63 protein-coding genes (2 of these 63 running past the window's edge) are annotated in these 57671 nt (G+C 32.4%); 27 read left to right on the top strand and 36 right to left on the bottom strand.

The annotated features are described in order from the left end of the window. From Q0829_RS14000 to Q0829_RS14035, 8 genes are all read left to right on the top strand, one after another. On the top strand, positions 1-256 hold the 3' end of the coding sequence (locus Q0829_RS14000; protein WP_298544000.1) for a metallophosphoesterase. 455 nt of this gene lie to the left of the window's left edge; 256 of the gene's 711 nt are visible here — the last part of the coding sequence; the start codon falls outside the window, past its left edge; it ends in the stop codon at positions 254-256. A gap of 178 nt (positions 257-434) precedes the next feature. Beyond that, on the top strand, positions 435-1286 hold the full coding sequence (locus Q0829_RS14005) for an ABC transporter ATP-binding protein (RefSeq protein WP_298544002.1): 852 nt from the start codon (positions 435-437) through the stop codon (positions 1284-1286). Further along, positions 1270-2022 (top strand): hypothetical protein, encoded by a 753-nt coding sequence (locus Q0829_RS14010; RefSeq protein WP_298544004.1) that lies wholly within the window; start codon positions 1270-1272, stop codon positions 2020-2022. Before Q0829_RS14005 ends, Q0829_RS14010 begins: the two co-directional genes overlap by 17 nt. Before the next feature lie 2 nt (positions 2023-2024). Further along, complete coding sequence (locus Q0829_RS14015) at positions 2025-2405, top strand: GntR family transcriptional regulator (protein WP_298544006.1); 381 nt, start codon at positions 2025-2027, stop codon at positions 2403-2405. Continuing rightward, a complete protein-coding gene (locus Q0829_RS14020) occupies positions 2392-2934 on the top strand; it encodes a DUF2807 domain-containing protein (RefSeq protein ID WP_298544009.1) in 543 nt (180 codons plus the stop codon). The genes Q0829_RS14015 and Q0829_RS14020 overlap by 14 nt, the downstream gene beginning before the upstream one ends. 100 nt (positions 2935-3034) lie before the next feature. Next, on the top strand, positions 3035-3712 hold the full coding sequence (locus Q0829_RS14025; RefSeq protein WP_298544013.1) for a DUF4386 domain-containing protein: 678 nt from the start codon (positions 3035-3037) through the stop codon (positions 3710-3712). A 72-nt stretch (positions 3713-3784) separates the two neighbouring features. Further along, positions 3785-4252 (top strand): hypothetical protein, encoded by a 468-nt coding sequence (locus tag Q0829_RS14030; RefSeq protein WP_298544015.1) that lies wholly within the window; start codon positions 3785-3787, stop codon positions 4250-4252. Positions 4253-4363: 111 nt separating this feature from the next. Further along, the gene (locus Q0829_RS14035; RefSeq protein ID WP_298544018.1) at positions 4364-5194 is read left to right on the top strand and encodes a DUF2306 domain-containing protein; all 831 of its coding nucleotides are present in this window, start codon (positions 4364-4366) and stop codon (positions 5192-5194) included. A gap of 390 nt (positions 5195-5584) precedes the next feature. Here Q0829_RS14035 and Q0829_RS14040 read toward each other — a convergent pair whose 3' ends face one another. From Q0829_RS14040 to Q0829_RS14070, 7 genes are all read right to left on the bottom strand, one after another. Continuing rightward, complete coding sequence (locus Q0829_RS14040) at positions 5585-6247, bottom strand: hypothetical protein (protein ID WP_298544022.1); 663 nt, start codon at positions 6245-6247, stop codon at positions 5585-5587. Between the two features lie 73 nt (positions 6248-6320). Next, positions 6321-7484: a metal ABC transporter permease gene (locus Q0829_RS14045; protein WP_298544025.1), complete on the bottom strand. Its 1164-nt coding sequence runs from the start codon at positions 7482-7484 to the stop codon at positions 6321-6323. Next, entirely contained in the window at positions 7477-8607 is a 1131-nt protein-coding gene (locus Q0829_RS14050) for a metal ABC transporter permease (protein WP_298544028.1), read from the bottom strand. Before Q0829_RS14050 ends, Q0829_RS14045 begins: the two co-directional genes overlap by 8 nt. 41 nt (positions 8608-8648) lie before the next feature. Next, positions 8649-9017, bottom strand: coding sequence for a four helix bundle protein (locus tag Q0829_RS14055; protein WP_298544031.1), 369 nt, complete (start codon positions 9015-9017; stop codon positions 8649-8651). A 104-nt stretch (positions 9018-9121) separates the two neighbouring features. Beyond that, entirely contained in the window at positions 9122-9859 is a 738-nt protein-coding gene (locus Q0829_RS14060; RefSeq protein ID WP_298544033.1) for a metal ABC transporter ATP-binding protein, read from the bottom strand. 34 nt (positions 9860-9893) lie between these two features. Continuing rightward, positions 9894-10034 carry a four helix bundle protein gene (locus tag Q0829_RS14065; RefSeq protein ID WP_298544036.1) on the bottom strand — a complete coding sequence of 47 codons (141 nt, stop codon included), beginning with the start codon at positions 10032-10034 and terminating at the stop codon, positions 9894-9896. A gap of 98 nt (positions 10035-10132) precedes the next feature. Then, positions 10133-11053: a zinc ABC transporter substrate-binding protein gene (locus Q0829_RS14070; protein WP_298544039.1), complete on the bottom strand. Its 921-nt coding sequence runs from the start codon at positions 11051-11053 to the stop codon at positions 10133-10135. Between the two features lie 169 nt (positions 11054-11222). Here Q0829_RS14070 and Q0829_RS14075 point away from each other — a divergent pair, with 169 nt between their 5' ends. The 3 genes from Q0829_RS14075 (at position 11223) to Q0829_RS14085 (ending at position 13399) form a co-directional block, all read left to right on the top strand. After that, the gene (locus Q0829_RS14075) at positions 11223-11906 is read left to right on the top strand and encodes a metal-dependent transcriptional regulator (RefSeq protein WP_298544042.1); all 684 of its coding nucleotides are present in this window, start codon (positions 11223-11225) and stop codon (positions 11904-11906) included. A gap of 81 nt (positions 11907-11987) precedes the next feature. Then, positions 11988-12767 (top strand): 3'-5' exonuclease, encoded by a 780-nt coding sequence (locus Q0829_RS14080; protein WP_298544044.1) that lies wholly within the window; start codon positions 11988-11990, stop codon positions 12765-12767. A 20-nt stretch (positions 12768-12787) separates the two neighbouring features. Beyond that, complete coding sequence (locus Q0829_RS14085) at positions 12788-13399, top strand: fumarylacetoacetate hydrolase family protein (protein WP_298544047.1); 612 nt, start codon at positions 12788-12790, stop codon at positions 13397-13399. A gap of 15 nt (positions 13400-13414) precedes the next feature. Here the strand turns inward: Q0829_RS14085 and Q0829_RS14090 are convergent, their stop codons facing one another. Beyond that, a complete protein-coding gene (locus Q0829_RS14090) occupies positions 13415-13885 on the bottom strand; it encodes a thioredoxin fold domain-containing protein (RefSeq protein ID WP_298544050.1) in 471 nt (156 codons plus the stop codon). Positions 13886-13887: 2 nt separating this feature from the next. Next, positions 13888-16248 (bottom strand): TonB-dependent receptor, encoded by a 2361-nt coding sequence (locus Q0829_RS14095; protein WP_298544052.1) that lies wholly within the window; start codon positions 16246-16248, stop codon positions 13888-13890. Between the two features lie 194 nt (positions 16249-16442). On the opposite strand from Q0829_RS14095, the gene Q0829_RS14100 reads away from it, so the two are divergent. The 3 genes from Q0829_RS14100 to Q0829_RS14110 are packed head-to-tail and all read left to right on the top strand — an operon-like array spanning position 16443 to position 18160. Next, entirely contained in the window at positions 16443-16565 is a 123-nt protein-coding gene (locus tag Q0829_RS14100) for a hypothetical protein (protein WP_298544055.1), read from the top strand. Between the two features lie 11 nt (positions 16566-16576). Then, positions 16577-16915, top strand: coding sequence for an Hpt domain-containing protein (locus Q0829_RS14105; protein WP_298544058.1), 339 nt, complete (start codon positions 16577-16579; stop codon positions 16913-16915). 3 nt (positions 16916-16918) lie between these two features. Then, the gene (locus Q0829_RS14110; RefSeq protein ID WP_298544061.1) at positions 16919-18160 is read left to right on the top strand and encodes a CinA family nicotinamide mononucleotide deamidase-related protein; all 1242 of its coding nucleotides are present in this window, start codon (positions 16919-16921) and stop codon (positions 18158-18160) included. On the opposite strand, the gene Q0829_RS14115 is transcribed toward Q0829_RS14110, so the two are convergent. From Q0829_RS14115 to Q0829_RS14130, 4 genes are all read right to left on the bottom strand, one after another. Continuing rightward, on the bottom strand, positions 18157-18567 hold the full coding sequence (locus Q0829_RS14115) for a hypothetical protein (RefSeq protein ID WP_298544064.1): 411 nt from the start codon (positions 18565-18567) through the stop codon (positions 18157-18159). The two genes, Q0829_RS14110 and Q0829_RS14115, sit on opposite strands and share 4 nt — an antisense overlap. Positions 18568-18768: 201 nt before the next feature. Beyond that, the gene (locus tag Q0829_RS14120; RefSeq protein ID WP_298544067.1) at positions 18769-19170 is read right to left on the bottom strand and encodes a hypothetical protein; all 402 of its coding nucleotides are present in this window, start codon (positions 19168-19170) and stop codon (positions 18769-18771) included. 104 nt (positions 19171-19274) lie between these two features. Beyond that, complete coding sequence (locus Q0829_RS14125) at positions 19275-19688, bottom strand: hypothetical protein (protein WP_298544070.1); 414 nt, start codon at positions 19686-19688, stop codon at positions 19275-19277. 135 nt (positions 19689-19823) lie between these two features. Further along, positions 19824-20225, bottom strand: coding sequence for a hypothetical protein (locus Q0829_RS14130; RefSeq protein ID WP_298544073.1), 402 nt, complete (start codon positions 20223-20225; stop codon positions 19824-19826). Positions 20226-20723: 498 nt separating this feature from the next. Between Q0829_RS14130 and rpmB the strand changes: the two genes are divergently transcribed. The 5 genes from rpmB (at position 20724) to Q0829_RS14155 (ending at position 24511) form a co-directional block, all read left to right on the top strand. Then, positions 20724-20963, top strand: coding sequence for a 50S ribosomal protein L28 (rpmB, locus tag Q0829_RS14135; RefSeq protein ID WP_118461811.1), 240 nt, complete (start codon positions 20724-20726; stop codon positions 20961-20963). A gap of 24 nt (positions 20964-20987) precedes the next feature. Further along, positions 20988-21170 (top strand): 50S ribosomal protein L33, encoded by a 183-nt coding sequence (gene rpmG, locus Q0829_RS14140; protein ID WP_027395522.1) that lies wholly within the window; start codon positions 20988-20990, stop codon positions 21168-21170. Positions 21171-21174: 4 nt separating this feature from the next. Beyond that, positions 21175-21327, top strand: a complete 153-nt coding sequence (locus Q0829_RS14145) for a DUF4295 domain-containing protein (protein ID WP_081415706.1) — start codon at positions 21175-21177, stop codon at positions 21325-21327. A 125-nt stretch (positions 21328-21452) separates the two neighbouring features. Then, on the top strand, positions 21453-22406 hold the full coding sequence (ftsY, locus tag Q0829_RS14150; protein WP_298544078.1) for a signal recognition particle-docking protein FtsY: 954 nt from the start codon (positions 21453-21455) through the stop codon (positions 22404-22406). 437 nt (positions 22407-22843) lie between these two features. After that, the gene (locus Q0829_RS14155; RefSeq protein WP_298544081.1) at positions 22844-24511 is read left to right on the top strand and encodes an amidase family protein; all 1668 of its coding nucleotides are present in this window, start codon (positions 22844-22846) and stop codon (positions 24509-24511) included. Here Q0829_RS14155 and Q0829_RS14160 read toward each other — a convergent pair. Further along, the gene (locus Q0829_RS14160) at positions 24508-25605 is read right to left on the bottom strand and encodes a serine hydrolase domain-containing protein (protein ID WP_298544084.1); all 1098 of its coding nucleotides are present in this window, start codon (positions 25603-25605) and stop codon (positions 24508-24510) included. The genes Q0829_RS14155 and Q0829_RS14160 overlap by 4 nt on opposite strands. A 141-nt stretch (positions 25606-25746) precedes the next feature. Between Q0829_RS14160 and rimO the strand changes: the two genes are divergently transcribed. Next, the gene (rimO, locus tag Q0829_RS14165; RefSeq protein ID WP_298544086.1) at positions 25747-27048 is read left to right on the top strand and encodes a 30S ribosomal protein S12 methylthiotransferase RimO; all 1302 of its coding nucleotides are present in this window, start codon (positions 25747-25749) and stop codon (positions 27046-27048) included. On the opposite strand, the gene Q0829_RS14170 is transcribed toward rimO, so the two are convergent. From Q0829_RS14170 to Q0829_RS14235, 14 genes are all read right to left on the bottom strand, one after another. Next, on the bottom strand, positions 27045-27545 hold the full coding sequence (locus tag Q0829_RS14170; RefSeq protein WP_298544089.1) for a hypothetical protein: 501 nt from the start codon (positions 27543-27545) through the stop codon (positions 27045-27047). The two genes, rimO and Q0829_RS14170, sit on opposite strands and share 4 nt — an antisense overlap. Before the next feature lie 617 nt (positions 27546-28162). Further along, entirely contained in the window at positions 28163-28792 is a 630-nt protein-coding gene (locus Q0829_RS14175; RefSeq protein WP_298544092.1) for an NAD(P)H-dependent oxidoreductase, read from the bottom strand. A gap of 11 nt (positions 28793-28803) precedes the next feature. Then, on the bottom strand, positions 28804-29517 hold the full coding sequence (locus Q0829_RS14180; protein WP_298544095.1) for a pirin family protein: 714 nt from the start codon (positions 29515-29517) through the stop codon (positions 28804-28806). Between the two features lie 95 nt (positions 29518-29612). Further along, the gene (locus Q0829_RS14185) at positions 29613-30479 is read right to left on the bottom strand and encodes an AraC family transcriptional regulator (RefSeq protein WP_298544098.1); all 867 of its coding nucleotides are present in this window, start codon (positions 30477-30479) and stop codon (positions 29613-29615) included. Between the two features lie 32 nt (positions 30480-30511). Beyond that, the gene (locus Q0829_RS14190; protein WP_298544101.1) at positions 30512-31135 is read right to left on the bottom strand and encodes a hypothetical protein; all 624 of its coding nucleotides are present in this window, start codon (positions 31133-31135) and stop codon (positions 30512-30514) included. 139 nt (positions 31136-31274) lie between these two features. Continuing rightward, on the bottom strand, positions 31275-31439 hold the full coding sequence (locus Q0829_RS14195; RefSeq protein WP_298544104.1) for a hypothetical protein: 165 nt from the start codon (positions 31437-31439) through the stop codon (positions 31275-31277). A gap of 51 nt (positions 31440-31490) precedes the next feature. Beyond that, positions 31491-31643, bottom strand: a complete 153-nt coding sequence (locus tag Q0829_RS14200; RefSeq protein ID WP_298544107.1) for a hypothetical protein — start codon at positions 31641-31643, stop codon at positions 31491-31493. A gap of 636 nt (positions 31644-32279) precedes the next feature. Then, entirely contained in the window at positions 32280-32792 is a 513-nt protein-coding gene (locus tag Q0829_RS14205; protein WP_298544110.1) for a GTP cyclohydrolase, read from the bottom strand. A gap of 24 nt (positions 32793-32816) precedes the next feature. Continuing rightward, a complete protein-coding gene (locus Q0829_RS14210; RefSeq protein ID WP_298544113.1) occupies positions 32817-35684 on the bottom strand; it encodes a pitrilysin family protein in 2868 nt (955 codons plus the stop codon). A 36-nt stretch (positions 35685-35720) separates the two neighbouring features. Further along, positions 35721-36176, bottom strand: coding sequence for a tRNA (cytidine(34)-2'-O)-methyltransferase (locus Q0829_RS14215; RefSeq protein ID WP_298544116.1), 456 nt, complete (start codon positions 36174-36176; stop codon positions 35721-35723). A gap of 31 nt (positions 36177-36207) precedes the next feature. After that, positions 36208-36912, bottom strand: a complete 705-nt coding sequence (locus Q0829_RS14220) for a hypothetical protein (RefSeq protein WP_298544119.1) — start codon at positions 36910-36912, stop codon at positions 36208-36210. 8 nt (positions 36913-36920) lie between these two features. Next, a complete protein-coding gene (locus Q0829_RS14225; protein ID WP_298544122.1) occupies positions 36921-37571 on the bottom strand; it encodes a DinB family protein in 651 nt (216 codons plus the stop codon). 45 nt (positions 37572-37616) lie between these two features. Further along, positions 37617-39776 carry a M3 family metallopeptidase gene (locus tag Q0829_RS14230; protein WP_298544125.1) on the bottom strand — a complete coding sequence of 720 codons (2160 nt, stop codon included), beginning with the start codon at positions 39774-39776 and terminating at the stop codon, positions 37617-37619. Between the two features lie 84 nt (positions 39777-39860). Next, the gene (locus tag Q0829_RS14235; protein ID WP_298544128.1) at positions 39861-42341 is read right to left on the bottom strand and encodes a M14 family metallopeptidase; all 2481 of its coding nucleotides are present in this window, start codon (positions 42339-42341) and stop codon (positions 39861-39863) included. A gap of 212 nt (positions 42342-42553) precedes the next feature. On the opposite strand from Q0829_RS14235, the gene bshC reads away from it, so the two are divergent. Then, positions 42554-44149 (top strand): bacillithiol biosynthesis cysteine-adding enzyme BshC, encoded by a 1596-nt coding sequence (gene bshC / locus Q0829_RS14240; protein WP_298544131.1) that lies wholly within the window; start codon positions 42554-42556, stop codon positions 44147-44149. A 71-nt stretch (positions 44150-44220) separates the two neighbouring features. Here the strand turns inward: bshC and Q0829_RS14245 are convergent, their stop codons facing one another. The 5 genes from Q0829_RS14245 to Q0829_RS14265 all read right to left on the bottom strand — a co-directional run bounded on the left by Q0829_RS14245 (position 44221) and on the right by Q0829_RS14265 (position 47901). Further along, positions 44221-44691, bottom strand: coding sequence for a DUF1801 domain-containing protein (locus tag Q0829_RS14245; RefSeq protein WP_298544134.1), 471 nt, complete (start codon positions 44689-44691; stop codon positions 44221-44223). Positions 44692-44844: 153 nt separating this feature from the next. Then, positions 44845-45360 carry a hypothetical protein gene (locus tag Q0829_RS14250; RefSeq protein WP_298544137.1) on the bottom strand — a complete coding sequence of 172 codons (516 nt, stop codon included), beginning with the start codon at positions 45358-45360 and terminating at the stop codon, positions 44845-44847. A gap of 158 nt (positions 45361-45518) precedes the next feature. Further along, a complete protein-coding gene (locus Q0829_RS14255) occupies positions 45519-46289 on the bottom strand; it encodes an MBL fold metallo-hydrolase (RefSeq protein WP_298544140.1) in 771 nt (256 codons plus the stop codon). Between the two features lie 59 nt (positions 46290-46348). Further along, on the bottom strand, positions 46349-46927 hold the full coding sequence (locus tag Q0829_RS14260; RefSeq protein ID WP_298544143.1) for a Crp/Fnr family transcriptional regulator: 579 nt from the start codon (positions 46925-46927) through the stop codon (positions 46349-46351). Between the two features lie 131 nt (positions 46928-47058). After that, entirely contained in the window at positions 47059-47901 is an 843-nt protein-coding gene (locus tag Q0829_RS14265; RefSeq protein WP_298544146.1) for a hypothetical protein, read from the bottom strand. A gap of 286 nt (positions 47902-48187) precedes the next feature. Between Q0829_RS14265 and Q0829_RS14270 the strand changes: the two genes are divergently transcribed. Beyond that, entirely contained in the window at positions 48188-49198 is a 1011-nt protein-coding gene (locus tag Q0829_RS14270) for a ThuA domain-containing protein (protein ID WP_298544149.1), read from the top strand. On the opposite strand, the gene Q0829_RS14275 is transcribed toward Q0829_RS14270, so the two are convergent. Then, the gene (locus tag Q0829_RS14275; RefSeq protein ID WP_298544153.1) at positions 49195-49740 is read right to left on the bottom strand and encodes a pyridoxamine 5'-phosphate oxidase family protein; all 546 of its coding nucleotides are present in this window, start codon (positions 49738-49740) and stop codon (positions 49195-49197) included. The two genes, Q0829_RS14270 and Q0829_RS14275, sit on opposite strands and share 4 nt — an antisense overlap. Positions 49741-49826: 86 nt before the next feature. Continuing rightward, positions 49827-50603, bottom strand: coding sequence for an alpha/beta fold hydrolase (locus Q0829_RS14280; protein ID WP_298544156.1), 777 nt, complete (start codon positions 50601-50603; stop codon positions 49827-49829). A 134-nt stretch (positions 50604-50737) separates the two neighbouring features. On the opposite strand from Q0829_RS14280, the gene guaA reads away from it, so the two are divergent. From guaA to Q0829_RS14300, 4 genes are all read left to right on the top strand, one after another. Further along, complete coding sequence (guaA, locus tag Q0829_RS14285) at positions 50738-52270, top strand: glutamine-hydrolyzing GMP synthase (protein ID WP_298544159.1); 1533 nt, start codon at positions 50738-50740, stop codon at positions 52268-52270. 69 nt (positions 52271-52339) lie between these two features. Continuing rightward, complete coding sequence (locus tag Q0829_RS14290) at positions 52340-54508, top strand: LysM peptidoglycan-binding domain-containing protein (RefSeq protein ID WP_298544162.1); 2169 nt, start codon at positions 52340-52342, stop codon at positions 54506-54508. Positions 54509-54870: 362 nt separating this feature from the next. Then, positions 54871-55404, top strand: a complete 534-nt coding sequence (locus Q0829_RS14295; protein ID WP_298544166.1) for a DUF922 domain-containing protein — start codon at positions 54871-54873, stop codon at positions 55402-55404. A gap of 24 nt (positions 55405-55428) precedes the next feature. After that, entirely contained in the window at positions 55429-55653 is a 225-nt protein-coding gene (locus tag Q0829_RS14300; RefSeq protein ID WP_298544169.1) for a DUF3820 family protein, read from the top strand. On the opposite strand, the gene Q0829_RS14305 is transcribed toward Q0829_RS14300, so the two are convergent. Then, positions 55654-56166 carry an SRPBCC domain-containing protein gene (locus Q0829_RS14305; RefSeq protein ID WP_298544172.1) on the bottom strand — a complete coding sequence of 171 codons (513 nt, stop codon included), beginning with the start codon at positions 56164-56166 and terminating at the stop codon, positions 55654-55656. It abuts the gene before it with no gap. Positions 56167-56393: 227 nt separating this feature from the next. Here Q0829_RS14305 and Q0829_RS14310 point away from each other — a divergent pair, with 227 nt between their 5' ends. Beyond that, a protein-coding gene (locus tag Q0829_RS14310; RefSeq protein WP_298544173.1) for an amidohydrolase family protein crosses the window boundary here: on the top strand, positions 56394-57671 show its 5' portion. It continues 294 nt past the right edge of the window; the window shows 1278 of its 1572 coding nt (coding positions 1-1278); its start codon is at positions 56394-56396; its stop codon lies off the right edge, out of view.

Consider the following 57671-nt stretch of genomic DNA (forward strand, 5'->3'; position numbering starts at 1 on the left):
AAAGTTTGCATTGCAAGGAAGGGAAAAGATTCAAAATTTATTAGAACAAACGGCTAATGATATTACCATTTTCTGTGGACATTACCATATGGAAGATCATCGCTCTTATAAAAATATCACACAATATATTACACCAGCAGCATCCTATCAGGTAGAAAAAGATCTTAAAGAAATTAAGGTGCATAGTAGCACTTTCGGATATAGAATTATTGAGCTCCATAAAGATCAGATACACACAGAAGTAGTGTTGTTTTAGAAAAAAGGTGCAAATCCAATGATTATTTCACAGCATTACAATGCGTTGAAAACCCTCATAAACAAAAGGTTTTCAGGAAGTTTCGTATTTGTTTGTTTTAAAAAAATAGATTAAAATATTTGTTTAGTTAGTTGATTTAGCTATTTTTGAAGTGTACTAGATAACTAATACACTAGTTATGATTAAAATTCAGAGCCTTAGATTTTACTATCCAAAGAGTAAAACAATTCTTAATGATGTTTCATTGAACTTTGATTCAGGAAATATTTATGGGTTGTTTGGTAGAAATGGAGAAGGAAAAAGTACACTGATGAAAATCATGGCTGGATTACTGTTTCCAAAGAGTGGATCTTGTCAGGTTTTTGGCGAGAATATGTCGAGAAAGCATGTGAGGTGTCTACACGAAGTCTTCTTTATTCCCGAGGATTTTGAGTTAGCTGCCTTAAAAATTTCCAAGTATGAAGAGGTGAATTCTGTTTTTTATCCGGAGTTTTCCAAAGAGCAATTTTATGAATTGATAAAAGAATTTAGTCTTTCTCCAAACGAAAATATCACTACATTATCTTTTGGTCAAAAGAAAAAAGTATTGATAGCATTTGGGATTGCCGCCAATACAAAACTATTGTTGATGGATGAACCTACCAATGGGTTGGATATTCCATCCAAAAGCCAGTTTAGAAAAATAATAGCAGGAGTTGCCGATCAGGGAAAATGCATCGTGATATCCACACATCAAGTAAGAGATTTACACAGTTTAATCAATCATTTAATGATACTAGATCAATCTAAAGTAGTTTTCGATAAATCACTTTTTGAAGTTTCAGAACATCTTTGGTTTGGTAAACCATCGGAAAAAGATAAACATACCGTCATCTATGCTGAACCCTCATTAGGAGGAAAGGCAGTTTTACCAAAGTTGGATAAAGATGAATCCGATGTAGATCTGGAATTGTTATTTAACGCAGTGCTGAATGAGCCGGATAGAATAAACTATATATTAAAAAAGAGGTATTATGATGCATCAGTTTAATTATAAGAGGATTTATCATTTTATTAGGAGGGATCTAACCATCAGAAAAAGCAGTATCAGTACTGCCTTGATTGTGATCAGTGCCATTCTTTTTGTTTTCTTTTTGATTAATTTAAGAGAAGATTATCGTATAACCTCGGGAGAGTTTACCAATCTTTTTGGGTTGTTTTATATTCCTGCAGGTGTACTGTTTACATTTTCTATTTGTAAAGAATCCCACGACTCCAAAGCAAATCACTTATACTTTGTACTTCCGGTTTCTGTATACGAGAGGATGGCTGCTATATGGTTTACAACAACTATTTTGTATACAGCTGTTTTTTCAGTTCTTAGTTTTGTAGTAGGACAGTTCGCCATAGTAACAGGAGGTATTCTTTTTGGTACGGATTTTCATTTACTTCCGATGTTTTCTGGAGAATATCTGGGATTTACGATGTTCTATAGCATTATTCAGCCAGTTTTTCTGGTTGGTGCCCTGGCATTTAAAAAGAATAGAATTGGTAAAACATTATTGGTTTTTGTGCTGGTATTTTTTGGAGTAATGATCTATAACTTAATACTGTTTACCATGCTTAATTATAGATATGATGTACTACCAGGTAATGCCTTAGCTTCTGAAGCTTTTGGTTTGGCACAAAGTGATTTTTCAGTATTCGGAATGTTATTTTTTCTGGGGATTTTAGGACCAGTGATGCTTTTTGTAGCCTATTGTAAGATGGTAGAAAAGGAGGTGTAGATATGGATTTTGATAACAGCAAACCTATTTATCTACAGATAGTGGATTTCTTTTATGAAAATATTCTTGCCAGAAAGTGGAAAGAAGACGAAAGAATACCGTCTGTAAGAGAAATTGCTGTTATGGTGGAAGTCAACCCAAATACTGCTATACGTGCCTTTAATCATCTGCAAGATGAAAAGGTAATTTATAACAAAAGAGGAATAGGGTATTTCGTTTCAGAAAATGGATATCAAACGGTTCTTGATATCAAAAGAAAAGAATTTATGGAGGAGATGTTGCCGGATGTATTTAAAAAAATGAGATTACTAGATATAAAGTTTGAAGAGTTTAAAAACACGTATGATCAATATATAAAAGATATAGATGATGAAAAGAAGTAATCTGATTCTGCTAGGTGTATTAGGAGCTGTCTTCCTTTATTTTACCATACTTCAGTTTTCTACCCATAATTATGTAAGAAAAGGAGTAATTGAAGAAGCAGGTACGATTATATCCGAAATCAGGAACATCTCTAATTTCCGGAGTATAGATATACAGGATAATATGAGGGTGTATTTTAAACAAGATAGTATGACACAAGTTACCTTGGAAGCTCCGGAAAACTTTATGCCTCATATACAAACAAAAGTAAATCAGGGAACATTAGTATTAGAAAAAATAAAAAGGATGAATACTGATGACACGATCAAAGTGTTTATTTCTAATCATCATGTAGATACCATAAAAGTAGGTGCAACAGCACATTTTAAAACGATGGGAGTAGTAACAGGAAAAGAATTAATACTGGAGTTTAGAGAAGAAAGTACAGGTGATTTAGAAGTGACCTATGAATTGGTAAAATGTAAAAAAACATCTGATGCTAACATAAAACTAACCGGTAATTCTAAAGAAATTAATTTTTCCAACTAATATTAAGATAATAGCGTATAAAACACAAATAATTCATCATCATCAATCAAAATCAATCATCAATCCGTCCTGAGTAATCGGGACAAAAAAACGAACAGTTATGTATTCAATCAAAAAAATTGGAAGAATCACAGGTATTTTACTTCTGATACAAATGGCCATAGGAATCCTTATTAATGTTTCTTTATTAGGACCTTTAATATTTACGTCAGATTTTATTACAAAAATTTCAGAAAACACTGACCAAGTTATTATTTCTACACTTCTTCAGATCCTAACCAAAACGATAGGTGTTGGTGTAGCAATTATGTTGTTGCCGACTTTAAAAAAGATTCATAGAGGGTTGGCATTTTGGTATTTGAGCTTTAGTATTATTCTTTTTGTCATAAGCATTGTAGACAATACAATTATACTTTCATTAGTGTCTTTTAGCGAAGAATACCTAAAACCAGGTGCGCAAGATGTCAGTAATCTTGAAGCTATAGGAAATATATTAAAAGGTACTCGAGGATGGATCCATATGATGGATCTGCTTGTTGCCAGTATTCCACTGTCTATATTTTATTATGTAATGTATATATCAAAATTCGTCCCTAGAATTTTATCAGCTTTATGTGTTTTTTCGGCTGTATTGATTTTTATCAATGTACTATGGACACTTTTTGGAACAGGATCTATGTATTTATACATGCCAATGGCTATCAGTCAATTGATGTTTATAACCTGGCTAATCATCAGGGGTTTTAATGGATCTTACAAACTTCAGGAGGCAGTTTAAATCAAATAATTCATCATCAATCAAATCAATCATCAATCAGTCTCGAGTAATCGGGGCAAAAAACGAACAGTTATGAATCTAAAACATTTCATCAAAGATTTTGTAAAAAGGGATTTTAATGCCGGAAGAGAAGTTTCTAAACTTCAACTATTACTAATGAGATCATTGTATTTATTGACTTTCCTTTCATTAGGATATTCTACCTGGTTAGAAATCATTAACCCCAGCGAAACCTGGGGTGCCTATGATGGAGTCACCTACAGCTTTTGGGCGGCCTATGCAACATTAATGGGACTAGGAATTCGATTTCCTGTAAAAATACTTCCCTTACTACTATTACAAATATTTTATAAATCAGTATGGCTTATTGGGATTGCATATCCAATGTGGTCTACAGGCACATTAGATGAAACTTCAGAAGGATTACTAAAACCATTTCTGATGGCTATTCCTATTGACCTCGTCGTGATTCCTTGGATGTATGTTTGGAGGAATTATATCAAAGCAATTTTCAAATTTAAAAGGATACAACACGCCTGAAACCTGAACTAATAATCTTATAAGGCTTTCTGTTTTAAAAAGATAGAAAACCAATTCATCATCAATCAATCATCAATTTGTCAGCCTAAGGCGGACTAAAAAACGAACAGTATGAATACTACTACTAGTGCGGTTAGCACTTTAAAAAAGACAAATATATGGGCCAACAAAACACTGAGTATTTCAGTTCAATTTTGGTTTATTATTGCAGTAATAGGACAATGGATCTTTGCGTATTATGTCACTGCTTTTTATGGAGGTGCTGCCATTGATGGAGACTTTATGAAATGGAACCGTGTTCTTCCTCATGGATATGTTCCTGGCGGAACTATGGGAAATGTGGCAGTTGCCATACATCTTTTATTGGCAGTTATTATGATGGTTGGTGGACCACTACAATTTGTTGCTCAGATAAGGAATAGAGCTCGTTCATTTCATCGTTGGAACGGAAAATTATATATCATAACCGCTTTTGTGATCAGTTTTAGCGGTGTATATATGGTGATAACCAAAGGAACGATTAGTGGACTAGTAGGTGACATCAGTGTATGCTTTAATGGAGTTCTTATTATGCTTTTTGCGGCATTAGCCTGGCGTACCGCAGTTGCTCGTAAATTTGATTCGCATCGTCGTTGGGCACTACGTTTGTTTTTGGTAGTCAACGGCGTTTGGTTTTTTAGGATTGGATTAATGTTATGGCTTTTTATTCACGGAGAACCGGTAGGTTTTGATCCAGAAACATTTAGAGGACCATTTCTTACTTTTCTGGGAATTGGACAGTATGTAATACCGTTAATTATTCTGGAAATGTATCTGTATGCACAGAAAAGAAAGAATATTCCAGTTAAAGTTGCAATGTCTACTTTTCTTATAGTTCTTACTGTACTTACAGGAATCGGAGTTTTTGCAGCAACAATGGGAATGTGGTTACCTAGATTATAGGTAAACAAATTAGTCTGAGTTCGATATTTAATGATTTATTATCTAAAAGAGTTCCTTCTCCTTGTGAGAAGGTAATGATGAGGATTTTTCATAATAAACCTATACCTTTCTTTATATCGAACTCAGGTTATGTATTAAATAATACGTCTTTCTTGTTTGTACGATTTAGAATAATCAAGAAGGATTTAATCAGATTTATGGCATAATTACCTTTTCTAGATTGAAATGTGGCCATAAGAGTAAGAGGGGGGGTAATTATTGGAATTATGATAGAAAGAGGTTTAAGCTGCTGGACTTTCACCATAATCGTTCACGCAAAAAAAGAAATCACTGAGACGCTCTTTTTTAAGTATAATTTATATTTTAAAATAGCGCGAGTGCTACTATACGCTAATGTTGCGATCTATGTTTTTTAGAAACTGAAGAAACGAAATCATCAATATTACCAATTGGATGAATTAATTCACCTTGTTTTAACGATAAAGGGAGTTTGGCAGTTATTTTGTTATATCCTTTATCCTTTAACAATGTCCAGAGATAATCTACATATCTACTCTTACTATTGATGTTAATTTCTCTGAATTTTACATGATCTAGCTTCAATTTAGTTATAAGTAACTGGCATTTTTTACAATCTTCTTTGGTAAATACTATAATTTCAGATTTTAGTATGGAAGAAAGAGGGGCTTCTTTTTTTGCCCCTTTTGCTCTATCAATCTCCATGTTTTCTAATTCTTCATTAACAATAAGATTATAGGTATAAGAAGAAGCCACGTCTGTAAGTGGGATTAAAATGATCATTTGTACTTTACTGTTAGCAGGAATGTTTTTGATGATTGGACGTTGTGCACTTCTGCGATAACCTATGGGGTTTATTTTGAGAAAGACACTTTTATTAGAGTTAGTGTCATTTTGAACGTAAATAATCGTACGCTTTTTTTGAACTTCTTCAATCAAGCGTACCGGCTTTTCTTGCCAAGAAACTAATGTGAAACAAAGAAATAATATGAAATAAATAGTAAGTTTATAATAGGTTTTAAGAATCAATTTCATCTTCTTTTTGTTTAAAGATAAAGAATTTGTTTTTCTTACTAATAATTGAAAATACGTAGCGTAAACTTTTATTCTACCCTCTAAACAGAAAAAATCGATCTTTCATGTTTTCGATTTCTGAGTTCTTATTGGTTACAATGTAATCAATAGCTTCTGTAGTGAAATGTTGGCCTTTTTCTGTCAATGACACAATATTATTGTCAATTTCAATCATATTATTTTTTAAGGCTAGATCTAAAACTGATTTAGATTTTACTTTCTGCCAATTAATATGCTCATTTAGGTGTTTTACGTGTCTTTCAGTTTCATCATCTGCATGATTTCCCAGGTGCAATAAAAATGTAAGCAATGAAACTTCTATACGTTGTTGCTTTTGACGATACAATACAGAAAAATATCCTTTACTAGGAGCAAATAAGTATACTGCTAGAAATAGAATACCTAGTACGCTGGTCATTGATCCTGAAATAGAAGTATCTAAACCATGCGCTAGCCAATATCCTGCTATAGCAGCAAATACACCAAATATACAGGCTAATAATAACATCTTTTTAAGGTTATTGGTTAGTAGATATGCGATAGCAGCAGGAGCAATCATAAACGCAATGACTAAAATAGCTCCAACCGCGTCAAAAGCTCCAACTGTAGTAATAGATGCTACAGTCATTAGCCCATAATGCATAACAACAGGTGATAGTCCTAATGCTGCCGCAAGACCAGCATCGAATGTGCTTACTTTTAACTCTTTAAAGAAAGCGAAAAGTAATCCTAGAGTAACCAGTAATATTGTGCCAATAATCCATAAAGATTTAGGTCCCATATCAGTTCCGCATATAATAAATCTGTCAAATGGAGCAAAAGCTAGTTCTCCCAAAAGTACTGCGTCTATATCCAGATGTACATCATTGGCATTCTGTGCAATCATAATAACTCCGATACTAAACAAGGCTGGAAAAACTAATCCAATCGCTGTATCCTCTTTGACTAAACCTGTTTTTTGAATATATTCTACTAACACTACTGTAAGCACTCCACTTAAAGCAGCAAGAAGGATTAGTAGTGGAGAAGAAAGATCATGTGTAATAAAAAAACCAATCACAATTCCGGGCAAAATAGAATGACTAATAGCATCGGTAATCAAAGCCATTTTGCGTAATACTAAAAATGTACCGGGAATCGCACAGCCAATAGCTACTAAACTTGCAATCAACTGTATTTCTACCTGAGCACTACTCATTTTCTGTCTGTGTTAATTGGTTATATAGATTAGATGCTGTCTTATATCCTGATGTTGTCAAGGACCACATGTTACCTTCGATTTTTACATAATCTTTATCTTCGAGTTTCTGCAAAGACCGCTTGGTAAACCCTTGAAAATTATTCAATATTTTAATGGCATGCGGGTGTGAAATATTTTCATGATCTTTAGCAATATTATACATAAAAGAAAGTGTTTTATGCAACTGAAGATCGTTTCTGTTTTTTCTAAAACGAATTTCTCTAAATAGTAATCCGCGACCTGGAGAGAATATAAAGGAAACCAATACAAAAACAGCTGCAACCAATACAATGACAGGTCCAGTGGATAGGTTATTGTGACTAGCGCTTATAGCTGTACCGATAACTCCGGAAGAAGCTCCGAAAATAGCAGCAAGAATAACCATAATTGACAGACTATTTGTCCATTGTCGCGCTGCCGCTGCAGGAGCCAGAATCATAGCGCTCATTAGAACAACGCCAACAGTTTGTAGCCCTAAGACGATGGCAATGACAATAAAGGAAGTAATCAGGATGTCAAGAAACTTAATATTGAATCCTAAAGTTTTGGTATAGTCAGCATCAAAAAGCGATATTTTAAGTTCTTTCCAAAAGAGTAGTAAAACGATAAGACATACTCCTGTAACTAAAGACATCATCCAGACGTCGCTCTCTAATAATGTAGCAGCTTGTCCGAAAAGATAATTTTCTAAGCCCGCTTGATTTGCATTTGGTAGTTTTTGAATATAGGTAAGTAAAAGCATTCCAAAACCAAAAAATAGAGAAAGAATTAATCCTAATGCGGTATCAGATTTGAGGTGTGTTTTTCTAATAATTCCTCTGATCCAGAAACTGCCTATTAAACCACTAATCAGCGCACCTAACAAAAAAGCATTACTGTTTTTTGCTCCGATAATCAAGAAAGCAATAGCAATACCTGGTAAAGCAGCATGTGAAATAGCATCACCCAAAAGACTTTGCTTTCTTAATACAGCAAAACTTCCTAACATACCACAAATTGCTCCCAAAACAGCTGTTCCCAACGTGATTGTCCGAAGGGTGTAATCAGTAAAAACAAGTTCTATATATTCTAGGATATCCATAATAAAAAGTCTTCAGTCTTTAGAGAGTAGTGGGTAGTATATCATGTTTTACTTTTAAGGTATTTCTGCAAACTTGTGGTCATCTTGGATAGTTCAACTAGTTTTATTCTGGCGATCTGATCACTCTCGGATGAAATGTAATTTCTTCTTTTGGCAATTGTTGAACAAACTATACATTCTCTAATAGATCCTAATGTTATTTGTAAATAACGATTAAACTGAGCATCAGTATTTCCAGATCCTTCAGAAATGTTTAATGCAATGGAAGTAGCAGCTCTAATATATTGAGAAGAAAGATTGTATGTTTCAGTTTTAGGGAATTTTTTGCAAGTATCATATACCGAATCAATAAAGTTCAGTGCTTTTTGATATACGATTAAATCTTCAAAATTAAATTTCACATCTTCCATTAAAATAATTATTTGTAGTTTTCACTAACAACTAACAACTAACAACTAACAACTAACAACTAACAACTAACAACTAACAACTAACAACTAACAACTAACAACTATTACTGTTGTACGCTTACTTTGTAATTAATACCATACGTTTTGGTCAAATTATTATCATTGAAAATATCTTTTACAGGACCTGTCGCGATTTTCTTTACATTCAGAAAAGTTACCCAATCAAAATATTCAGGAACCGTTTGTAGATCATGATGTACTACGATTACAGTTTTTCCAGCTTTTCTTAGCTCTTTTAAAATATTGATAATTGCTTTTTCAGTAGTAGCATCTACTCCTTGAAACGGTTCGTCCATAAAATAAATGGATGCATTCTGAACTAATGCTCTTGCTAAGAAAATACGTTGTTGCTGCCCTCCGGATAGTTGACTAATCTGTCTGCTTTTAAAAGCGAGCATCCCTACTTTTTCTAAAGCCTCAAGAGCTTCTTTTTTTTGTTTTTGTCCGGGTCTTTTGATCCAGCCTAAGCTTCCATAAGTCCCCATCATCACTACATCCAGAGCGGTAGTAGGGAAATCCCAATCCACACTTCCTTTCTGTGGTACATATGCAACTAGAGATCGCTGTTTTTTATATGGCTTATCATATATTTTTACACTTCCGGCAATAGGTTTAATAATGTCTAATATCGCCTTAATTAAAGTAGATTTTCCTGCTCCATTAGGACCAACAATAGCCATGAGAACCCCTTCAGGTATCGCAAGATCAATATCCCACAATACTGGCTTATAGTTGTAAGCAACGGTAAGGTCATCTATCTGTACAGCGATTTTGTTTTTCATATCTAATATTCTTTAGAAAATAGAGGGTAGTTTTTCATTTTTTATTCTTTAGATATTTCTGTAAATTATAAGTCATTTTAGGAAATTTTTCGCAAGTATCATATACCATATCAACAAAATCTAAGGCTTTTTGATATACAGTTAAATCTTCAAAATTAAATTTCACATCTTCCATTAATAATAATTAATATAGTTTATACTAACCACTAACCACTAACCACTAACGACTAATCACTAACGACTAATCACTAACGACTAATCACTAACGACTAATCACTTAAGCGCATTTACAATTGTGTTTACATTGTATTCGAACATTCCAATATATGTACCCTCTATAGTTCCAGGATTACCAAGAGCGTCAGAATATAAAGTTCCTCCAATAATTACTTCATGATCTTTTGATTTTACCGCAGCTTGTAATGCTTCAATAGTACGTTTAGGGACTGAAGTTTCTACAAAAATCGCTTTTACTTCATTTTCAATAATAAAAGCAGCTAATTTCTGTACATCTTGCACACCAGCTTCAGTAGCTGTAGATAGCCCCTGTAAGCCTACTACATTAAACGCATATTCTTTTCCAAAATAACTAAAAGCGTCATGAGCTGTAACCAGTATTCTTTTTTCTTTCGGTAATGTTTCAATAACCTTTTTAAGTTTAGTTTCAAGAGAATCAAGTTTTTCTAAATATACTTTTCCATTGGTGTCAAAAGCCTTAGCGTTTTTTGGATCCAACTCCTTCAGTTTTTCAATAGTAAAAGTTGTTACTTGTTTCCAGTTGCTAACACTAAACCAAATATGTGGGTCATAGTTGGACGCAAAATAATCAGATCCGATCAGGATACTTTTATCTAAAACTTCTCCAACGGCAATAGTTTTCGTTTTTTGATTCCCCATTTTTTCAAAAATTTCTACCAATTTGCCTTCTAGATGTAGCCCGTTGTATAAGATAACGTCTGCATTTACCAATTTTGTAACATCACCTTCACTTGCTTTATATAGATGAGGATCTACTCCAGAACCCATTAATCCCTGAACTGTTATTAAATCACCACCTATATTTTGAACAAGATCAGTTATCATTGTTGTCGTAGTAACAACATTGAGTTTTTGATTAGGATCTTTATTTTCTTTTTTACAGGAAAATAAAGTTATGGTGATGAGTGCTATAAATACTGAAAATCGGTTAATCATTTTTGTTATTGTTCAATGATGTTGTTACATCTTTAAATTAAAACATTTCTTTAAATTAATATCCCAAATATGTATAAACTAGAAATAGACTACAAATTGGAGTTGCAATAATTGTATTAGGTTTAGTATTTTTGTTTTTATTATAATAGCAAAACTAAATAAGTTAGGCATGACTAACAAATTAAATTTGAATAATTTAACAAAAAGCGAAGAGGATTATTTAAAAGCTCTTTTTCAGTTATTGATAGAAGATAATTCTGTGAAGGTTGGAAATAACCAATTAGCAGAATATCTTAAGGTTTCTCCTGCCTCGACTAATAATATGATTAAGAAATTAAAATCAAAGAATTATGTGGTTAGTGAGAAATATGGAAAACTAGAACTTACGGAAGAAGGGAAATCAATAGCAGTACGCCTCATTCGAAAACATAGACTATGGGAAACATTTCTTTGTAATTATTTAAATTTTAGTTGGGATGAAGTTCACGAGGTGGCCGAACAATTAGAGCATATAAAATCATATAAACTTATTGATGAGTTAGATCGTTTTATGGATTTTCCGACTAAAGATCCACATGGAGAAGTAATTCCAAATGCAGATGGTGAGTATTCCATTTTGCCAAAAATCACATTATCATCATTAGAAGAAGGAGCCGTTTGTCAGTTAATTTCTGTAAATGATGCTTCCGTAACATTCCTTAAGTATGTATCCGAAATTGGCTTAGCATTGAGTAGTGAGATAAAAGTGCAGGAAGTTAGGGAATTTGATGGCTCTATAAAGATTCAATTCAATAATATTCAGGAAACGGTTACTAGAAAATTTGCTGACAATGTTTTTGTAAAAGTGATATAATACAAGAATAAATGTTAAAAAAAGTAACACTATAGGGGTTTATAAGATATACCTATTATCTTTGATTCACACAATCAATTTATGAAGCTTAATTTAAAAAGACCGATCTGTTTTTTTGATCTGGAAACAACCGGTATTAATATTTCTAAAGATCGAATCGTAGAAATCTCTATCCTTAAAGTTTTCCCTAATGGAAATAAGGAAAGTAAAACGTGGCTCGTTAATCCAGAGATGCCTATTCCACAAGAGACTACTGAAGTACACGGTATTACTAATGAAAAAGTAGCAAATGAACCTACATTTAAACAATTAGCCAATAAGGTTAGTGAAATGATTAAAGGATGTGATCTGGGAGGGTTTAATTCTAATCGTTTCGATATCCCTTTGTTGGCAGAAGAATTGCTGCGTGCCGATGTAGATTTTGATATGAAAAATACGGTAGCAGTAGATGTGCAAACTATTTTTCATAAAATGGAAAAAAGAACCTTAGCTGCAGCATATAAATTTTATTGTGATAAAGATTTAGAAAATGCGCATTCTGCAGAGGCAGACACCAATGCTACTTACGAAGTGTTAAAAGCCCAATTGGATAAATATCCAGAATTAGAAAATGACACTAAGTTTCTTGCAGAGTTTAGTTCTAGAAAACAATTTGCAGATTTTGCTGGTTTTATAGCATATGATAAAGAAGGAAGAGAGGTATTTTCTTTTGGGAAACATAAAGGTAAGCTCGTAGAAAAAGTAATGGAGGAGGAGCCTGGATATTTTGGGTGGCTTCAGAATGCAGATTTCCCACTATATACAAAGAAAGTTCTTACTGCTGTAAGACTGCGTAAATTAAATAATAGTCTTAAACTTTAATTCTTTTTATAATCAAAATCATGAAGCTTATTTGTATAGGTCGTAATTATACGGATCATATAGAAGAATTAGACAATGAGAAACCATCGGATCCTGTGGTTTTTATGAAACCTGATACTGCTATTCTGTTAAAAAAACAACCTTTTTTCATACCGGATTTTTCTGAAGATATACATTATGAAGTAGAAATTCTTGTCAAAATTAAAAAAGTTGGAAAGCATATTGACCGAAAATTTGCACATAAGTATTACGATGAAATTGGGCTTGGAATCGATTTTACGGCGCGAGATTTACAAAGTAAGTTGAAATCCAAAGGATTGCCATGGGAAAAGGCTAAAGCTTTTGATGGAGCAGCTGTTATAGGGAATTGGATGTCTAAAGAGAACTTTCCAGATATAAATGATATTAATTTTCATTTACAAAAAAATGGAGAGACAGTGCAAAAAGGAAATACAAGATTTATGCTTTGGAAAGTTGATGAATTGATAGAATATGTATCAAAATATTTTACTTTAAAAATTGGGGATGTTATTTTTACCGGAACTCCGGCTGGTGTGGGAGCTGTAAAAACTAATGATAACTTAAGTGGGTATATCGAAGAGAATAAGATGTTTTCTATTAAGGTAAAATAACTTCATAAATAACGCCTACAGTTCAGAGAGCATTTTTTTTGGACTCATATATTCAAAATAGCGCTTTCTTACCTTAAAACTCTCATCTAAAAAAATAATAACAGGGAAAGAGATAGGAGCGTCTTTTCTGGAAGCTAAAAGAGTAGGGATTTCATGAATAGGATTTCTGGATGTTGAATAATTTTTATTAGTGAAAATAACACCGTCAAAACTAATTGTATCTCTACTTTCAGCATTCATTTTTACAGCATAATAATCTTCGGTTATCTTCTTAACTATTTCTTTTTTGGTATAAACTACTTTATCCATTTTTTTACAGTATACACACCAATCTGTATAGAAGCTAATGATAACTTTTTTTGATCGTAAAGCAAGGGAATCATCAAGTTGCTCAAAAGTAATCCAATTAATGTTTTCAATGTCTTGAGCCGAAACCTTGATTACTCCAAATAAAAAGAAAAAAAATATAATTTTTATATATTTCATCATCAATGAAGTTTGCCAAATTTTATGCCAATAAAAAATGTTCTTGGTGTTCCAGGACCGTAAATATAATCAGAATCACGTAGAGGACCTGTGTCAAAATCATCTTGGTAGCTATTGAATATGTTCTTAATTCCACTGCTAAAAGTAATTTGAAAATTTTCTGAAATATCTTTATGATATTCTAGTTTTAAATTCATATCAAAAAATGAACTGGTATTTACAAGGTTTAAAAATCCCGAATCGCTTACCACCCGAGGTACCGTCATATTTCCGGTATAGGTTCCTGTGAAATCTATATTAAATTGTTCTCCAGGAATCCAAGATGCATTTAAGTATCCGTATGAGTTAGGGTTTCTAACAAATTCATCCACGGAAACATCGTTTTCTCCAGGTGTCGTGCCATCAGTTTCAAAAAGTATTTGACTTTCATCGTATAATGCTTTTTGGATAGTTCCTCCCAGTTGAAATTGCCACTTTTTTGAGGGAGAAATTCCAATTTCAAAATTGGTGCCAAATACTTTCGCTCCTGATCCATTTCTAACTTCCTCAAGTATAGAACCATTATTGAGAACAGAACCAGTACTTACTAAAGTGAATGGATCCTGAAGAGTTGTATAAAAGCCTTCCAATAGAAAATCCGTCTGAATTTTATTTATATTTTTTGTGTAGTTTAAAGAAGCTGTAAAAGCATTTGAAAATTCAGTGTTCAAATTTTCGGATAAAATAACAAATTGGGGTTCCCCTCCAACTGATGAAATGTGCAAATCTTCATTAAAAGCTTGTGGTGCTCTAAAACCTCTTGCATAACCTCCTCTAAATTTTAGAGAGTTAAGAAGATTGTAGGATACTGTTATTCGCGGACTTAGTACAGTTTGTTCTATAGATACATTGCGAGAAATACCGCCAATATTGTAATTTCCTTTGACATTTACATGATCTAATCTTGTTCCTATAAGCGCTGTGAAATCTTTACTTGGTTTCCATTCATACTGTGCATAGGCACCAATGGTGTGTACTTTTTGATCGATCAGTCTATTATACCCTGGAATAATATCTTCAGTATCGCTAATATTGTATTCCGTACCCAAAGTAATAACATCATCATTTTTTAAGTTTTGAGTAAATTGAATTCCAGTCAATAAGGCTAAATCTTTAGTTGTTCCATAAGAGTTTAAGGCAAGAATGCTGTCTTGCCTTGTTCTTGCTCCACCTAATCCACCATAGTAACTATCTCTTTCGGTATATTGACCTGAAGTATAGATTGATAAATTATTAGTGCCTTTTTTATTTTCTGCTTCATAAGTAAGCCCTCCTAAAAAAGTATTATGATCTAGCTCTTCTGTAATGTCAGTAAAATGAGGAACAAGATCAAGACGATCTCCACCACGACGATACTCTTTTATAGTGGTTAGATCTAATGAGATTTTACTTCTATCATTTGGTTTTAAGAATGTTTTTAATCCAAAAGTAGTGTTTTGGAGTGTAGTTAATTCGGTAAATCCATCATCATTAGCATCAAACTCTTCTCGATCTCTATTAAGTCCAAATACAGTAATCCCGGACATTAAATCATCACTTACTAAAGATGCGTTAAAATTTAAAGAACGGTCTGGAGCATCTCCATCGATAAGACCGAGGTAAGTGCCAACTTCCCAGGTATTAAGAACAGGATCTTTAGTGATAATGTTAATTGTACCTGCAATGGCATTTGATCCGTAAAGAGCCGAGCCACCACTTCTAATTACTTCAATACGTTCAACAATATTAGTAGGAATTTGTTCTAATCCATATACACTGTTTAGTGCACTAAAAACGGCTCTGCTATTTATTAAAACCTGGGTGTAACTACCATCCAGACCATTAAGTCTTACTTGAGTAAATCCACAATTCTGACAATTATTTTCGACTCTAACTCCTGGAGAATAGTTTAGTCCTTCAGAAATTGATATTGATTGCGTGGCTTCTAATAACTTAGGGCTTAATACATTGACTACGACAGGTGCATTTTTTCTATTCACACGATTTCTAGTGGCACTTATTACAACTTGATCAAGATTTAAACGATCTTCTATAAGCGTGAACTTTTTCGTCAAATTATCCGATGTTATCGAGATATTCTCCTTTAATGTTTGATATCCTAAAGAGCTAATTGTTATAACGAAGTCTCCATAAGGAACTTTTTTAATTACGAAAAAGCCATTTTCATTTGCGGTTACATACGTATTAAAAGAAGAATTTGATATTTCTATATTGGCGAATGGTAATGAAGTATCGCCAGTATTTATATAGCCTTCCAAGTTTCCTGTTTGACCTAACACTAAAAAGGTTTTAAATAAGATCAAAAAAAATGAAAGTGGTTTCATATATAAAAATTACTTTTTTATTAGTTTCGGCAAATTTATAAAGTTAGTTAAGACTAACAAATTTATTTAACAAATAATAAAGTGTGTTTTAGCTGAATATAAGTTTATTTCTTTTTTTTCTAGAATGAGCTATTTTAATTTCATAAATAGTAGTTTCATTATCATTGATTTGTAATTTGATTGCAGAATAATCAATGAAATATTTTACTTTCAAGATCGGAGATGTTATCTTTACAGGAGCACTAATTGGAATTGGTGTTATAAAATCAGAAGATGCGTTTTACTGGTTTTGTAGAAGAGCAATGAATTTTCAATAACAACTAAATAAATGAGCAAAGGGTATAGCTTAGAAAGTGTAAATGAATTGTCTGGTGGAGATGATGAATTTATAACAGTATTAGTACAAACATTTTTAGAAGAGATACCTCCCGATTTAGAGGGGATGGGACAGGCAGTAAAAAACAATGATCCTAAAACAGCTTACCAGTTTGCACATAAAATGAAACCTAATCTTCAATTATTTGGTATTGATCTTTTAAAAGAGATAAAGCAAGTAGAAGCTTGGTCTAAATCTGGTAAGGATAAATCAGAGATTGAGGTTATATTAAATCACATTGTTACTACGGTTAATGGTGCTATCGAAGATCTGAAAGCCGACTTTCAATAAATTATGCTTGCTGAAATAATCACTATTGGAGATGAAATTCTCATTGGTCAAATTGTAGATTCTAATTCTGCTTACATAGGAAAAGAGCTTAATAAGATAGGTATAGATGTATACCAGATAACTTCTATTCAGGATGATAAACAACATATTCTAGATGCTCTGGAAGAGGCAAAGAATAGAGTAGATGTGGTTCTTGTAACAGGTGGGTTAGGTCCTACAAAAGATGATATAACGAAGCACACTATTTGTGATTTTTTTGATGACACATTAGTTCAAAATGATAAAGTGTTGCAGCATATTGAAGAACTTTTTGCAAAATATATTCATACTCCCGTTACAGATATTAATAGAATGCAAGCGCTTGTTCCTAGCACAGCAATTGTTCTTATGAATAATTTCGGTACCGCCCCTGGAATGTGGTTAGAAAAAGATGATACGGTTTTTGTGTCTATGCCAGGAGTGCCTTTTGAGATGAAAAATCTAATGAAGGATGCTGTGTTGCCTAAACTTCAGGAAAAATTTGATAGACCCTTTATTATTCATAAAACGGTGCTTACCTATGGGTTAGGCGAAAGCGCAATAGCAAAGAAAATAGAACAATGGGAGGATAATTTGCCTTCTTTTATAAAACTAGCATATCTTCCTAACTTAGGAAGAGTTAGATTACGTCTTTCTGCGCGTGGAATTGATGAAAAATTATTGAAAGATACTATAGAGGATAAGATTACGGATTTACACACATATATAGGTGATATCATCGTAGGTTACGAAGAGGAAGAGTCTATAGAGGTGTTGATTGGTAAAATTCTTACTTCTCGTGGGCAATTTCTTGCGGTTGCAGAAAGTTGTACGGGTGGAAAAATTTCTCAATCTATAACTACTTATGCAGGTTCTTCGTCCTTTTTTAAAGGGGCAGCAGTTACGTATGCAACTCATTCTAAAACAGATCTTTTAGGAGTTGATGAAGATGTGATTAATAAGTATACGGTAACCAGTAAAGAAGTTGCAGAAGCGATGGCACTAGGCGTGAAAAATAAGTTTAAATCTGATTATGCTATTGCTACAACTGGTAATGCTGGTCCAGCTAAAGGAGATGGCGATGTTGAGGTAGGTACAGTTTTTATAGCTATTGTTACTCCAGATCGTGTTTTTTCAGAGAAATTCGTGTTTAGTAATTTACGTGAACGTACGATAGGGAAGGCTGTAAATAAATCCTTTGAAATGCTTTTAAATGAACTTAATTAATCAGGTTGTTTAATAGCTTCTTTTTTTGTCCATTCAATAGCGTCTTTTAGGTCTTGGAAATTATAAAAAGGCCTTTTTGCAAAATGTTTTTCAATTTCTGTAGACATCGTACTTATTGAATTATAAGTTACCACACCGTATCCTTTAAAATTATCCATATATATCAAAGGGCAATCAAGATAATCAGTTGGTATAATCGAATGTGAGTTTATCCTATCAGAGATATAGGTGAATGGTTGGTTGTTTCCGTAGTGTTTTTGCACGATTGGTATAAGATCATCAAGTTTTCTTAATGTGATCACTTCTCCTTCTTTAATTTGTGCAATGATATACTGGTCATAAAAGTAATATGTTCCGAGGTTGAGATCATACTTTTGAATTAAGGTGTCACTTAATATGGTTTTCATAACGTTTGTTTTCTAGTTAGTTATGAATGAGTCGGAAAACTAAGGCGATTATTTCTTTTTAATACTTGTTATTCAATGTTTTAAATGTTTTTAGCATTCTAAAACGTTATAGTTGGTTTCGTATTACAGAAAATTATGAAAATATTAATATAGTGGATTGTTATTTTTCTACTTAGAATATAATTAGAAACAAACTTTTAATTAATCCGGTGGTACTAATGTGTCTACCCATTTAATAGCATCATCAAGTTTATGGAATGTACGTGTAGGAATCTTTAAGAATGATTTTTCTAGCTCAGCAATTTTAGACCCGATAGCGTTATAAGTTACTACTGCATATCCCTTTACATTAGGAAATTGTTCATTTGTCTTAAAATGATTCGTTGGTTGAAAAGAATATGAGTTAATTCTGTTGGCAATATAAATAAATGGTGTTTTGTCACCATAGTATGTTTTTCCAAGTTTTATAAGCTCTGAGGTATTTTCATAAGTGAGAATGACGCCTTCATTTATTTCTGATATTACAAAGTTTTTGTGGAAATAAAATACTCCAATGCTAAGTTCATGTCTATTAGTGAGCTTTTTATGAAAGGAGCAAGTCATGATTAATAAGGTGCGTTTTTTCGGTTCTAGTAAATTTAATAAATAAGAAATAAGTTTTTTTGAGTATTTGTACCTTATTATTGTTGTCGTGTTATCGGACAGTTTTAATTAGGATTGGATAATGGTTTAATTAACTCATCTATCCATAGCAAAGCATCATCTAAACAATTAAAAATTTTAGTTGGGGTTTCAAGAAAAGATTGCTCTAAGGTGGCTACTTTATAATTAATAGCATCATAAATGACTACACCGTATCCCGTAAAATTAGGAAACAACTTTGAGGATTTGAAATGTCCAGTGGGTACAAAAGAGTAGGAATTTTTTCTATTAGAAATGTATACAAACGGGATAGTTGTTCCGTAATAGGAATGAATCAATTCAAATAATTCTGAGCAATTTTCAAAAGTAAGTATAACACCTTCTTTTATTTCGGAAATTATGTGATTTTTATAAAAATAAAATAATCCAATAGTAAGCTGATGCTTATGGATAAGCTTCTTGTTAAAATTATAAACCATTTCGAGATGTGATGTTTTCCAATTACAATGGTAAGATACTTATTTTTTTGTCAAAAAATTAATGAAAATGCATTAAAAATAGAAATAAAATATATTTATAGTTAATTTTTTAATAAATAGTCAATATTATTTTATTTAGTCGTGCATGATAAGTTCTCTTACCCAGAGTTTAGCATCATCTAAATTATCGAAAATTTTTGTTGGAACATTAAGAAAGGACTGTTCCAAAGAAGCTATTTTATTGTTTATTGAATTATATGTAACTACTCCATAACCTTTTAAATTAGGGAATAGTTTCGCAGACTTAAAATGAGTAGTGGGTTCAAAAGAGTAGGAATTTTTTCTATTTGTAATATAAACAAATGGAATGTTATTTCCATAATACTCTTTTGCTAACAAAAATAATTTCGTGGCTTTATCATAATTTAATGAGGCTCCTTCATTCATTTCTGAAATCATGAAGTTTTTGTGAAAAAAGAAAGATCCTATATCAAGTTCGTGCTTCCTAATGAAGTCATTAGTATTGTTTTGGAACATAACAATCGTTTTTTTCTCTAAGATACAATTTAGGGTTTTAAAAATCAATCATTTGCAATAAGTTCTTTTAAGTTTTTTTTAGTAGGATAAAGTTTTGGTTGTAAGAATTCTTTGTTTGAAATATTGTTTTTGGATAGCTTATATAAAAAAAGCGGATCCTAAGATCCGCTTGTTTACTACTCAATTACCCCATATCAAGTAGTTAGTTACAGTTATGAAAACTAACTGGTGTAAAAGTAATTGGTATGCTCGACTTGTTATATAGGTATAAATACCTGTTTTAGCTAAAATGGATATAGTTTTGATATTTTTGTTGTTTATATAATGAGCGAATCATCCTTTACTTTTACTATATAAACACCTTTAGTTTTAGTATTTACGGTAGTATCGAAATAAAATATTTAAAAAGAGAAAAAAATACAAAACTATTATTGGTGGTTCGGTAAATAATTCGTTAATTTGCACCCTGTTTTGAAATAATACCAAAATTAAGAAGAGATGTCAAGAGTTTGCGAGCTAACAGGTAAAAAAGCGATGGTGGGAAATAACGTTTCTCACGCGATGAATAAAACAAAACGTAAATTCAACGCGAATTTAATAAAAAAGCGTTTTTATATTCCAGAAGAAGATCGTTGGGTAACACTTAAGGTGTCTACTGCAGCTTTAAAAAATATAAATAAAAACGGTATTGCTGCTGTTTTAAAAGAAGCAAGAGCTAAAGGTTTCTTAACAAAATAAATCAGCTTTTAAAAAGATACTATAATGGCAAAGAAAGGTAATAGAGTTCAGGTGATTTTAGAATGTACAGAGCATAAAGCTTCTGGTAAACCAGGTACTTCTAGATATATTACAACAAAAAATAAAAAGAACACTCCTGATAGAATGGAAATAAAGAAATTTAATCCTATTCTAAAGAAAATGACTGTTCATAAAGAAATAAAATAAGACAATGGCAAAGAAATCAGTAGCATCGTTACAGACAGGATCAAAGAGATTGACCAAGGCTATTAAAATGGTGAAATCTCCGAAAACAGGAGCATATACTTTCGTAGAGTCAATTATGCAACCAGATGCAGTAAATGACTTTTTCAAGAAAAAGTAATTAGCAATAAAAATATTTTAGAAAGAAGCCGTTTCAATTTAATTGGAATGGCTCTTTCTTTTTATATATTTATGCGATTTTATATTAGTTTAAATTTTAACTTATTAGCATTCTGAATATAATACATGAGTTTGTTTAAAAAAATATTCTCTTCGGAGAAAAAAGAAACCTTAGATAAGGGATTAGAGAAGTCTAAAACTAGCTTCTTTTCTAAATTAGGTAAAGCTGTTGCCGGTAAATCCAAAGTAGATGATGATGTACTGGATAATCTGGAGGAAGTCTTAGTAACTAGTGATGTCGGGGTAAAAACTACGATAAAAGTTATAGAAAGAATAGAAGGCCGAGTTTCTAGAGATAAATACCTTGGGACAGATGAGCTGAATCAAATTTTAAGAGAAGAGATAGCTGGTTTACTTTCTGAAACGAATTCTGGTGAGGCTACAGATTTTGAGATTCCAAAGGATAAAAAACCATATGTTTTAATGGTTGTAGGAGTAAATGGTGTTGGAAAAACAACTACCATTGGTAAGCTGGCTTATCAATTTAATAAAAAAGGTTTAAAAGTGGTTTTAGGAGCTGCTGATACGTTTAGAGCAGCGGCAATAGATCAGTTACAGGTCTGGGCTGATCGTGTAGATGTACCCATCATAAAGCAAGATATGGGGAGTGATCCTGCATCTGTAGCTTTTGATACCTTAAAATCTGGAGTAAATCAGGATGCAGATGTTATTATCATTGATACAGCAGGAAGATTACATAATAAGGTAAATTTGATGAATGAGCTGACTAAGGTAAAACGTGTTATGCAAAAAGTGATTGGGGATGCTCCACATGATGTTTTATTGGTTTTAGATGGTTCTACAGGTCAAAATGCTTTTGAACAAGCAAAGCAGTTTACTGCTGCAACAGAGGTAACCTCATTAGCAGTGACAAAATTAGACGGAACCGCAAAAGGAGGAGTGGTTATTGGAATAAGTGATCAATTTCAGATTCCTGTAAAGTACATTGGAGTAGGAGAGGGTATTGAAGATCTTCAGGTGTTTAATAAGTATGAATTTGTAGATTCTTTTTTTAAGTAGTGTTAGATTTAGCATGAATAGATATTGGATAGATCATTAATTAGAATTCTTTTCTTGTATTGTGTCATTGTGGCTGGGTTAAACGTATATGCTACCATTGAGTTTTTATTTTTTTCTAGAAACCCATTGTTTCCAACTCAGTTGTATAGGAACAAAACATATGTAAACCTTCTTTTTATATTTCCATATATCATAGTGGGATTCCTTACTGCAAAGTGTATTATTTTAAAAAAGGAGAATTTCAGACTTCTAGTAATATCAGTCTTGTCTTTAGTAGTGTTTAGTTTTTGGATGTATCCGTTGATTGCTATTAAAATATTAAACAGGTAGCTTAGATATAATTTGTTACAAAATAGTTAAAAAGGTATCGTGACACTATCGCAATATCTTTTTTTTATACTTTCATTTCTCAAAAACGCTTTAATGACAATCGCTTTATGAGAATATTACTGTATGTTTTTATTACATTTTTGGTTTTTGGTTCCTGTAAAAAAGGAAAAGAAGAACCACAAAAAGAGTTACAGCCTAAAGTAATTTGGAAACCTTATGATGAAACTAAGGATTTAGAATCGACTAAAAAGCTGGAACAAGCAAGAATGCATTTAAAACTTGTGAATTCTAAAATTTTAGATAAAAATGATATATGGAAACCTTTAGCATCGGAACTTGAAGATTTTTCAGCGGAAGACTACAATAGGTTAAAGAAATTTATACTTGAAAAAGATATACCAACGATTCAGCAAAGTGTCAAAAAAGGAGAGCTTTCGTATGAAGAGTTGGTTAAGTTTTATATTTATAGAATCAGAAAGTATGAGAGTGATAATTCTTTATCTCTAAATGCTGTTATATCCTTAAACCCTAAGGTTGTGAAACAAGCGAGAGTCTTAGATAAAGTAGATAAAAATACTATTAAAATAAACTCTGTTTTTGGAATGCCAATTATGCTAAAAGATAATATTGGTACCAAAGATATGCTTACCACTGCAGGAGCTATTGCATTACAAAATAATAAAACAGATAATGCCTTTATAACTCAGCGTTTATTAGATGAAAATGCATTGATTTTGGGTAAAGCAAATCTTAGCGAATGGGCATATTTTCTTTGTATTGGTTGTCCTGTTGGATATAGTGCAATTGGAGGTCAGACTCTTAATCCATATGGTAGGATGATTTTTGAAAGTGGTGGTTCTAGTTCTGGTAGTGGTGCAGTTGTTGCTGCGAATTTTTGCACAGCGGCAGTGGGCACCGAAACAAGTGGATCTATTTTATCTCCTTCTAGTCAGAATTCTGTTGTGGGATTAAAACCAACGATTGGTTTGTTAAGCAGATCTGGTATTGTGCCAATTTCAAGTACTTTGGATACACCAGGCCCAATGACAAAAAGTGTAGTTGATAATGCTATTTTGTTAAATGCGTTGGTAGGAAAAGATCCAAACGACACTACTTCTGTTTCTTCAGAAACAGATTTTTTGATAGCTGCAAAAGATTCAATTGTAAAAGGAAAGCGTTTTGGTGTTATTAAGAGTTTTTTACAAGATTCTCTATATGCAATAGCGATTGATCAAATCAAAACAGCAGGTGGAGAGGTTATAGAAGTGGAACCAGAACAAATCTCACTACCTGGATTTCTTAGTATTTTGAATATTGATATGAAGAATGATCTTCCTAAATATATAAAAACCTATGCTAGTGATAACATCAATATAAATACGATAGAAGATGTAATAGCATTTAATTTAAGAGATACACTTATCAGGATTCCATATGGTCAAGGTATATTTGAAGGAATCGTAAAGGACAGTACTACTAAAGAAGGTTTGGAAAAAATAAAAGAAGATCTTAAGATTACCGCTCGTAAATATTTTGATTCTCAAATTGATGAACATGGTCTAGATGTAGTATTGTCAATAAATAACTATCATGCTGGTTATGCCGCTGTGGCTAAATATCCAGCTTTAACGGTGCCTATGGGTTATACCGAAAAAGGTGAGCCTAAAGGGCTTACTATTATTGGGAAGTCATTTTCGGAAGCCAAATTGTTACAACTGGGATTTTGGTATGAGTCAATATCTAAAAAGCGTAAGATGCCTATTATGTACAATTAATTAATAAGCGCATTAATTTTTATCCATAACTCATTATCAAAGCTTGAAGGTCCAAGTAATGCCTGACCAGTGTCATCCCCCATTCTAATGATTACTAAATTCTGACTAGGAACTACATAGAGTTTTTGGTCATCTTTACCTAAGCCAGCAATAAGATCACTAGGTCCATCTGGCATTAGTTCTCCAGGAAATTCATCTTCGAACGCTGGCGCCCTAAAACTTGATTTACCATTCAGCCACCATAAATATCCGTAAGCTTGATTTAGGTTTTGTGAAGTAGTAGTCATTTCAGTAAAGTAATTTTGATCACTAAGGATTTGGTTGTTATCCCAAATTCCTTTATTAAGATTTAATAGACCAAAACGAGCCATACTTCTGGCTGTACTGTAGTATATGTTAGCATATCCAATACTTACCCATGTTCCGTTCATCCCAATTTTGTTTTTTAGTTTAGTATCAAAATAGGTGTTGTAATCTGTGTTTGCAGCTCCTGCAACGATATCTGTTAGTAATGTATACGCAGCATTATGATAATACCAGAAATTTCCTGGTTCATTAAGAAAACTTAAGCAATCAAAATCAGTACAATTTTGATTGGATACATTATAATCTAAACCAGTTGTCATCATTAAATGATTTTTTACTGTAATTGCTTGTTCTTGATCTGTTGTAATATCTGCCCATTGAGTTCCTAGGTACGTTGCAGAAGAAGTATTAATGTCTAGTAATCCTTCTTGTTGTGCCAGTCCTACAGTAAAAGCAGTTAATGTTTTTCCTGCGGAATACCAAGGGTTGTTATCAAAAGCAGATCCCCCATTGAAGTATCTCTCTACTACAATTTTTCCGTTTTTTAGGATGATAAATGCCTTGGTGTTTTTTTCTTCCAGAAAATTATAAAGAGGTTGTTCTGCATCAGTGTTCCATCCTAAATCAGTAATAGTTGTGGTTTCCCATTCCTCAGAATCGATAGGAGGAAAATATAAAGCATTTTGATCAGGGGTAGGAACTTCTGTAAGAATTTCCTCGGCTTCATCAGAACAAGAAATGGTAAAACTAAGTAATAGAGAATAAAATAAAGTCATTATATTTTTCATAAGTTGGGGGTTATGCAGATTTAGACAGTACAATATACAAAAGGTTTAACGGTTGATATTTTTTAACATATAGAGTTATTGGTAATTATGTGCTAAACTTTAGTTATTCATTGTATCTTTGCAAACCTTTATCCAAAAGATATGAGAACAAAGACTTTAAAGAAAAATAAGATCAATGTGGTTACATTGGGTTGTAGTAAGAACGTATATGATAGTGAGGTTCTTATGGGACAACTGAAAGCCAACAACAAGGAAGTAGTTCATGAAGAAGAGGGCAACGTTGTGGTTATTAATACTTGTGGTTTTATTGCAAATGCAAAAGAAGAATCTGTAAATACTATTTTAGAATATGTACAGAAAAAAGATCAAGGTATAGTTGATAAAGTTTTTGTTACTGGATGTTTGTCAGAAAGATATAAACCAGATTTACAAAAAGAGATTCCAGATGTAGATCAATATTTTGGTACTACAGAGTTACCAGGTTTATTAAAAGCATTAGGAGCTGATTATAAACACGAATTAATAGGGGAAAGATTAACGACAACTCCTAAAAATTACGCTTACTTAAAAATAGCAGAAGGTTGTGATCGTCCTTGTTCTTTTTGTGCAATTCCAATAATGCGGGGTAAGCATAAGTCAACACCAATTGAAGAATTAGTTACAGAAGCAGGTAAGTTAGCTGCCGATGGTGTAAAAGAGTTAGTTCTAATTGCACAGGATTTAACCTATTACGGATTAGATCTTTATAAAGAAAGAAAGTTAGCAGATTTACTTCGTGAGTTAGTAAAAGTCGAAGGTATTGAGTGGATACGTTTGCATTATGCATTTCCCACAGGATTTCCGATGGAAGTTTTAGAGGTAATGAGACAAGAACCTAAAATCTGTAATTATATTGATATACCATTACAGCATATAGCGGATCCGATTTTGAAATCCATGCGTCGTGGTACTACTAAAGCCAAAACCACCAAACTCCTTAAAGAGTTTAGAGCTGCAGTACCGGAAATGGCAATTCGTACTACATTAATTGTTGGGTATCCAGGAGAGACGCAAGAAGATTTCGAAACATTAAGGGATTGGGTAAAAGAAATGCGTTTTGAGCGTCTTGGATGTTTTACTTATTCTCATGAAGAAAACACACATGCTTATAATCTAGAAGATGATGTCCCCGAAGAGGTGAAAATGGATCGCGCCAATGAAATCATGGAGATACAATCCCAAATCTCTTGGGAATTGAATCAACAGAAAATAGGACAGGAATTTAAGGTTGTTATTGATCGAAAAGAAGGGCCATATTTTGTAGGTAGAACTGAATTTGACTCTCCTGACGTAGATAATGAGGTGTTAATTGATGCTTCTAAGTTTTATTTAAAAACTGGAGAATATACTACTGTCAAAATATATGAAGCTGAGGATTTCGATCTGTATGGAGAGGTAATTTAATCTGATATAATAGATTTGTAATCACCATCAAATACTACTTTCCAGCTTTTACCTTTATCGGTGCTCTGTAACCAAGTTTGTCTAACTGTATTATCAGGATTTTTCTGCCATGATATTTTATTAGACAATGTGCCTTTTTCGGTATCAACCTGATTTTGTAATACCATTTTACCATCTTTAATATTTCCTTGAATATGCAACGTTAATCCAGAGTTATCAACCCAAAATTGCTCCCATTGATTGGTTCTGGGATTATATTTATTTAAACTAGTACCGTGATATTTGGATGTGGTGGAATGATAAGTTTCTTTAATTACCTTATCATCGATAATTGCTTCAATTTTGCTTTTACCAACAATTGTATCGGTGTTATGTTTATAAACATTCCATTCGCCAATCCAAAAATTGAATTCTGCATATTTATGATCAATATTTTTTTGTGCTGATAATATAGTTGTCACAAATACCAGTAGAAAAAATACGCTAGGTTTCATCATACTTCGAAGTATTAAATAAAGAATGACTTTAAAGATAAAAAAAATCGAGGATTATTATAATCCTCGATTCTGTTGCGTAATACTCTTTAGATTTTTTGGCTAATTCTAATATAAGAGAGAACTTTATTTCTTTATTTTGTTAAGGGACAAAGTTTTATGTTAAACGCTTTATTTTTGATTTAATTTTATTCGGGCGCAAAAGTATTTAAAAAAGAGATACGAAATTCGTAATTTAAAGTGATGCTTATTTTGATTTTACAATTAAGAAGAATGGTAGCTTAGGATTTTCGTAACTTAGGAAGGGCAGGGGATGAGATATTAATAAAGTTATTAAATAATGAGTTATTTGAATGTATTTTTTTTAGGTTTTTATTGAAATATATTCATTCCTGTTTTTGCTTAATAAAGTATAAACTTAACAATTTGGTAATATTATAGGATGAAAACTCCGTTATGATAATTTTTTATATAAAAAATAGAAGATAAGTTGGTTATAATCTAATAAGTGGGTTAAAGATATTTAGTTAGATCTATTTTGGCCAGATTTATTACAAAATAAAAAGAGGCTTGAATGTTTAATAATTTCAAGCCTCATATATATACCCAAAAATTAGTATTTATATAATTTCGAATAATTCACTGATAGGCTTACGCACCTTTTTAGTGTGTTGAGTTGCGTCTTCTTCAGATCGATATCCTATTGTTGCAATTACAGCAGCGGATAAACCTTTTTTGGATAACCCTAATATCTCATTATAATCTTTTGGTTCAAAACCCTCCATCGGACACGCGTCAATTTTCAGTTCCGCACAGGCTGCTAGTAAGTTTCCTAAACCAATATAGGTTTGTTTAGCGGTCCAGGATTTTACTGTTTCATCGCTAAACTCACTGATTTTAGACTTCATGAAATCACCATATCCTTTTAAATCATCTAAATTTAAATCTTGTATAGTTGCTTTTAATTTTAGATAGTCATCGATTACTTTCTCATCAACCTTTGTGTAATTACAAAAAACAATTAATTGCGAAGCATCTACAATTTGAGACTGACCCCAGGATTTAGGTTGTAACTGTTTACGAATTTCAGGATCTTCTATAATCAATACTTTATATGCCTGCAACCCGTAGGATGAGGCAGATAGTGAAATAGCTTGTTTGATTTTTTCAAGGTCAGATTCAGAAATCTTTTTGCTAGAGTCAAATCTTTTGGTGGCGTAACGCCATTCTAAATTTTTTAATAGTTCCATATGAGTATGATTTATAGTGTAATTGGAACTTCCATGAGTAATATTTTAGAAGCTCCGTTTGAATTAATTTTAATTTGTTCTACGTCCCAGATTCCTAGTCCATCTCTTTTTTCTAATATGTTATCTTCGATCGTTACGCTTCCTTCTAAAACAAAGGCATAGACTCCATTTTTTTTATCTTTCAGCGTATAGGTCTGTGTGTGTTCTGTTTCTAGTTCACCGAGATGAAACCAAGCATCTTGATGAATCCAAACCCCATTGTCATCTGGATTCGGAGATAGAATTTGATATAATTCATTTTTGATATTTTTATTCTCTATAGAGATTTGATCATATCTAGGAGTTACATTTTTCTTATTAGGAGTTACCCATATTTGTAAAAACTTTACCTCCTTATCCGAATTTTTATTATACTCGCTATGAAAGACACCCGTTCCGGCACTCATTACTTGTATATCACCTTGTTTGATTATGGTTGTATTACCCATACTATCTTTGTGTTCTAAATCACCTTCCAAAGGAATCGATATAATCTCCATGTTGTCATGGGGGTGTTTACCAAATCCCATTCCTGATGATACGGTATCATCATTAAGCACTCTTAATGCTCCAAAACTCATCCTTTCTGGATTGTAGTAATTTCCGAAACTAAACGAATGATATGAGTTTAACCATTCAAAATTAGCTTTTCCTCTGGTATCTGATTTATGCATTATCGTTTTCATAATATATCCTTTCTTTATATTTGAATACAAAGTTCTAGTATTATATGATTGTTTGAAATGTGATAATACGGAAGAATGTTATAAAAATCCGATATTTAATGCTGTTGTCTAAACTGAGAAGGCGAGAAGCTTGTACATTTCTTAAAGAAGTTACTAAAATTAGCAGGTTCTGAAAAACCTAATTCATATCCAATTTCCTTTGTAGTTTTTCCTGAAAAGCTAAGAAGTCTTTTTGCAGCTACAATAATTCTGGATTGTAAGTATTCTTTAGCAGTTTTTCCTATAAGGGATTTGATAGTTCTGTTTAAGTGATCCGGTGTAACATGCAATGTTTCTGCATATTGATGTACTTTATGCCAATCTGAGAAATGTTCTTCGACTAAATTTTTATATTCTTTCAATATAGTAGAACCTGCGTGAAGCTGTTGAGGATCTTTTCTACTAATATCACATATATTATTGCTATAAATTAAAAGAAGCTTTAATAAAGCCCCAATTGCTTCTAACTTAAATTTCGAATCAATGTGGTAGGTTTCGAAAATTTGGACGCTATATGTATTCAATTTTTCCAATTGTGTTTCGTTTAAAGAAAGAGGAGGAGTATAACCATAATCTTGAAATAAGTTGATGTCTTCAATAAAACGATAGTCAATATTGTTTTTAATAAGAAATTGTCTAGAAAATGTAATTACCCAACCATAGGATTTCTGCTCTTCCAGGATTTGATGTACTTGTCCCGGACTAAGGAAAAAAACCTGACAATCTTCAAGCAAGAATTCGTTAAAATCAATGATATGGATGCCCTTAGCTTTTGATACTAAAAGAATAATGTAAAAATCATGTCGATGTGGTGTGTCAATTTTACCTCCAGCTTTATCATAAATATCCTCCATTTTTTTTATATCAAAAACGATCTGCTTTTCCGTTTCATCTGTTAGTTTGTACGTTTTAATGGAAGCCATTTTCTGATTTTAAGTATAAATACGATTTCTTTTTATTGTAATATGTTGATCATTTTTTCTGCAATACCTGCATTAAAAGGGTGTATACTAGATTTTAATAAAGTTAATGTATCAAAACTACCGCCATATACCTTCATGGTTGCATTCGGGTCGGCACCTTGTTCGATTAAAAACTTGGTCATTTCAGGAAGATTAAGTGGTGCTTTTTGTCTCCACATTTCTACGCCATTACTTGCTGCGTAATTTAATAATGTAGCTTGATGACCATATTTTGACTTTTTGAAGACTAATTTAGGATCAAGTTTGATTATTTTTTTGAGCTTTTTAAAATCACCATCAACAAGAAAATTAACTGCCTTTTCAAAATTATGGTCATAATGACCTTCTAATTGTTCAACAATTTCCCAATTCTTAAAACCATATTCATTAGCAACGGTTGTTTGACAATCTTCTCTGGTAAACTTAATTTTTTTCAATTCTTCTACAGGTATTCCTAAATAATCAATATGGTAATTATTTATTTCTCTGAAAATGAAATCTTGGTTATTTTGTATCCCTTCTAACATGCGATCTGCAATTTTGGACAAGTGAGTTTTGATCAATGAATATTGATCCGTCTGATAAAGAAGATTGCCATAAAAAGAAACCAGATTCATAATTCTTTATCTAATCATTTTCTTTAATTCGCTACTAATAATACAAATAAAAAAGGGAAAGTCTTTTGGACTTTCCCTTTAAAATAAGATTTACTCTTCTTATTTGCTAATTCTAATCTATAAAAGAGGTTTATTGTAATTATTCATTACCACCTATGACGATTTCGTCATCTTCGGTGTTTTCGTCTTCTGTATTGTTATCGTTACTTTCTTCGTTGAAAACTTGACTTTCAATAGTTTCGTTTTCACAAGAAACGAATACTGTAGCTAATACTAATACTAATAGAAATGTAATTTTTTTCATTTTTGTTTTATTTTATTGTTTTAAATTTTATTTCGAGGGTGTTTTATTTTTTTAGTTACCTAAACCATGACTGTTATCGTCATAGATATCAATGATTTCTGGCTTGTCATTTCCTTCATTGAATGTTTCGTCTTCTACAGATGTACTTTCGCAAGATGCTAAAGCAATAACAAGCATAAATAGAAATGGGATTTTTTTGATCATTTTAATAAAAATTAATTATGTGTTTATTTTTAAATTTTCTTATTTTTTCAAAACGGGTGCAAATGTATCTAAAAAAGTAATCCAAACTCTTAAAAATATCTTAACAACTCTTTGTTTACGGGGTTTAGGGGGTATTGGCGGTGTTTAATTTTTAATGAATATGGGAGAAATTTACCGATATGATATTACATTGAAACAAATCAATAAATTATGTGCAATCTTTTGAGCTAAATGTTAGAGATCGAATAAAAATCAAATGTAGTTCAAATTAACAATTTGATAACATTAAGACCTTTGTTAGTGTTTATTTTAAATTTTTTTCTATAAAAAAGTACTTTTAGTAAGAATAATTCAATAATACGCCAGATGAAACATTGTTTTATTTAGTAAAATAAACAACTATTTGTATAGTTCTTAATCCAGATATTGCATAAGCATTGTGATTTGATAATAATTACTTCTTCTGATTAGATATTTATCACATTTTAAGTAGTAAGTTTTAGCCAGATTTTCCTATTTGACTCTTAGGATTATCTTTTATTTCAGTAACCATGGCTATCAAAATTTTGTATGATATGTGTAGAATATTTGTTTGCGACAGTTTTAGTGTTGAGATAAAAGTTGTTAAATTTTAAATCATAAAACAGTTGGTTGTGTGCCAGTAACTTTAATACCAAGTTCACTTAAAGTGGCTACTTTTTTAGGGTTATTAGTTAGCATTCGAATAGATGTCGCTCCTAATTCGTTCAAAATTTTTGCGGCAGGAGAAAAGTTTCTGGCATCTTTTTTAAAACCAGCTGCTTCATAAGCTTTCGCTTGCGAGAGTCCTTTATTTTTGTATTCAATACTTTTTAGTAAGGCAAGATGTCCATTAGACTTACCTTCTTGATCTAACCAAATAATAATCCCTTTACCTTCTTTTTGTATAAGTTGCTGTGATATTTCCATTTGTTCTCTACAATCACATTCTATACTATTAAAATGATGAGCGAAAATACAAGAAGAGTGTACTCGACATAATATGTTTTCTTCATCTTTTATATCGCCCATTACTAGTGCAAAGGATTCCTTTTGACCATCATAAAACAGAATTTCACGATATTCTCCAAACTTGGTTTTTAAATTAGTTTCAGCTAGTTTAACTATCACTTTACTGATTTTTGTTTTTAAGAATTAATCTTTTATAGTCTTGTTTTCTTTGTTTAGAAGTATTGGAGTTCCAAATCCAAGTTCTTCTAACTTCTTTAATTGAGTTTTAGCATCACCTACTACCAAGTATATCATCTTATTAGGATCAAGATATTGATTAGCCAGCTTTTTAACTTCTTCAACTGTCATGCCGTTTACTATTTCTTCTCGCTTGGTTACATAATCATTAGAATATTGTAATGTACTAATATTCGTTAGCATATTCAATTTAGCTCCAAGGGTTTCGAAAGCTCTGGCATTACTCTTTACCAATGCACTTTTAGTAACTTCTAAGTCATTTTCGTTATAATCCTTGCTATAGTTTTCTAGTATTTCTTTTATTAGGTTACTTGATTCATAGGTTACGTTGGATCGAACACCACTAGATATAGTAAATGCTCCGGGAATGGTACTTCCCGAAAAAAATGATCCAATACCATATGTATATCCTTTACCTTCCCGTAATTGTTGTGTCAATTGTGATGCAAATCCGCCTCCACCTAATCGATAATTCATAATTCTAACCGGATAGAAATCATCATCAGTTGCGGCTATGGCAGGATATCCAAAACGAAGCATAGATTGTTTTGCATCAGGAACGTCATAAAAATATACTTTGGATCTTTCTGGGGCTTTAGGGTTTTGAAGTTCTGGAAATTTCACATCTTTTGGCGACCAATTTTTATTGAGGTCTACAAGAGAAGAAGTTACCTGACCTTTGGATATGTCTCCTGCAATATGGAGTTTGGTTACAGATGGAGAAATGTTTTCATTATAATATTGCTTAAGATCAGCTATTGTAATTTCTTTTACGGAATCTTCTGTACCTAAATTATTATGTGAAAGGATGTGATCATCTCCATAAATCAATTTTGCATATTCATTTCCTGCAATACTACGCGGACTTGCCTTTTGTTGTTGTATTTGACTGATAGCACTTTGTTTAATTAATTCAAATTCTTTTTCATCCCATCTTGGTTCTAGTAGAATTTCTTTAATCAGTGCTATCGTTTTATTATAATTTTTGGATAAGGTACTACCGCTAACTATTATATTTTCATCGGTTGAATATATATCTAATATTGCGCCAAGGCTTTCTATTGCATTTTCTAATTCTTCAGTAGTTTTGTTTTGCGTTCCTTTGGTCATCAATTGAGCTAAAAGATTAGAAACTCCCACCTTGTCTATTTTTTCTAGCAATAAACCTCCTTTAATATCCATTCTGAATTGTACCAATGGTACTTCATCATTTTCAATTCCATAAACTTTTAAACCTGAAGTTAAATTATCTTCCCATACCGCAGGAATCATAACTTTTGGGGTTGTTCCATATGGTGGTTCTATGGATCTATCAAAACTAGATGGTGTTTTTTCGTATGTTGCGGCAATGCTAGCATCAAAATTTTCTTCTGCACCTTCTACTATTTTTTCTTCTGCAACTTCGGCTAAAGCAGAGTCTTTAAGGATTAGATCCGTTTGCCCGATAGGAACGAAACTTGTCGCTACATAATGTTTCCCTTTAATATATTGGTTGTACACGCGCATTACATCATCGGTGGTTACCGCAAGTATATTCTTAACATCTTGATTTATAAACCCAGGGTCTCCTGCAAAAATCTCATATTGTGCTAGCTGAAATCCTTTACCTAATACGCTTGATAAACTATTATAAAAGCTAGTTTCCTGTCCTGCTTTAATGCGATTTAAGTCCTCCTGAGAAATACCTTCTGTTTCGAATCTCGCAAAAGATTCTTGTATTGCTTTATCTATATCATTTAGATTTACTTTTTCGAATCCGCGAATGATCAAGCTGAATTGACCTGCTAATTCTGATCCATAGTGTAATGCGGTTACACTTGGAGCTAATTGTTTATCCTCCACAATTACCTTGTTAAATGGTGCTTTTTTTCCTTCAGATAAATAATTAGATAATACTTCCAGAGCGTATGAGTCGGGATGATATTCATAAACGGCTGGCCAAGTCATAGTAAGCCGAGGAAGGCGCGCAAAATTGTCTTCGTAGTATAATTTTTTCGTTTCAGTTAAAGTAGTTGGTCGTTTTTTTAACGGAGCAATATCTTCACCTTTTTTGATCTCATCAAAATATTTATGCACCCATTCTTTAGCCTGAACGGTATCAAAATCTCCAGCAATGGTTAGTGTTACATTATTAGGAACATACCAACGGTTATAGAAATCTTTCACATCTTGCAAGGTAGCATTCTGAAGATCTTCTAGAGATCCTATTACCTGCCAGTTATACGGATGATCTTTTGGATACATATTCTTGTCAATAACATAGGATTCATGTCCATACGGTCTATTATCTACACTTTGACGTTTTTCATTTTTTACGACCTGCTTTTCTTTTGCCAAGACAGGATCTGTAACTGTATTGATAAAGAAACCAAGTTTATCAGCTTCGGCCCAGATCATTTTTTCTAATGCATCTTTAGGGACAGTTTGGTAGTAATTAGTTCGATCTCTACTGGTAGAACCGTTAGCTCCGGATCCCCCAATACGAGCACTCATTTTATCAAGACCTCCTTTTCCTAGGTTTTCGGACTCTAGAAACAATAAATGTTCAAATAAATGAGCAAAACCTGTGCGTCCTTCTATCTCTCTGGCAGACCCTACGTGAGCAGTCAAAGCAACTGCAACTACAGGATCAGAACGATCTACATGAAGAATAACTTGCAATCCATTATCTAAAGTGAATTTTTCAAAATCTACTTTAAATTCGTTGCTTTCTTGAACCTCAGTGTTTAAAGGGGTTACAGAAGTATCCTTTTTACAAGAAATTAGTATTCCTGACATAAAAAGTATTACTATTAATGATTTGACGATTTTCATCTTGATGAATTTTATAATTTTGAATGATTTTTAAAGTTATTTAGTAAGATTTCTCAGTCCTTCATAGACTACTATACTCACAGCATTCGCTAGATTTAAACTTCTTATATGTTCATTAAGTATTGGTATTTTGTATGTGTTATCGGAATTAGCTTCTGTAATACTTGTAGGTAAACCTGCTGATTCTTTTCCGAAAATAAGAAACATATCATCTTCATAATCAATAGACCAATGATCTGTTTTTCCATGACTGGAGAAAAAAGCCATTTTTTTTCCTTTATTGATAGACATAAATTCATCTAAGCTTTCATACGTTTTTAATGAAATATGTTTCCAATAATCTAACCCAGCACGTTTTAATCTTTTATCACTTAGTTCAAAACCAAATGGTTTTACCAGATGTAAATTTGACCCTGATGCAAGACTTAATCGGCCAATATTCCCTGTGTTTGTATGTATTTCTGGTTCTACAAGAACAATGTTATATGCCATTCTTTTATATTGCTTTTTATCTTTCTACTTATTATTTCGAATTTAACTCATTTAGAATAATAAGCTTTTGCCATATTTTTCGACTTAGGCCTGTCGTAAGTACTTCAATTTCATTTACAGCTCTTACCACTGCTTCATCAGGCAAGCTTTGAGAGTATAACGCTGCTACTTTACCAACCAGTGCTGTGGCTTCCGAGCAATAATCTAAATATCTTTGGAGTTCAAATCTGGTAAAGGTACGTTTAGGTGAATTTTCTGTAGCAGACTCAGGTAGGTCAGTTAGATTGGGGTCTTTAGTCAGTTGGTGCATGTCAATCACGTGCGCAATAACTCTAAGCTCATTAAGAGATTTAAGTGCACGTTTTGTTTTTAACCTGGACTCTAATGAAACTAAAAAAAAGATAGCCGCCCCTAATAAAATGATATCATTAAATATTGCTTCTGAGATAGAAACAATATTGGCGAGTGTAGTATTCTTAATTTCTAAATCGACATAGGTTATACTATAAATTAATCCACCTAATCCAATTAATATGACCAAGTAAGCAAAAATTCTAAGCGAAAGATTTGGTTTGGAAATCCAATCGATATTTTGTTTACTATCCTGAGCCGTTTGTAAAAAATTATGACATACTTTTTTAAGTCCCGAATCAGGAAATCTATCAGAGATTCGTTTCTCTAATAAAGAGATCGTATCAATGATTTTTTCGGGATCCAATTTTAAAGGGTTACTCATATTCTTGATTATGCAGGAAGCCTTTTGATGATAAACTTCATCTGCCCACGATGATTCGATTCGTGCTCACATACGTGAAACCATTTAGCATAATTATTAGTAGGTTGATTACCAAAAAATGATTCAGATTTCATAATCCATTTATCATCTCTTTTGGTAAATTCTTTTTTAGTTATTTCTCTAACTTCTTCAAGTGTTTGAAGGTAATAATCAATAGAGTTTCCTTTAATTATTTCTCTTCCTTTTTTACCTAAGCCACTGGCAATGTCCCATTCTTTTTTTATGTCTTCATCCCATTTACCCCATGCTATTTCGTCAAAAGTATTAAGCTGATAATATCTTTCTGTTGCTGCTAGATGTAATAGCATGGCACCAATCGAGTTGGATTGCTCATCTATCTGAAAATCTAATTGTTCTATAGTAAGATCTTTAACGGTTCTAACAACCCAAGCTCTCATCATAGTCATCGTAGATAGCAGGGTACCAATTTGTGGAGAATATCCTTTTTGCGGACCTATCAAATAGATACTATCAGAAGTGTCAATAGCTCGTGTGTCATTATCAAAAGCCATTAAAGGAACAGCAGCAAGTCCTGTTGCAAGTATCGCTGAACCTTTGATGAATTTTCTTCTACTGGTTTTGTTGGATTCTTTTCTCATCGTTAAAACATTTTAAAATGAATAATTATGTTAATAACCTTGTTTTTATTTAGCAGTAGTAGGAAACCCACGATCTTTCATCAAGGCTTCTATTTTAGCATCACGACCACGAAATAATCTGTAGGCTTCTGCTGGATCCATTGCATTTCTAGGAGCAAATAGATACTTAACTAATTTGGCTGCAACATCTTTGTCATAGAATCCATCCGGAGCTTCAGCAAAGGCCTCTGCTGCATCAGATGTTAGTACATCAGCCCACATATATCCGTAATATGCAGTTGCATATCCTTCTCCAGAAAATACATGTCCAAAATGAGGGGTACGATGACGCATAACCAATTCTTTGGGCATGTTAAGTTCTGCTAAGGTTTCTTTTTCAAACCTATCCACATCAATATTTGCTGGGTCCGCTAAATGAAATTTCATATCCATTAAAGCAGAAGCTAAATATTCTGTAGTAGCAAACCCTTGATTAAAAGTAGCTGCTTTCTTCACTTTTGCAACTAATTCTTTTGGCATTGGTGCTCCCGTTTTATAATGAACCAAATAATTATCTATTACCTTATCTGTCGATAACCAGCGTTCTAATAATTGAGATTGAAATTCTGTGTAATCACGAACACCTCCATTAAGAGTAGGGTATCGTACTTCTGAAGAAAAGAAATGTAATGCGTGACCAAATTCATGAAAAAATGTTGTCGCATCATCCCAGGATACTAAAACAGGTTCTCCTGGAGCTGGTTTTACAAAATTAGAATTATTAGATGCCAACACAGTTTTTTTACCGTCAAAAGTAGTGTGGCTTCTATAGGTTGTTGCCCAGGCTCCAGAACGTTTTCCTGTTCTGGCAAAAGGATCTAAATACCACAATCCTATATGTTCTCCCGAAGTTTTATCTTTTACTTCCCAAACATTAACATCTTCGTGGAATACCGGAACCGTTCCTTTTGCTACTGTTGTAAATTCATAATTAAACAATTCTCCGGCAACAAAAAACATAGCTTCTCTAAGCTTATCTAATTGTAAATATTGCTTTACCTCGTCAGAATCCAGGTCATACTTTTTCTTTCTAACTTTTTCTGCATAATATCTGTAATCCCAAGGCTCAATGGTAATATTATCTTTATTAGCATCTGCTACAGCCTGCATATCGGATACTTCTTCTTTTACACGGGCAATAGCGGCTGGCCAAACAGCATTCATTAATTTCATTGCATTTTCAGGATTCTTCGCCATTCGGTTCTGTAATCGCCAATCTGCATAATTGTCATACCCCAATAAAGCTACACGCTCTTTTCTTAATTTTAGAATTTTAGCAATATTCTCATTATTATCTTTATCATCTCCGTTATCACCTCTAGAGTAGTAGTTTTTCCATACTTGTTCCCGTAATTCTCTTTCTGTAGAATATTTAAGAAACGGATCCATAGAAGATCTTGTATTGGTTACCGCGTATTTACCTTCTTCTCCTTTATCTGCAGCGGCTTTGCCATATGCCTTGATCAATGGTTCTGATAATCCTCCTAATTGTTCTTTAGTAAGATAGGTTATGTAGCCTTCTTCGTCTGCTAAAATATTGTTTGAGAAATTGGTATATAATTCAGATAATTCCTTGTTTATTTCTGCGTAGCGTTTCTTTTTTTCGATGTTTAACTCAGCGCCATTCATAGCAAATTGTTCATATGTCAATTGCACTACACGTTGTTGATCTGCTTCCAAAGGTTGCTTCTGAGCATTATCATAAACTGTCTTAATTCTTTGGAATAAAATTTCGTTTTGAGATATTTTAGAACGAAAATCAGATAATTTCGGAGCCATTTCCTTTTGAATTTTTCTAAACTCTGGAGAAGACATATTACTACTTAGAATTCCATAATAGGTAAAAACTCTGTTAAGTTCTTGTCCTGACTTTTCTAACGGAACAATAGTATTTTCAAAAGTTGGAGCATCAGTATTACTTGTGATAGCATTAATATCTGCTAGATTCAATTCCATACCCTTTTCTAAAGCTGGCTTGATATCCACAATATTCATTTTGTCAAAAGCAGGAGTGCCACTATAAGGCCCAGTCCATTCTGCCAATAATTCATTTGAGATCTTTTCTTCTGGAGGTGTGTTTTCCACAGTTTCTTTCTTTTTATTACAACTACTTATAGTAATCAAGGAACAGATCACTACGGTTTGGAGTGTTTTTGAGATATGCATTGTGTTTGAGTATTTTAATTTTTGAGTCTTTTTTTATAATAATACTTTTATTTTTTTGATAAAAGCTTTGTTTAATTTACTAGTCTATAGTCTAAATTTATTGTTATTGGTAAAGAAAATTGCATTTACAAAAAACAGTTTTCCGTTTTCCCAGAAGGATCTGAACAAAGGATTATCTACTAAGTAAATAATGCTTCCACTACCCATTCTGGCTTCACCAAAAACTAATGAGTTTTTAAGTCCTTTAAAAGCATCTTTACCAGAGAAACCAGAAACACTTGTTGGTTCCTGGATATACGCTACATTATAACCATCTTGTAAAAACTTATAAGAACTGCTTCCTAACTTTAAACTGAAATAGGTGTCCTCGTATCCAAAGGCTAAAGGATGCGAAGTGTCTACTTTAGTTTTGTAAATACTTCCGGTAATAAAGTCTTTAACTCTTTCGCGTTCACGTTTGTCATAAGGTATTAGATTTCCAATGGAATCTTTTTTCTCTTCTTCAGGTTTATTACTTTTTAGGTCAAAACCGTCTTTGTTAGCAAAGGCATTTACTGCATTTCCAATTGCAATTACTTTTCCTCCACTTCGAATCCACTCCTTCAGCTCATCGAGTGAGTTCTTATCTAGATATCCACCATAATATCCATTTGGAAGTATTAATACATCATACTTGCCCAGATCAACTCTTTTGAAATAATCAGTATCAATGGACGTAATTGGGTATTGTAGTTGCTGTTCGAAGAAATGCCAAATCTCTCCATAACTTAGCGATGAGGTATAGTTTCCTTTTAGCACAGCTATACGCTGATTATTAATCAATTTTACATCAGGTGATCCAAAGTCAACGCCATTTGAAGCGAAACTAGAGGTTGTAGTATACAGTTTACGATGATGTTTGTTAGCGATATCAATTACAGTTTTGTCATAATCTTTGGTTTTACGATTATCACTTTTGGTAATAATCAAGCTTCCTTTTTTAAACTTCTCACCATTATTGGCAAAATCTTTTTCACTAAATCGTACTCTGATTTTATTATTTAATAGATCAGCCAGAAAAGCAGCATCATCCAGACTATTCCATTTTACGATATATCCTGCTCCGGATGCATTGGCAATATTGTTAATTTGATTACTTTTTTTGCTTCCATTTGCAGGTATTAAAGAAGTAGAAGCAATAGCTTCTAATCCATATGCGTGTGGAATACTCCAGGCAGTAATATCATAGGTTAGAGGGTCGCTTAATTTAGCATCAGGTTCAAACAATACTTTTACCATTTTGCCTTTTGGTTGATCAGTACTCACAACTAACGCTCCATTTGCATTGATACTTCCTTGCTTGTTTTCTCTAAAATTGAAACCGGATATCTTGGTGCTATTTGTGTATCCATATTTTATCTCATGCTTGTCTAACAACTCTGTTAGCGCTTTGATTTTATCTGCTTGACCGTTAAGCACGTAACTTTTATACTTTAAAGATGAGTTATTAAAGAATTTTTTGAATTCTGAGTTTAGTTTTGTAGCATTTTTTGAAGATATTTCTACAGTGGACAATCCCGTTGTAGTATGATGCAAAGCACGATCTTTTAATGTCAATACATAGCCTTCATCAGTTTGTATACCTAATCCAGCGCGACCATGACCTGCTTGTTCATATGTCATACCGATTGCTCCCATGAACGTAGGGTAGGTGTCTCCATAACTAGGATATAATAGATCAAAACGTTCTTTAGTGAAAAATAACCAACCTTCTGCATCAAAATATCTAGCATGATTTTTACCAATTTGAGTTTGAAAATCTCTTTGCCAAGGTGTAATAATTTCGTGAAATGGCTCCGCTGCCGGTGCAAAATAATAAGGTTCGTTGATACCTTGCTCATGAAAATCTACGTGAACATGTGGCATCCATTTATTATAAGCGGTTAATCGACTATAGGATTCTACTTGTGTAGCCCAAGCCCAATCTCTATTAAGATCAAAAAGATAATGATTAGGTCGTCCGCCTGGCCAAGGTTCATTATGTTCAGTAGCATTCTGATCTGTATTATAAGGAGTAGCTTTGGTTTGATTATACCAATTGGCGTATCGATCTCTTCCATCGGGATTTACACAAGGATCCATAATGACTACCGTATTATTTAACCATTCCTTTTTAGTAGTAATAAGTTCATAAATGGTTTTCATAGAAGCTTCGGTACTAGAAGCTTCATTGCCGTGAACATTATAGCTAAGCCATACCACAGCAATTTGTGGATTACTATTTCCGGCTACGATACCTGTGTTTTTAAGATGATCAAGACGAATGTTTTCAATGTTTTTTTGATTCTCAGCACTTGTGATAATAGCATAAGTCAATGGTCTTCGCTCATTTGTTTTTCCATAGGTTTGGTAAGTAACTAGATCAGAGTTAGCAGCCACGTGATTAAAATAGTTTACTACATCTGAGTGACGTGTAAACTGACTGCCAATTTCGTACCCTAAAAATGAAGCCGGAGATTGAAGATTGTTTTGTGCAGATACCCAAGTCGCAGATGCAACTAGGAACATTAAGAGAATTTTTTTCATTGATGAGTTTTTAATTTCGGTAAAATACCGCCTTAAATTTAGGATATAAATTGTATTAACTAAATTTTAGGATTTGAGATAACCTATATTCATAAATTTAGGTTTATCGAATATTATCAAATAAAGTTAATCGAGTGACTATTAAAAAAAATATAAAAAAATAGATGCAATCACAATCTACCGTATATTTATCGACTTAAAAAGACCACCCTATGCCTAGTGACTGTATTCCGTTTAGAGAAACAAATTACTTTTCATCTTTTATTTGTGACTATTTAGACGAAAAACCAGAACTAAAAGAATTTTATCATCGATTTCCAAAGCTTGACAATTTTAAAGATCAACTTCAGGAAAAACAACAATCTTTTCCATCAGAAAACCGTAAGGTATTGAAAGCTTCTTTATCTTCTCAATATAAAAATGTTGATGTTTCTGAAGCTACCCAAAAGAACATTGATCTTCTGGATAAGGATACCACCTTTACGATTACTACCGGACATCAGTTGAATCTATTTACAGGTCCTTTGTATTTTTTGTACAAAATAGTTTCTACGATTAATCTTACGAGTATATTAAAAGAAAAGCATCCTGAATATGATTTTGTTCCGATATATTGGATGGCGACAGAGGATCACGATTTTGATGAAATCAACTATTTTAATTTTAAAGGAAAAAAAATTCAGTGGAATCGTAAGGATGGTGGTGCAGTAGGGGTTTTTGATACTGAAGGATTAGATAAAGTTTTTGAAATTTTTTCTTCGGAAATTGGATCTGGACGAAATGCGGAACGATTAAAGTTTCTTTTTCGGGAAGCTTATTTGAAACACAAGAACTTGGCAGACGCTACTAGGTATTTGGCAAATGAGTTGTTTAGAGATTATGGGTTGGTGATTGTAGATGCAGATGATAAAGAGTTAAAACGCCTGTTTATTCCATATGTAAAGAGAGAATTAGAAGAACAAATTTCCTATAATAATGTATTGCCAAAAGCGGAAAAATTAGAAGCAAAAGGGTATAAGGTACAAGTAAATCCTCGAGAAATTAATCTGTTTTATCTATCTGAAGGATTAAGAGAACGTATTATAGAAAAGGAAGGTAGTTATTTTGTTAATGATACAGAGATTTCATGGAGCAAGAGTGAATTAATAAAACACGTCTATGACGTGCCGGAGCGATTTAGTCCTAATGTGATGATGAGGCCTTTGTATCAAGAAGTGATTTTACCAAACCTTTGCTATATCGGCGGAGGAGGAGAATTAGCGTATTGGCTAGAACTAAAAGATTATTTTGAAGCTGTTCAGATTCCATTTCCGATGTTATTACTGCGTAATTCTGTTTTAATTCAAACAGAAAAACAAGCTGATAAGATCAAGAAGTTAGCTATTACGGATACCGAATTGTTTTTAAAACAGCACGAGTTGATTAACCGAAAGGTGCGACAAATATCTAATATTGATATTAATTTTGATCCTCAGCGTAAAGTTCTAAAAGAGCAATTCGAAGGAATGTACGAGTTAGCTAAGCAAACGGATGTTACTTTTATAAACGCTGTGAAGGCTCAAGAGGTAAAGCAGCTTAAAGGATTAGATGTGCTAGAAAAGCGACTGTTAAAAGCCCAAAGAATAAAACTTAGTGATCACGTACAGCGCCTAACAACCATACAAAATGAACTATTTCCTAATCAAAGTTTGCAGGAACGAAACACCAATTTCTCTGAAATGTATCTGGAATATGGGGTAGAATTGATTTCGGAATTGATAAAACAGCTCGATCCTTTATGTGGGGAGTTTGTAGTTTTAAAGAAATAAGGTGTAGTTAAAAATATCTGATGTTTTGTATAAGCTAATTAATACAAGAAAATATAATTGAATACTTTATGTTACTTATCAATTTTGTGATTAGGTCGTATCTTCTTTTCTGAAATGGACATGATGATACTTTTGGGTGTTGTATTTTTCTCGATCAACTTTGTATTCATTTTCTCAGAAATCCCAACCGCTTCCCAAATCATTTTTTTGATATCCTCTTTAGGAAAAGACTCGAAATCAATTACTTTAATGTGTCTTATAAGTTTTCCTTTTCCGTTTAACGTGACACCTCTACTTGTTAATTCTGCTCCCCGATTAAATCCGAAATTTACGTGTTTAGAATAGAGTGCAATATGACAAAATGCGTCTTTAAGTTTTTCCGATTTTGAGTAAGCTATTGCAACAGCATTGTAATTGTCCCAGATTAACTCATTAGCTTGCGGTATTAGTTCTGTTATGAAATTTCGCAATTCCAATGTCAACTTTTGAATTTCCTGATCATATGGAGCTATGAATTTTTTAAGTTGCGGATTTGCTTTCATTTTATTTTTTTAGGTAACAGTCTTCTATAGCTATTAATTATAGATTTTAAGTTACTAATTTTTAGGTTAAGTCTTGATTTTATTGATTCCAAGTAGATTATAGCATAGTATAATTCATTCTAATTACGGTTATATAAATTTAAGTGAGCAGGTTTATAACTCGTTTTCTTTTAAGTCTTTAGCTAAACTTGCAATTTTTAGTCTTCTGTTCCGTTTCAAATACTCTAAATCCGATAAATTGTCAATCATTAACTGCCGACTATAATAATTTATATGTTCAAGAATTGCGAAAGAACTGGCTAAAATCCCCCATAAAATTAGGTTTTCAGGTATAATTTGCCAGTCATTTTGATATAGTTGAATTCCAAACATTATCGGAATAAATCCAATTAATATCAAGTTTAATTTTTTACAATTCTTAAAAATATTTAAATTTTTCTCTTGATTAAAAGGTTTATCTATCAATCTGTACAACTTCAATTTCCAATAATGTTGTCCTTGAATTAGTATTATAATACAGATTAAAACTCCGTACAAAAGGAAAAAAATGTCTGCAAATGACTTTGTGAAAAATAGATAAACTAATAACCCTGGGAACGTCACAAAAGCGTGAAATCTTTCCATTGGATAGTAACTCTTCAATCTTTTAATCAGTTTTTGCTTACTCATATTAATTGTTAACTACTGCCTATGTATTGTGTTGGTTAATAACATTGACAAGAACTAAAGTAGTAAATATAGAAAGAAGTATATGAGTGAAATTCATTATATATTCACAGTATATACAGAATTAGCAATTAACCATACAAGTTAATAGAAACTAGCTTTTATTCAATTTCAATTACCTCTCCATCATCAGGAATATATGTCTTTTCAATAAATCCATGTTTGTTTAATTCTAAACTTAGTTGTTTTCTAGTTGTAGGACAATGGTTAACAGCTTCTAAATGATTGGCAATAACAGCTCCTGGTGAATTTTTGATAAAATTCATGATATCATTCATTGTCATTAATAATGGTTTAAAAATATCTAATTGAGCAGTTCCACAAGCGACTACGCTTATATCCGGCTTGTATTGTTTAAGTACTTTATCAACATCATCCGTATATATGGTGTCTGAGCTTAGATAGATAGATTTTTCTTTTGGGAGTTTGATGTAAAAACCCATTACATTTCCCATAGGTTTTGCAATAAAACCATAACCATGTTTTGCAGGAATCCCTTCAATCGTTCCTCCAAGGAATTGGTTTTTTTGCCAATAACTTACAGTCTGGGTAACATTTAACCCTCTTTTTTTTAGGATGTCTTTGTCTTTAATACTACAAATTATCGGTGTTTTTTTATTCCTTAAGAATTGTATAGCTGCTTTATCTAAATGATCAGGATGTAAATGTGTAATAATGCAATGTGTAGTTTTATTAATTATGTCCATTGCATCAATTGGTAGGTCTAATATTGGATTTCTTTGCGGTTTAAATCTAAATAATGTAAATGTTGGCCCTGCAGTTCCCTTTTTGCCTAACATAGGGTCGACTAGAATAATTTTATTTTTAGTCTCCAATACCATTGTAGCATTTCTCAGATGATGTATTCTCATTGTTTAAAATTTTATTGCTCAAAATTGAAAAAAGGAGTAAAGATTTTCATTGATTTCAATCAAGAAATTCGTTTTCTTATACGACTTAACGTTTCTGGAGTAATATTTAAATAAGAAGCTATATGATATTGAGGAATTTTCTCTAGCCAGTTAGGTTTGTAAATAAACAATTCTTTATATAGTTCATCAGCAGTTTTAGTAATCCTGTTGTATTCTAAGAGTTCTTTATGCTTTAGCAATTTTTGAAATGATAAATCAATAAAGGATTTACCACACTCGTGTTTTTTTAGTAATTCACGAAATGCTTTTTTGTCAATACATAGAAGTTCGACTTTTGTTAAACTCTCTTGATTTTTTTTGGTTTTAGAATCATTATTGAATGAAGATAAATCTGTTATGAATTGCGGTTTCGTATAAAAATTAATATTAGTTTCTTTTTCAGAAGTCGCGTAATACTCTCTTATAACACCATTATTTAAAAATCGAAGCTGTTTTTCATCTTGATTAGCTTTTAAAACTTGACTCCCTTTTTTTAGAATCTTTACTTTGAATAAAGAAAGTAACTCTATTAATCCATCCTTATTTAATGGGTATTCTGTTTCAAAAAACTTTGTAATTTCATTAAATTCAGTATTCATTTTTTAGTTTGTTACCAATGGTAAATGTATTAGATATTGTGGATTTCTAATTATTAACTTTTTAGTTTAGTATTAGTATTTATTTTATACATTGACCACTATTATTTATAGCTAGTCCTGTATCAAGTTGTTTATATTCTTACGTATTTTGCTGGTTCCGTTTTAATATGCAATAATTGAATCTTTTTTATTTTTTGAAGCTTTTCTAGTTGTTCTTCATTTATCCTATTTTCTCTAAGTTTAATATGAAAATTTTCAATTGAAAAAACATTTGATTCAAATAGTTTCTGAAACTTATCGAACGATGTAAACTCTTCGTTTTCTAAGTCTCCGAAATGATCGAACGGTTCAGTGTAATCTAATGTTTTTAAATTTAATAAGTTACTTGAGTTTGATAAGTTCTCTATGAAATTTTGATGATCATAACCTGCTTGGATAATAAGGTGCTGAATTTTTAATTCGGGAAGCTCAAAAAAACTTTCATCTGGTGCAGAGGGAAGTTCTAATTCTTCCAAATTTGGCATTTTTGAAACCAATTTTGCAATCATTCCATTTTCCTCACCATATTCGCCAATTACACTCTGATTATGGTCACCAACATCTGTTAGAGCAACTTTAAATTTTTTCAAATTGTCAAAAACCACATTTGAATTAATTATTCTATTAAAATTCCAATCCCTAGTTCCATTTGCACCAGCATCTGGACCATTGAAGATTAATGAAATTATTTGTTTAGGATTATCAATTAAAAAATCCTGAAAAGCACAGAACCCGAAATTAAATTCTTCTGGCTCCAAATCATATGAATGAACAGTATGATCATCATCATAACCTTGCCCATAAAATATAACTTCATAGAGATCTCCAATTTTTGAAAAACTTATCCTTGGAGAATATTCTAAATCATATTTATATTCTTTGGAGTTATGATAATTGTAAATTTTATTTTGTAAATCCAGTAATTTCTTCTCCATCAATTCAATATTTTTTCATTTTAGTCAACTAGTGTCTAACAGTAATTGTAGGTATTCCTGTTTTATACACAGATTGTAAATATTTGTTATCGGATAACCTTAAGTCTATGATTTTTTCTTAAAGAAAGATAAAGTTTCCATTAAATAAAAACAACTTTTAAATAGAGCTGATCATTAACAAACTGTATGATCATAAGAGACAAGGGGTTTTAACGTGAAACTAATTAGAACAGTTTATAATTTTATGGTGATCCATAACGTTATCAAGTCACAAACTCTTAACGTCATGAAAACACAAACTTTCTTAACAGGCTTACTTCTTTTCGCACTATGTAATCTTTTCTCACAGGATAAAGTACTAGTATTTACCAAAACCAATGGTTTTACACATCCATCGATAGGAGCAGGAGTAACAATGATTAGAAACTTAGGGAATGCCAATGGACTTTGGGAAACAGATGATACTAATAATGCCAATGCTTTTACGGTATCAAATTTAGCACAATATAGCGCTGTAATTTGGTGTAATACTAGCGGGAATAATTTATTAAATGCTTCGCAACGTGAGGCTTTTGAAGATTTTATTGCCGCTGGTGGTGGTTTTTTAGGTATTCATGCAGCTACAGATACGTACAGAGATCGAAGTTGGCCATTTTATAATGAACTTGTGGGAGGTATTGTTCAGACTAGTCCTAATCATACAAGTAATAATTTTAATGCAGATATGACCGTTGTAAATTCTCATCCATCTGTTGATTTCCTTGGAACTACCTGGAATAAATCAGAAGAATATTATTATTGGAAAAATAACGGAGGACAATTATTTAGCGGTAATATAGATCTTCTTGTGGTAGAATCTACAGGTTCTAATGATTATGATGAAGAAAGACCTATATCATGGTATAAAGAATATGGCGGAGGTAGGTCATTTTATACAGCTTTAGGTCATAATTCTAGTGATTATACAAGTGATACTGATTTTATAAAACATGTAGAAGAAGGAATAAAATATGTGATCAGTAATACACTTAGTGTAGGAGGTCCGGATCAAGAAATACCTTTTCAGATTACTCCCAATCCGGTAAGTGATATTTTCAGATTTACTACTTCTGATGTGGTTAGAACAAAATCTTTAAGGATTTATGATATTAATGGACAATTAGTATACAAGGACGAAATTCCTTCGGCCGTTGCTTCTACCAATATTAATATCGAAAATTTATCGAATGGATTATATATAGGAAGTATAATATCAGGGAATCAACAAAGTAATTTCAAATTGGTAAAAAAGAATTAAGGTACAATATAGGCACCTTTCCAATTACCGTTTTCTTTTTTAAAGACAACTCGAATGTGATTTGGTCTTTTTAACCTTAAATATTCTATACGCATAGGAATAATTCTAATTGCAGAAAAAAAATGTTTTCCTTCAAGATAATCAACATTATCGGGGTTTTTAATTTCTATACCTGGAGATAATTCGGAAGAATAGTCCTTTCTGTATTGTTCCGGAATTTGTTTCCATATTTGTTGTATAGTTTTATCTTCTGAAATAATTTCGGCTTTCGCTTTTATTGTGATTTGTAATAATCGTTCTTGATCATAAAATAAAAGACTTACTCTATTGTTTGCTTGAATATTTGCAATTTTTTTAGATCTTTCGTCCGTATATACCATCATATTTAAATCATCATCAACATCTCTTAGAACTACAGTTCTTAATCTGGGGATGTTATTGAAATCAGAAGTGGCTAGTGTAAAATAACGAAAAGGATGTGTCTTAGTTTCTACAGCTGTTTTTAGGTCGACTTTAATAGATGAAAATATAATATCAGTCATTGGTCGTTAGGTTTGTAAAGGATATTATAAAGTTAATCAATTTATAGAGTAACCTCAAACAAGTATATACTAATCTTTAGGTAATGTTACCTGGTTTTCCATACTTCTTTTTCCATCCAGGGAATAGTTGTTTTTAGTACTTCTTGATATTCACAAGCTTTTAAATGGGTATTTCCTTTAGCTTCGACAAAAGTTATATTACAACCTAATGTTTTGGCTTTATGGATTCGTTTTTTTACTTTTTTAATTGGGAAAAATTTATCTTCTGTTCCTTGGATTACATAAATTGGAATGTTTAGTTTTTCTTCTACTTTACAATTAGATCCCATAAGAATCATCCCAGAAAAAATGTTTTCATAATCTTTAGCATATTTCCATCCTGCTATAGCACCATTACTATATCCTATCAATATAATTTTATCAGGATCAATGGGCCAGTGTTTTTTAGCTAAATCAATAAAATCTAAAACTCTTTTTTCAAGATAATCTAATGTCCATGTTCTCCACGCTCCAGATGGACTAAAAATAAACCCTCCAGCATCTTCTAATGCAGGAGCTACAAGGCAATTACTGAACTTTGTATAATTTTTGCTACCGACGCCTCCATGTAGTAAAACAAACAAGGGTACTTTCTTACCTTCTTTAATTTTTGGAATGGTAAGATCATATTTCCATTTTGATTCTTTATCATTAACTTCGATAGTACTAATCCTATTACCGGGAGTTAGCGGAATTGCTTTAAAAGAAGCTAGGTTTATGCTGCTTATATAATTTTTAGAACCTCTAGTGTCTAATCCGCTTTTACAAGAAGTAATGATAGTGAGAATACCAAAACATAGGAGATGTAAAAATGAATATTTCATAGTTTTTCTATAAATATACTAAGTAAGTGGTTATTTTTTGGGACAATTAACGAGGTGTTTGCAAAATAATGACTGTAGTCGAAAATTATATCAGTTAGGATTTCAGGGTTTTCAATTTAATTTTATTTTTGCCTATGCAAAATAACAAGGTACTTATTTTAGACTTCGGATCACAAGTAACACAACTTATAGGACGCCGAGTAAGAGAACTCAATATTTATTCAGAAATACATCCGTATAATAAACCTCCACAAAACATCAGTGATTATAGTGCTGTAATTTTGTCGGGGAGCCCGCTTTCAGTGCGAGGAGATGATGTTGCACATCCGGACTTATCAGAGATACAGGGTAAAAAACCATTATTAGGTATTTGTTATGGTGCACAATATCTAGCACATTTTGGTGGTGGGCGCGTAGCAGAATCTAATACAAGGGAGTATGGTCGAGCAAACTTGTCATATATAAATAATAATGAGTTGTTCCAAAATATTACTGAAGGTTCTCAGGTATGGATGAGTCATAGTGATACAATTAAAGAATTGCCAACTAATGCAAAACTTTTGGCAAGTACCCAAGATGTAGAAAATGCAGCCTTTAAAATTGATGGAGAGGAAACCTACGCAATTCAATTTCATCCAGAAGTTTATCATTCCAAGGATGGGACACAGCTTTTGGAAAATTTTTTAGTGAACATAGCTGGTCTTGCTCAGGATTGGACTCCAGATTCTTTTGTAGAGGAAACAGTAAAAGGTTTAAAAGAGCAGTTAGGAAACGATAAAGTTGTCTTAGGGCTTTCTGGAGGAGTTGATTCTACCGTTGCTGCTGTTTTATTGCATAAGGCAATTGGAAGTAATCTTCACTGTATTTTTGTAAACAATGGATTACTTCGTAAAAATGAATTCTCTTCTGTGCTAAATCAATACGAAGGAATGGGGTTGAATGTAAAAGGTGTAGATGCTTCGGCACGTTTTTTGGATGCCTTAGCAGGAGAAAGTGACCCAGAAGGAAAACGAAAGATAATCGGAAGAGTATTTATAGAGGTTTTTGATGATGAAGCTAACCAAATAGAAGATGCCAAGTGGTTGGCGCAAGGAACTATTTATCCGGATGTTATAGAATCAGTTTCTGTAAGCGGAGGTCCATCTGCTACAATTAAATCACACCATAACGTAGGAGGATTACCTGATTTTATGAAACTGAAAGTAGTGGAACCATTAAAAATGCTATTTAAAGACGAAGTAAGACGAGTAGGAAAGTCTATGGGACTTGATCCTGAGTTGTTAGGAAGACACCCATTTCCTGGTCCTGGACTAGCAATTCGTATATTAGGAGATATTACTCCGGAAAAAGTTAGTATTTTGCAAGAAGTTGATGCCATATTTATTAATGGACTGAAAGATAATGGTCTCTATGATAAAGTTTGGCAGGCAGGAGCTATGTTGTTACCTGTGCAAAGTGTTGGGGTAATGGGAGACGAAAGAACCTATGAAAAATGTGTAGCGTTAAGGGCTGTAGAAAGTACAGACGGAATGACTGCTGATTGGGTAAATCTTCCATATGAGTTTTTACAAAAAACCTCTAATGAAATAATAAATAAGGTAAAAGGCGTTAATAGAGTAGTGTACGATATCAGTTCGAAGCCACCTGCGACCATAGAATGGGAGTAATTTAGTAAGGTATTAAAAGGTATTAACGCTTTGGTTCTTTAAGGATCATATCCATTAAAATTAAATCGAATGAAAAAAGTATTGTTGTTCTTTTTTGTGCTTCTTCTAACCAATATTGGTTTTGCTCAGCAGTATAAAAGTCATAAAGTAGCCCAAGGAGAAAATGTATATAGAATTGCAAAACGATATAATACAACTCCAGAAGCAATTTATAAAATAAATCCTACTGCAAAAGAAGGAATTAAAGAAGGACAAATTTTGGCAATCCCGGTAATCGATGATCAGGAATATGAAATTCATGTTATTGAGGACGGAGATACTGTTTATAATCTATCAAAAAAGTATAATACAACTCCAGAAGCAATTTATGCTCTAAATCCTGAAGCGGTTAACGGAATTAATCTTGGACAGATTTTACGAGTAGCTAAAAGGAAAAAAAGCGATGAGACTGATAATAATACTGCTACAGAAAATGTGAGTGATCCTATCTTAGATAGTATTAAACCATTAGAAGAAATACGACAAATTGTTCGATTTAAAACACATAAGGTAAAAAGAAAAGAAACCTTGTACAGTATTTCAAAGAAGTATGATATCACTGTGGATGATATTAAAAAGCACAATAAAAGACTGTACTCTGAACAAATTCGAAAACGTGATAAACTTCGAATTCCAATATATGCAGAAGAAGCTGTTGTGGAAACAGAAACTCCTAAAGATTCTTTAAGCAGCAGAGTTTCTACAACTACAAAATATGTTGTAAAGCCAAAAGATACAAGATATAGTATCTCTAGAAGACATGGTATTACCGTGGGAGAACTAAATCAACTGAATCCGGAAATGGATCCTAATTTTCCTATTGGGATGGAAATTATTGTACCAACTACTATTTTCGTTCCATTACAAGAAATTATAGCACCTGAGTTCGAATTATATGAAGTTCAACCAAAAGAAACGATATACAGTATTCTTAAAAGAACTGAAATTTCATCAGATTCTTTATTTAACATGAATCCATACTTAAGAGATGGTCTTAAGGCAGGTATGGTGATAACACTTCCTAAAAGAAATGAAGTCGATTCATTGGCTATTGATTTTCCAGAAAAAAAAGTGGTACCCCTTGAGAATATGTTGTATAATTTTAAAACAAAGAAATTAGCAATAATGTTACCTTTTGGGTTAGATACATTAGATCTTAATGCTAGAAAAGAGACAGAAGAGTTTTTGAAAAGTAGAAAAGCAAGAGGAGTACGAGTGGCTCTTGATTTTTATAAAGGAGTCCAAATGGCTGTCGATTCTGCAAAAACAAAAGGGCTTAGTATTGATCTCACCGTTTTTGATACGCAGAGAAATAATAATGCAGGTTACGTAAAACAACTCATTGATCAAAATAATTTTGATGAAATGGATGTTGTGATTGGCCCCTTATATCAAACAAATGTAGAAGCTGCAACAGCAGAGCTAAAAAAGTATGAAACACCAGTGCTTTCTCCTTTGTCTAATAGAGAATCCAAATTGTATAGTAATTTCTTTCAGACGATACCGACAGATATAATGCTTCAGGATAAGTTGATTAATTATGTAGAAAAGGATTCTACAGATAAGAATATCATTATTGTGGTGCAGCAAGGAAAAAAGAAACATGAGGATATAAAGAATAAATTGATTGCCAAATTTCCAGATGCTAAAATAGCAAGAATAGAAGAAGGTAATTATCTATACGAACTACATCTTAATAAAGTTTTAGATAAGAACAAACCAAATTGGGTTTTTCTGGAGTCTGATGATGTAGCAATGATTAGTAATGTAACTCCCTTACTCAATGCTAAAGCAGAGAGTCATAAGATTACATTATTTACAACAGATAAAGATGATGCATTTGATGATGATAATATAAAAAACGAGTATTTATCTAATTTACATTTACATTATCCATCAATAGATAAAGAATTTGATAATTACGATGAGAATAGTATGACTCCTTTTGTTGCAAGATATAAAAAGGAATATGGAACTATTCCAAGTAAATATGCAGTAAGAGGTTTTGATATTACATATGATATTTTGATGCGATTAGGTTCAGCGGATGATTTGTATCACGCAGCGACTTTTGAAGGGACAACAGAGTATGTAGAAAATAAATTTAATTATGCTAAAAAGCTCTTGGGAGGGTATTATAATAAAGCTTCCTATATTATTAAATTTGATGATGAATTGAAGCTCACTGTGATAGAATAAAATTTATTTCATCAATAATCAATTTTACAGCTGATTTTAAAATCATTTTTTTTATTTTTAGATGCTGAATTGTTTTGTTTTTTAATATGAAAATAAAACAAAGGAAAACTTTGGTTTAGATTTTAGGTTAATTTTAACTCGTGGTATGGAAATTGATATAGAGTTTAAAGACCGATTTAGATAGACTAAAGTGATTATTGAATTTTGGAAAAATTGTTTAGATTGGGATAGATATAATTTTTTATATCTGAATATAAATAAAATCTATTTTAGTAAAGATTATTAATACTTAGCCCCGTATTATATACTTGGATGCTGAAATAGAAAACAACAACTTTTAGCCGGGCATAATTATTGCAATTATGGGTAAATTTTTTACTATTCTCTTAGTTTTAGTTTTTGCTAATCACGGATATGTAGAGCGTTTTTCTTATGCAGAAAAGAGTAAGTTAGATTGGTCAGATTTTAGAGGAGAACCTAAAATGGACAGCGATTTTGATGCTAGCGTCAATACAGGTATAACTTATCAATGGTCTATAAGTAAGGATTACGGAAAAACTGAATTGAAGTACGAAGTGGACAGCTTTTGTTACCCATCATTATCATGGGTTAAAAAAGGGCAGTCTACTAAATACCTGCTGCTTCACGAACAACTCCATTTTGATATATCTGAATTGCATGCGAGAATTATGCGTAAGAAATTAAAAGAGTACAAACCAGGTAAAAATGTTCGCAAAGACCTTAACAAGATGTATAAAAGAGTGGAGCGAATGAGAATCAATATGCAGGAGCAGTATGATATAGAAACAGACCATTCCAAAAATAAAACGAATCAGAAAAAATGGGAAAAGAAGGTCAAGAGTTTGATGCGTTACTATAAAGCATACACAAAATAGATTCATTTCATCTTCTAAATATTTATGGATCAACAATCCCAAAAGGATTTTTTAGTCAAACTCGCCAATACCAAAATGCCTTTTGGTAAGTATAAGGACAGATATCTTATCGATTTACCAGAGCATTATATTGTTTGGTACCATAACAAAGGATTTCCAAAAGGGACTCTTGGTCAGCAAATGCAAACTGTTTACGAACTAAAGTTAAATGGCCTGGAGTATTTAATAAGGAATATTAGAAGGCTATGACTATATGTTTACAAATTGATATTCTGCCAGTTCATACTCTCGTAAATCAATCTCTTTTTCGTTTAACAAGATACCATGTTCTGCATATGCTTTTAAGTTGGTAAGCCAAAAGGTCCATCCGTTACTGCAACCATGATGTAGTTTCAGTTTGCTTTCATCATCTTCAGGAATTTCAAATTGAGTAAGAACTATTAAAGTTATATCATTTTTTTCTTCTAATAGGACAGATACTTTGCTGCCACCGAATAGTAGTTCAATATAGTCCTGCCCATTAGCTTCAAGAATTTCTCCTTCTTCTTTGTCATCCCAGTTATGCCAGTACCATGTATATGAATCTCCTTTTTGAAAATGTTCTGTGGGAGTTCTTTTTTCCCCTGCCAAAGAAATATATTCAGCATCTCTCAAGAACCATGATGTAATCCCTTTGGTAGTTGCCCATAAATCATATAACTTCTTAGCAGATGTACGTATGTAAATCTTTTTTGTAAACGAATTCCATTGTAACTTTTTCATATACAAATGATTTGATTAAATAATTTAATAAAATTAAGAAAAATCTATCTTAAGTCCTGTTCGTGATATATGTTAAATTGTTTGTTTTTCAATTGATTATGATTGGTTTTGTATAGGTTTAAGCAAAGTTTAATTAGAAATTCTTTGATTCCATAAAGAATTAGGTAATTTTAGTTCTGAGGACAAATTATTATTATTTGTCTGATATCATATAAATCATTGACTACATGAAAATATTTAAACTAACCATTGTATTTTTTATTTGTTGTATCCTTTTTCAAGGAAAGGTTTATTCACAAGAATTTAGCGAAGGCCCATTCTCTCAACTTATTATTAGAGGTGTTACTCTGATTAATGGTAATGGAGCACCTCCAAGAGGTCCGGTAGATATTGTTGTAGAAAAAAATATCATTAAAGATATTGTAGTGGTAGGGTATCCAGGAGTAGAAATAGATGATACTAAACGACCAAAACTGAAACCAGGAGGTAAAGAGTTAGATGCTCATGGAATGTATCTTTTGCCTGGTTTTATAGATATGCACGGTCATATAGGAGGAGTTGCGCAAGGAGCTGATCCAGACTATGTGTTTAAATTATGGATGGCTCACGGGATTACAACAGTTAGGGAGCCAAGTGGACGAGGAATTGATTGGGCATTGAAACTTAAAAAATCAAGTGATAGAAATGAAATTATAGCCCCACGTATTTATGCATACACAGGTTTTGGGCAAGGAAGCAAAGAGCCAATAAGTACTCCGGAAATGGCTAGAAATTGGGTGCGAGAAAATGCTAAAAAAGGAGCGGATGGAATAAAGTTTTTTGGTGCTGCTCCAGAGATTATGAAAGCTGCATTAGATGAAAATAAAAAATTAGGATTAGGTTCTGCATGCCACCATGCCCAAACTGATGTTGCTCGCTGGAATGTGCTCAATTCTGCCAGAGCTGGATTAACTTCTATGGAGCATTGGTATGGATTGCCCGAAGCGCTGTTTGAAGATAAAACTATTCAGCATTATCCTTTGGATTATAATTACCAAAACGAACAACATCGATTTGAGGAGGCGGGGAAACTATGGAAACAAGCAGCAAAACCGTATTCTGATCATTGGAATAAGGTGATGAATGAACTTTTAGAACTAGATTTTACATTAGATCCTACTTTTAATATCTATGAAGCCAGTAGAGATTTACAAAGAGCCCGAAGAGCCGAGTGGCATGAAGTCTATACATTACCTTCTTTATGGAAATTCTATCAACCTAGCAAGATTTCACACGGATCTTATTGGCATGATTGGGGAACTGAACAAGAAGTAGTTTGGAAAGAAAACTATCGGTTATGGATGACTTTTATAAATGAATATAAAAATAGGGGAGGAAGAGTTACTACTGGTTCAGATTCTGGGTTTATATTTCAATTGTATGGCTTTGCCTATGTAAGAGAATTAGAACTTTTAAGAGAAGCAGGTTTTCATCCGTTGGAAGTAATTAGAGCTGCTACATTAAAT

It is taken from the genome of uncultured Aquimarina sp. (assembly GCF_947492405.1).
Taxonomy (GTDB): Bacteria; Bacteroidota; Bacteroidia; order Flavobacteriales; family Flavobacteriaceae; genus Aquimarina.

What these genes read in the sequence shown, in the direction of transcription:
- guaA (WP_298544159.1), top strand. Translation starts at nt 50,738, where the DNA reads ATGCAAAATAACAAGGTACTTATTTTAGACTTCGGATCACAAGTAACA.
- Q0829_RS14055 (WP_298544031.1), bottom strand. Translation starts at nt 9,017, where the DNA reads ATGGAAGATGTGAAATTTAATTTTGAAGATTTAATCGTATATCAAAAA.
- Q0829_RS14180 (WP_298544095.1), bottom strand. Translation starts at nt 29,517, where the DNA reads ATGAAAACGATAATGCATAAATCAGATACCAGAGGAAAAGCTAATTTT.
- Q0829_RS14105 (WP_298544058.1), top strand. Translation starts at nt 16,577, where the DNA reads ATGAGCAAAGGGTATAGCTTAGAAAGTGTAAATGAATTGTCTGGTGGA.
- Q0829_RS14185 (WP_298544098.1), bottom strand. Translation starts at nt 30,479, where the DNA reads ATGGCTTCCATTAAAACGTACAAACTAACAGATGAAACGGAAAAGCAG.
- Q0829_RS14075 (WP_298544042.1), top strand. Translation starts at nt 11,223, where the DNA reads ATGACTAACAAATTAAATTTGAATAATTTAACAAAAAGCGAAGAGGAT.
- Q0829_RS14050 (WP_298544028.1), bottom strand. Translation starts at nt 8,607, where the DNA reads ATGGATATCCTAGAATATATAGAACTTGTTTTTACTGATTACACCCTT.
- Q0829_RS14005 (WP_298544002.1), top strand. Translation starts at nt 435, where the DNA reads ATGATTAAAATTCAGAGCCTTAGATTTTACTATCCAAAGAGTAAAACA.
- Q0829_RS14160 (WP_298544084.1), bottom strand. Translation starts at nt 25,605, where the DNA reads ATGAAAAATATAATGACTTTATTTTATTCTCTATTACTTAGTTTTACC.
- Q0829_RS14220 (WP_298544119.1), bottom strand. Translation starts at nt 36,912, where the DNA reads ATGAGTAACCCTTTAAAATTGGATCCCGAAAAAATCATTGATACGATC.
- Q0829_RS14085 (WP_298544047.1), top strand. Translation starts at nt 12,788, where the DNA reads ATGAAGCTTATTTGTATAGGTCGTAATTATACGGATCATATAGAAGAA.
- Q0829_RS14065 (WP_298544036.1), bottom strand. Translation starts at nt 10,034, where the DNA reads ATGGAAGATGTGAAATTTAATTTTGAAGATTTAACTGTATATCAAAAA.
- Q0829_RS14060 (WP_298544033.1), bottom strand. Translation starts at nt 9,859, where the DNA reads ATGAAAAACAAAATCGCTGTACAGATAGATGACCTTACCGTTGCTTAC.
- Q0829_RS14170 (WP_298544089.1), bottom strand. Translation starts at nt 27,545, where the DNA reads ATGATGAAACCTAGCGTATTTTTTCTACTGGTATTTGTGACAACTATA.
- Q0829_RS14015 (WP_298544006.1), top strand. Translation starts at nt 2,025, where the DNA reads ATGGATTTTGATAACAGCAAACCTATTTATCTACAGATAGTGGATTTC.
- Q0829_RS14155 (WP_298544081.1), top strand. Translation starts at nt 22,844, where the DNA reads ATGAGAATATTACTGTATGTTTTTATTACATTTTTGGTTTTTGGTTCC.
- rimO (WP_298544086.1), top strand. Translation starts at nt 25,747, where the DNA reads ATGAGAACAAAGACTTTAAAGAAAAATAAGATCAATGTGGTTACATTG.
- Q0829_RS14100 (WP_298544055.1), top strand. Translation starts at nt 16,443, where the DNA reads ATGAAATATTTTACTTTCAAGATCGGAGATGTTATCTTTACAGGAGCA.
- bshC (WP_298544131.1), top strand. Translation starts at nt 42,554, where the DNA reads ATGCCTAGTGACTGTATTCCGTTTAGAGAAACAAATTACTTTTCATCT.
- Q0829_RS14260 (WP_298544143.1), bottom strand. Translation starts at nt 46,927, where the DNA reads ATGAATACTGAATTTAATGAAATTACAAAGTTTTTTGAAACAGAATAC.
- Q0829_RS14030 (WP_298544015.1), top strand. Translation starts at nt 3,785, where the DNA reads ATGAATCTAAAACATTTCATCAAAGATTTTGTAAAAAGGGATTTTAAT.
- Q0829_RS14200 (WP_298544107.1), bottom strand. Translation starts at nt 31,643, where the DNA reads ATGATCAAAAAAATCCCATTTCTATTTATGCTTGTTATTGCTTTAGCA.
- Q0829_RS14210 (WP_298544113.1), bottom strand. Translation starts at nt 35,684, where the DNA reads ATGAAAATCGTCAAATCATTAATAGTAATACTTTTTATGTCAGGAATA.
- Q0829_RS14130 (WP_298544073.1), bottom strand. Translation starts at nt 20,225, where the DNA reads ATGTTCCAAAACAATACTAATGACTTCATTAGGAAGCACGAACTTGAT.
- Q0829_RS14025 (WP_298544013.1), top strand. Translation starts at nt 3,035, where the DNA reads ATGTATTCAATCAAAAAAATTGGAAGAATCACAGGTATTTTACTTCTG.
- Q0829_RS14295 (WP_298544166.1), top strand. Translation starts at nt 54,871, where the DNA reads ATGGGTAAATTTTTTACTATTCTCTTAGTTTTAGTTTTTGCTAATCAC.
- Q0829_RS14275 (WP_298544153.1), bottom strand. Translation starts at nt 49,740, where the DNA reads ATGACTGATATTATATTTTCATCTATTAAAGTCGACCTAAAAACAGCT.
- Q0829_RS14300 (WP_298544169.1), top strand. Translation starts at nt 55,429, where the DNA reads ATGGATCAACAATCCCAAAAGGATTTTTTAGTCAAACTCGCCAATACC.
- Q0829_RS14095 (WP_298544052.1), bottom strand. Translation starts at nt 16,248, where the DNA reads ATGAAACCACTTTCATTTTTTTTGATCTTATTTAAAACCTTTTTAGTG.
- Q0829_RS14190 (WP_298544101.1), bottom strand. Translation starts at nt 31,135, where the DNA reads ATGAATCTGGTTTCTTTTTATGGCAATCTTCTTTATCAGACGGATCAA.
- Q0829_RS14195 (WP_298544104.1), bottom strand. Translation starts at nt 31,439, where the DNA reads ATGAAAAAAATTACATTTCTATTAGTATTAGTATTAGCTACAGTATTC.
- Q0829_RS14145 (WP_081415706.1), top strand. Translation starts at nt 21,175, where the DNA reads ATGGCAAAGAAATCAGTAGCATCGTTACAGACAGGATCAAAGAGATTG.
- Q0829_RS14235 (WP_298544128.1), bottom strand. Translation starts at nt 42,341, where the DNA reads ATGAAAAAAATTCTCTTAATGTTCCTAGTTGCATCTGCGACTTGGGTA.
- Q0829_RS14110 (WP_298544061.1), top strand. Translation starts at nt 16,919, where the DNA reads ATGCTTGCTGAAATAATCACTATTGGAGATGAAATTCTCATTGGTCAA.
- Q0829_RS14125 (WP_298544070.1), bottom strand. Translation starts at nt 19,688, where the DNA reads ATGGTTTATAATTTTAACAAGAAGCTTATCCATAAGCATCAGCTTACT.
- Q0829_RS14175 (WP_298544092.1), bottom strand. Translation starts at nt 28,792, where the DNA reads ATGGAACTATTAAAAAATTTAGAATGGCGTTACGCCACCAAAAGATTT.
- rpmB (WP_118461811.1), top strand. Translation starts at nt 20,724, where the DNA reads ATGTCAAGAGTTTGCGAGCTAACAGGTAAAAAAGCGATGGTGGGAAAT.
- Q0829_RS14090 (WP_298544050.1), bottom strand. Translation starts at nt 13,885, where the DNA reads ATGAAATATATAAAAATTATATTTTTTTTCTTTTTATTTGGAGTAATC.
- rpmG (WP_027395522.1), top strand. Translation starts at nt 20,988, where the DNA reads ATGGCAAAGAAAGGTAATAGAGTTCAGGTGATTTTAGAATGTACAGAG.
- Q0829_RS14010 (WP_298544004.1), top strand. Translation starts at nt 1,270, where the DNA reads ATGATGCATCAGTTTAATTATAAGAGGATTTATCATTTTATTAGGAGG.
- Q0829_RS14070 (WP_298544039.1), bottom strand. Translation starts at nt 11,053, where the DNA reads ATGATTAACCGATTTTCAGTATTTATAGCACTCATCACCATAACTTTA.
- Q0829_RS14280 (WP_298544156.1), bottom strand. Translation starts at nt 50,603, where the DNA reads ATGAAATATTCATTTTTACATCTCCTATGTTTTGGTATTCTCACTATC.
- Q0829_RS14120 (WP_298544067.1), bottom strand. Translation starts at nt 19,170, where the DNA reads ATGACTTGCTCCTTTCATAAAAAGCTCACTAATAGACATGAACTTAGC.
- Q0829_RS14265 (WP_298544146.1), bottom strand. Translation starts at nt 47,901, where the DNA reads ATGGAGAAGAAATTACTGGATTTACAAAATAAAATTTACAATTATCAT.
- ftsY (WP_298544078.1), top strand. Translation starts at nt 21,453, where the DNA reads ATGAGTTTGTTTAAAAAAATATTCTCTTCGGAGAAAAAAGAAACCTTA.
- Q0829_RS14250 (WP_298544137.1), bottom strand. Translation starts at nt 45,360, where the DNA reads ATGAGTAAGCAAAAACTGATTAAAAGATTGAAGAGTTACTATCCAATG.
- Q0829_RS14080 (WP_298544044.1), top strand. Translation starts at nt 11,988, where the DNA reads ATGAAGCTTAATTTAAAAAGACCGATCTGTTTTTTTGATCTGGAAACA.
- Q0829_RS14245 (WP_298544134.1), bottom strand. Translation starts at nt 44,691, where the DNA reads ATGAAAGCAAATCCGCAACTTAAAAAATTCATAGCTCCATATGATCAG.
- Q0829_RS14305 (WP_298544172.1), bottom strand. Translation starts at nt 56,166, where the DNA reads ATGAAAAAGTTACAATGGAATTCGTTTACAAAAAAGATTTACATACGT.
- Q0829_RS14290 (WP_298544162.1), top strand. Translation starts at nt 52,340, where the DNA reads ATGAAAAAAGTATTGTTGTTCTTTTTTGTGCTTCTTCTAACCAATATT.
- Q0829_RS14020 (WP_298544009.1), top strand. Translation starts at nt 2,392, where the DNA reads ATGAAAAGAAGTAATCTGATTCTGCTAGGTGTATTAGGAGCTGTCTTC.
- Q0829_RS14225 (WP_298544122.1), bottom strand. Translation starts at nt 37,571, where the DNA reads ATGAGAAAAGAATCCAACAAAACCAGTAGAAGAAAATTCATCAAAGGT.
- Q0829_RS14115 (WP_298544064.1), bottom strand. Translation starts at nt 18,567, where the DNA reads ATGAAAACCATATTAAGTGACACCTTAATTCAAAAGTATGATCTCAAC.
- Q0829_RS14255 (WP_298544140.1), bottom strand. Translation starts at nt 46,289, where the DNA reads ATGAGAATACATCATCTGAGAAATGCTACAATGGTATTGGAGACTAAA.
- Q0829_RS14040 (WP_298544022.1), bottom strand. Translation starts at nt 6,247, where the DNA reads ATGAAATTGATTCTTAAAACCTATTATAAACTTACTATTTATTTCATA.
- Q0829_RS14035 (WP_298544018.1), top strand. Translation starts at nt 4,364, where the DNA reads ATGAATACTACTACTAGTGCGGTTAGCACTTTAAAAAAGACAAATATA.
- Q0829_RS14270 (WP_298544149.1), top strand. Translation starts at nt 48,188, where the DNA reads ATGAAAACACAAACTTTCTTAACAGGCTTACTTCTTTTCGCACTATGT.
- Q0829_RS14045 (WP_298544025.1), bottom strand. Translation starts at nt 7,484, where the DNA reads ATGAGTAGTGCTCAGGTAGAAATACAGTTGATTGCAAGTTTAGTAGCT.
- Q0829_RS14215 (WP_298544116.1), bottom strand. Translation starts at nt 36,176, where the DNA reads ATGGCATATAACATTGTTCTTGTAGAACCAGAAATACATACAAACACA.
- Q0829_RS14230 (WP_298544125.1), bottom strand. Translation starts at nt 39,776, where the DNA reads ATGCATATCTCAAAAACACTCCAAACCGTAGTGATCTGTTCCTTGATT.